Genomic DNA, 55,609 nt, shown 5'->3' on the forward strand with positions numbered 1-55,609 from the left:
CGCTGAAACACAAAAACCCTGCTTAAAACGCAGGGTTTTTTATTGCCTGAAATTCAGCATCGGAACACAAGTACTCAGTACGAATAGATATAAACGTTATAACTAAATGAAGAAGATGTTTTAAAAACAGTCCTTTACATCACAAATATGACACTACACTTCAACTCAAGCGGCATGATCCGCTTGCGACGAGCCTGAGATCCGATCCACTGCTGCCAAGCCCCCACCGTCTCAGGCATCGTCGACCACTTTCATGGACTGAGGCTTGTATGGGTATCGCCGCCAGCGAATTGTGTCGTTATGTGATCAGGCCGACGTTGATTTACCTCGGCCGCCATAACCCTGCAGCTGAAGCCCTGCTGTTGGGCATTGCCGCCAGCCAATCGGAACTCGGCTCGGCCCTGCATGACCGCCGCGGCCACGGCTTGTACAGCATCACCGAGCCACGCCACCGCGCCCTCTGGGACGATTACCTCGCACGCGACCCCGAACGCGCCAGCCTGGTGCGCGGCCTGGCCAGCCAAAACGCCTTCCTCAGCGCGCCCCAGCTGGAACTCACGGTTAACCTGCGTTACGCCACCGCCATCGCCTGGCTGCTGGTGGAGCAACACCGCCCTGCCCTGCCGCCACCGGGCGACGTACTGGGCATGGCGCGTATCTGGAAAGAAATATTTCACCCTCAAGGTCGGCTGCGGGATTTCACCCAAGCCTGGCAAACCTGTGTTTCACCCATGAATCAGGTCACTTGTTGATCAGGCGTTTTGCAAGATTCGGCTAAAAACGCTGATTTTGGTCTGATTGTCCTACAAAACCGCTCTATCTCCTACATTACAGCCTATAGCGCTAACTTAAATTTATTGATACTTTCCGCAGCGGTGATCACCACGGAGTTCTAATAATGAAAAAAGTAATGCTCAAGACCACACTTAGCCTCGCCGTTGCCATGGCTTCCTCCCAACTGTTCGCAAGCGGCTTCGCCCTCAACGAACAAGACGTCGCCGGTATGGGTACGGGTTTCGCAGGCCGGTCTTCTTCTGCCGAAAACGCCAGCACTGTCTTTGGTAACCCTGCCGGTATGGCTCGCCTCGAAGGCCAGCAAATCACCGGTGGCGTCGCCGCTATCGATGCATCGACCGACATCAAAGACGCCAGCGGCCGCTCACGCGGCAGTAACAAAGGGGACATGGTGCCGTTCACCGCTGTTCCTTTTGGTTTCTACACCAACAAACTTAACGACCAGTGGGCAGTCGGCTTCGGTGTTTACGCACCGTTCGGCCTGAAGACTGACTACGAACGTGGCTTCCAAGGCCGCGCATTCGGCAACAAGAGTGAAGTGGCTGTTATCACCTTCCAGCCGACTGTGAGCTACGCCTTCAACGACAAGGTGTCGATCGGTTTTGGTCCGACCATTAACCGCATTTCCGGCACCCTGGAGTCGCAACCAAGCCTCGCGGGGCTGCCGCTCCCAGGTCTGGCAGGCACCGGCGACAGCAAAATCAAAGTCAAAGGCGACGACACCGCGCTCGGCTTTAACGCCGGTATCCTGGTGCAAGCCACCGACACCACCCGTGTCGGCCTGACTTACCACTCGAAAGTGAAATACAAGCTCGAAGGCCACACCGACGTGACGCCAGGCGCCGGCGTTCCTGGCGGTTACCTGCGTGCCAACCGCTACGACGCTTCGCTGAAAGTCGACACCCCTGAATCCTGGGACGCTTCGGTTACTCAAGACCTGAGCGATGCCTGGAAGGTTTACGGTGGTGCGACCTGGACGCGCTGGAGCCGCCTGAAAGACATTACCGTCAACAACGAAGGTGTGACGGCAACGACCGGTGGTGCACTCGCACCGCGGATCGTCGGCCAGATCCAAGAGCCGCAAAACTGGCACGACACCTGGGCCTACGCCCTGGGTACCTCGTACCAAGTGACCAAGCAAGTGGTCCTGCGTACCGGCTTGACCTTCGACCAGTCGCCGACCAACAACACTGACCGTTCGCCGCGTATTCCTACCGGTGACCGGACTATCTTCAGTGTCGGCCTGGGCTACGCGGTGATGGATAACATGACCATCGACCTGGCTTACTCCTACCTCAAGGAAGAGCCGGTCAAGGTGAACAAACAGAACGCGCTGGGCCAGACCTATGCGTCCAAGTACGAAAACAGCGCCAACGGCTTCGGCCTGGGCATGACGTACAAGTTCTGATTCAAACCGTATAAAAAAGCCCCGCTCTCCTGCAAAGGAGGCGGGGCTTTTTAGTCGGCGATGATCAGGGTTTAGAGGCAATCGCCTCATCAACCGCCTTGATCAGCTCCGGGCTGTCCGGCTTGGTCAGGCTGGAGAAATTGGCGATCACCTTACCCTGGCGGTCGACCACGTACTTATAGAAATTCCACTTCGGCGCGTTGGTCTGCTGCGCCAGGACCTTGAACAAATGCACCGCATCCGGCCCCTTGACCTTCTGCGGCTCGGTCATGGTGAAGGTCACGCCGTAATTCACGTAACACACCTTGGCGGTCTCTTCGCCGGTCTTGGCCTCCTGCTTGAAGTCATCGGACGGCACGCCGATCACCTCCAACCCTTGTTCTTTATAGCGTTGATACAGGGCTTCGAGGCCTTTGAACTGTGGCGCGAAGCCACAGAAGCTGGCGGTATTGACGATCACCAGGGGTTTGCCGGCAAAGCGCTGGCACAGATCAATGGATTCCTTGGCCCGCAACTTGGGCAATTGGCCCTCCAGCAACGGCGGGCAGTTGGCAGCCATTGCTACACTGCCAGCAGCCATCAGGACGGGTACAGCGAGCCAGCGCATCAGCATGTCGAAAGTCCTTAATTCAGTTCAGACACAGAACTTAACAGATGGACATACCCAGTTGCATCAACGCGAGCCCACCCTGTTGCCAGCCCCACCAGGCCAGCCACAACAAAACCAGGCCTGCCGAAAGGGCCAGCCAGCGTAGCGTTACACTCATGCGGCCTCCATTTGCGTCAGGCGCGCCACTGGCCGCTCACGCACTGGCCAGTTCAGGGCCGCTGCAAGCAGGCTCAGCAGGATCGACACCTGCCAGATCAAATCGTAGTTGCCGGTTCGATCATAGACCACCCCGCCCAACCAGCCGCCGAGAAACGAACCGAGTTGGTGGAACAGGAACACAATCCCACCCAGCATCGAGAGGTTTCGCACGCCAAACAAGGTGGCGACGGTACCGTTGGTCAGCGGCACGGTGGACAGCCACAAAAAGCCCATCGCCATGCCGAACAGGTAGGCCGTGACTTCGGTCACCGGCGCCCACAAGAACAGCACGATCACCATCGCGCGCAGCAGATACAAGCCGGTGAGCAAGCGCGGCTTGGACATGCGCCCGCCGAGCCAGCCGGCGGTGTAGGTGCCAAACACGTTAAACAGCCCGATCAAGGCCAGCACCGTGGTGCCCACCGTGGCCGGCAGATGCTGGTCGACCAGATACGCCGGCAAGTGCACGCCGATAAACACCACCTGGAAACCGCAGACAAAAAAACCAATGGCCAGCAGCCAGAACCCAGAGTGGGAACAGGCCTCTTTCAACGCTTCGCGCAGCGTTTGCTGACCGGCCATAACCGGCAGCGGTTTGTCCTTGAGCATCGCCACCAGCGGCAGGATCAGCGCCACCATCAGGCCCAACGCCAGCAATGCAGCCGACCAGCCCAGCCAGCCGATTAGGCCCAAGGTGCCGGGCACCATGGCGAATTGGCCGAAAGAACCTGCGGCGCTCGCAATGCCCATGGCCATGCTGCGTTTTTCCGGCGGCACCGCGCGGCCGACCACCCCGAGAATCACCGAAAACGAGGTGCCCGACAGGCCGATCCCGATCAACAAGCCTGCACTGAGCGACAACGACCACGCCGAATCGGACATGCCCATCAACACCAGCCCCACGGCGTACAGCACACCGCCGACAAACACGGCTTTGGTCGCACCGAAACGATCGGCCAGGGCCCCGGTAAACGGCTGTGCCAGGCCCCAGATCAGGTTCTGCAGTGCAATGGCGAAGGCAAACGTCTCACGGCCCCAGCCGAATTCGCTGCTCATCGGCGCCAGAAACAGGCCAAAGCCGTGCCGCACACCCAAGGACAACGCCAGGATCAGCGCACTCCCCACAAGAACCCAACCACTGGTGCGCCACATCGAGGTCATTCTTATTCTCCGTCGCGGGTATATACCCGCTTGTATTCGAATAAACTCGCGCTCAGGCGAGTTCGTCCAGCAAGGCCAACAAGGTTTCGCGCTTTTCGGCGCCTAACTGATCAATCAATTTCTGCTGCGCCGCTTCCCATGCCGGCAATGCGGCGGCCAGACGTTGCTCGCCGGCGACGGTCAACACCACCAGGCGGTTGCGCAAGTCATCACCCTCGACCAACTGCACCAGGCCTTCGCCTTCCAATACCCGCAGGTTACGCCCCAGGGTACTGCGATCCAGGCCCATGGCTTCAGCCAGGCTGGAAATGCTCGGTTGATCCAGGCGTTGCAAGTTACACAGCAAAGAATACTGGGCGACGTTGATCCCGAAGCCGTCGAGAGCGCCGTCGTAGTGCCTGCTGACGCCACGGGCGGCGCGTCGCAGGTTGGTGCATAAACATTGGGAGGCAAGCATGGAAGGTGTATATACCCGCGATTATGGAAATGCAAGCAAGTGTTACAACGCCAAGCCGACCAACACCGCGACTTCCAACAGCTCCAACAGTGCGCCGGCCGTGTCGCCGGTGGTGCCGCCGAGCCGATTGACCATCAGTTGGCGCAGGCCGATAAAGCACAGGGCCGCGAGTAAAACAGCGATCCCGCCGCTGAAACCACCGATCAGGATGCAGGCCAGGCCGCTGAGGATCAGCACCTGTTGGCCGACGATCCGCGGTAAATGATCTGACAACGCCTGCCCCAGACCTCCTGCACGCACATAGCGCGTGGTGAGGAACAGCGCCAGCATCGATGCACGCCCGATCAGTGGCGCGAGGATCAGCGCGGCACTGTTGTGTTGCTCGATCAAGGCCACCAATGCCGTGAACTTGAGCAGCAACACCAAGCCCAAGGTGACCACGGCAATCGGTCCGCTGCGCGGGTCTTTCATGATGGTCAGGGTGCGCTCGCGATCGCCGAAACCACCGAGCCAGGCATCCGCGCTGTCGGCCAGGCCGTCCAGGTGCAAGCCGCCACTGAGCAGCACCCACGCCGTCAGTAACAGCGCGGCGTGCAGCAACAACGGGGCGCCCATCAACGCCGTGTTCAGGGCCCACAGCAGCAGCCCGAACAACAACCCGACCAGCGGATAAAACAGCAGCGAACGCCCCAGCTCCTGAGGCTGTGGCATGCCCGGCAGCCGAATCGGCAGGCTGCTGAGAAATTGCAGGGCGATCCAGAATGGCAGCATCGTCAGCGTCCTTCCTTCAACACGCCGTCGGCCGCCACCTGCAGGCTGAACAGCCCACCGTGGCCGACTTCGACATTCAGCAGTTGCTCGCGGGGCAAACCGCGCGCTTGCGCCAGCAGCAGACGCATGACGCCACCGTGGCTGATCAGCAACACGCGCTCGCCGGCATAAGCTTGATGCAAACGTGAGACAGCGCCGAGAACACGGTCGGAAAAGTCGCTGACACGCTCGCCTTCAGGCGGTGTGAAGCGATAGGGATCGGCCCAGAACAAGCCCAACCCTTCGGCATCGGTTTCCATCAGCGCGGCCGCACTCTGCCCTTCCCAGGCGCCGAAGTGCAGCTCTTGCAGATCCTTTTCCAGGCTCATGGGGAGCTTGAGCCGAGCACCTAACTCTTGGGCGAACAGCGCGCAGCGTTGCAGTGGCGAGCTGACCAACCGGTCCCACGGCCCCTGCTCCACCACAGCGGCGCGCATCTGCTCCCAGCCCTTGGCGGTGAGTGCGTCGTCCAGGCTGCCGCGCAGGCCACCGCCCAGCTCCGTTTCGCCGTGGCGCAGCAGGTCCAGGTGCAAGGTCATGCCGGGCGGTCCGCCACGGCGGCTTCGGCGAAGGTCGCCATCTGCCCGTGCAATGCGCACGCAAGGCGCAACAACGGCACCGCCAGCGCTGCACCGCTGCCCTCACCCAGGCGCAGGCCCAATTCCAGCAACGGTTGTGCGTCAAGGCGTTGCAGCACATGACGATGACCCGGCTCAGCGCCGCGATGGCCGAACACCAGCCACTCACGGCACGCTGGGTTCAAGCGGGTGGCAACCAACGCCGCAACCGTGCAGATAAACCCATCCACCAGCACCACGATGCCTTCCTGGGCGCAGGCCAGGTAGGCACCAACCAGCGCGGCAATTTCAAACCCGCCGAGGTTGAACAGGGTCTGCAACGCGTCGCCACGCTGCCCGGCATGCAACGCCAATGCGCGCTCGATGACGGCCACCTTGTGACTGACGCCTTGGGCATTTAAACCGGTGCCCGGACCGGTCAGATCGCCGACCTGGCAGTCGAGCAACGCGCAGGCCAAGGCGCTGGCAGCGGTGGTGTTGCCGATGCCCATCTCACCGCCGATAAACAACTGCGCGCCGCTCTCCAAGGCACGGCGCGCGCTGTCGCGACCGGCGTGCAGGGCCAAGCGACCCTGAGCCTCAGTCATCGCCGGGCCGTTGACGAAATTGGCCGTGCCCGCGCCGATGTTCAGGTGACGCACACCCGGCAGGTTCAGCGACGGCGTTACCGTCCCCAGGTCGACCACCTCCAGCTGCGCATCCAACTGCCGCGCCAATACGCTGATGGCCGCGCCGCCGGTGACAAAGTTGTGCAGCATCTGCCCGGTCACTTCCTGGGGAAACGCCGACACGCCTTCTGCGACCACACCATGATCACCGGCGAAAATCGCGATCCACACGCGGTCCACCAACGGCTTGACCTGGCCTTGCAAGCCGGCCAACTGCACCGCCACGGCTTCCAGCTGACCGAGAGAACCGGTCGGTTTGGTCAGTTGCTGTTGGCGAGCCAGCGCGTGTTCATGCGCCGAAGCGTCGACGGCCTTGCAGGGGTTGAGCCACCAAGTGTCAGTCATAACGCAGTACCTTTCAAAGTCAGGGGCAGGCCGGCGACGGTCAGGACAACACGCTGACAGCGCTCAGCCAAGGCTTGATGCAGCCAACCGGCTTCATCCACATAGCGGCGAGTCAATTCGCCCAGCGGCACGACACCCAGACCGGTCTCGTTGCTGACAAAAATGATTTCACCTGGCAACGAAGCCAGGGTTTCCAGCAGTTGGTCACGCTCAAGCGCCAGGCGCGCCGGGTCTTCGAGCATCAGCAGATTGGTCAGCCACAGGGTCAGGCAATCCACCAACAGGCAGCACTCGGCGGCGGCGTTTTCACGCAGAACGCGCGCCAATTCGATGGGTTCCTCGATCAAGCCCCAGTGATCGGGGCGACGCTGCCGATGCAGCGCGACGCGCTCGTTCATCTCACCGTCCAGCGGCTGGCTGGTGGCGATATAGGTAACGGGCAAAGCGCTCTCACTGGCGAGCTTTTCGGCGAGACGGCTCTTACCGGAACGGGCACCGCCGAGGATCAACTGATACATGGGAAGGCACCTTTATTGGCCGGCCGGTCGCTTGAAGTGGGCACCGTCAAATGTGGGAGCGGTGCATCAGTTGAATAGTGGTTGGCTGGCAGGCCGCCATCGCAGGCAAGCCAGCTCCCACAGAAAAGCAGATCTGCTTTTGATCTGGCTTTTGATCTGGCCTTTGATCTGGCTGTTGATCTGGCTTTTGACTTTGATCTCAGTCGCCCCGTTAAACCACGCTGGCCGAACGCAGGCTTGAATCCGTGGGTAACCCGGCAGGACGCCGGGTTAGCCGCGCTGGGCCAAGGATGGCCCATCGCGGCGGCCCACGGATTCAAGCCTGCGTTCGGGCACACCGAGCCTAGGCGAGGTGCCGAGTGGTGGGGCGAAGACCTTTTGGTTACTTTTGGGTCTTTCCAAAAGTGACCCGCTGTAAGAGCGGAACCATAGGTCGCCGTTACCAAAGAAATGGATATGTACACCGACCCACCGCCTTCGCGAGCAAGCCCGCTCCCACATTTAGGGTGCGGTGCATCAGTTGAATAGTGGCTGGCTGGCCGGGCGCCATCGCAGGCAAGCCCGCTCCCACCTAAAGTCCATGTGTACACCGTCAAATCCCGCACAGCTTGCGCAATAAGCCGGTATCCAGATGGTTCTCCACCAAGTCCGCCAACCGCTCAATATCACGCTCGCGCAAAGCGTGGTAATCCACTTCCTGCACAGACTCCAAACCAGCCCAGCGCAATAGGGCGCTGCAAGCGGCCGGCGTCTCAAACAACCCATGCAGATAGGTGCCAAGAATCTGCCCGTCTTCACTCTGCGCGCCATCACTACGGCCATCATCCAAAAACACCGCAGCACGCGACAAGCCACTGCCCGAGGTCACACCCGCATGGATCTCATAGCCACTGACCTCAGCATCCTCCAGCAACAACCGCCCACGCACATTGCGCAACTGCTTCTCTTGCTCCAGCGTCGTGCTGAACGCCAGCAACCCCAGCCCATCGCTGGACCCGGCCAGCCCTTCCAACCCCAGCGGGTCATGCACTTGCTCACCGAGCATCTGCAACCCACCGCAAATCCCCAACACCTTGCCGCCATAACGCAAATGCCGCGCCACGGCCGTGTCCCAGCCATTAGCGCGCAGGTACGCCAAATCGCTGCGCACACTTTTCGAACCCGGCAAGATAATCAGGTCAGCCGCCGGAATGGGCTGGCCCGGGCCGATAAACTGCAAATCCACCTGCGGATGCAGGCGCAACGGATCAAAATCCGTATGATTGCTGATACGCGGCAACACCGGCACCACCACGTTGAGCACCTGCGCGGCCTTGTCGATCTGGCGCTGGTCGATGCCGTCTTCGGCTTCCAGATGCAAGTCCATGACGTAAGGCAACACGCCCACCACTGGCTTACCGGTGCGCGCTTCCAGCCAATCCAAACCTGGCTGCAACAGCGCAATATCGCCACGAAAGCGGTTGATGATGAAGCCCTTGACCCGCGCCTGCTCGGTCGGCGAAAGCAATTGCAGGGTGCCGACCAGATGGGCAAACACGCCACCGCGATTGATATCGGCGATCAGCAGCACCGGGCAATCCACCGCTTCGGCGAAGCCCATATTGGCGATGTCATTGGCGCGCAGGTTGATCTCTGCCGGGGAACCCGCGCCTTCCACCATCACCACCGGGTAGGCCTCGCTCAACCGCGCGTGGGAGGCCAGCACTGCCTGCATCGCAATGGCTTTATAGTCGTGATAGGCCACGGCGTTCATGCTGGTCACGGCGCGGCCGTGGATGATCACCTGGGAGCCGGTGTCACTGTTGGGTTTGAGCAGCACCGGGTTCATGTCGGTGTGCGGCGCGAGGTTGGCGGCCTGGGCTTGCACGGCCTGGGCGCGGCCGATCTCGCCGCCTTCAGCCGTCACGGCGCTGTTGAGCGCCATGTTCTGCGGCTTGAACGGCGCCACCGCCACGCCCTTGCGCACCAGCCAGCGGCACAGCGCGGTCACCAGGGTACTTTTACCGGCGTCGGAGGTGGTGCCTTGCACCATCAGCGTACTCATGCGGCGTCCTTGTAGGCGGCCAGGGCCTCATCAAGTCGAAGCCAATCCGCCTCAGTGTCGGGCAGGCCGAAACGCAGGCTGCTGTCGTGGATAAACAGACGCAACAGAATGCCGCGCTGGGCCATGAATTCGTGCAGGCGTTCGGCGTGCGGCGTGATCAGCCATTGGAACAACGCGCAGCCGCCTTGGGGTTGAAAGCCGTGGCGCTCCAGCAGTTCAAATAGGCGCTGGCCGGCTTCGATGCAGCGATTACGCTGATGGGCATGCCCCGCCGTATCGCGCAGGCACACTTGGCCGAGCACCCGCGTCGGCCCGCTGACCGTCCACGGGCCGAGCTGTTCGGCCAACAATTTGAGCAGCTTGCGCTCCGCCAGCACAAAGCCCAGGCGCACACCGGCCAGGCCGAAGAATTTGCCGAACGAGCGCAACACAATCAGGCCGACTTGGTGGGCCTGGCTGGCCAAGCTCAAGTGCGGGGTGACGTCCATAAACGCTTCGTCCACCACCAGCCAGCCGCCGCGCTGGGCCAGTCTCGAGTGCCACTCCAGCAGGCGCTGCGGGGGCAGCCTCAGGCCAGTGGGGTTGTTGGGGTTGACCACCACCAGCACATCGAGGCTGTCGAGAAAGAAGTCGACTTCCTGCTCCTGCACCTCGCGCACCACGTAACCGGCGCGACGCCAGGCTTCGGCGTGCTCGGCATAACACGGCGACAGCACGCCGACCTTGCCGGAACGACGCAAGCGCGGCAGCAATTGGATGGCTGCCTGGGAACCCGCCACCGGCAGCACGTGAGCAGCGCCGTAGTATTCGCTGGCGGCCTTCTCCAGGCCGTCATCGGTTTCCGGCAAGCGCGCCCAGGCCCGCAACGGGATCTCAGGGATCGGCCACGGCCAGGGCGCCAGGCCGCTGGACAGGTCGAGCCAATCCGCCTCGGCAATCCCGTACTGAATCACTGCCTTACGCAGCCGGCCACCGTGTTCAAGCATAGAATTGCGCCCCCGCGCAGAGGATCAACAGCCATAACCACACACCGCGCTGCACCAGTTGCCAGCCGCGGTCGATAGCGTCGGCATCCGCCGCCGGGCCTTCGCCCAGTTGCGGGCGCTGATGCAGCTCACCGTGATAAATCGCCGCGCCACCCAGTTCCACCCCCAATGCGCCCGCACCGGCGGCCATCACTGGCCCTGCGTTAGGGCTGTCCCACGTCGGGCCCTGGGTGCGCCAGCATTTGAGCGCCAGGCGGGTTTTGCCGAGTACGGCGTAGGTCAAAGCCACCAAGCGCGCGGGAATATAGTTGAGTACATCGTCGATCTTTGCCGCCGCCCAGCCGAAACGCTCAAAGCGCTCGTTGCGATAACCCCACATGGCGTCGAGGGTGTTGCTCAGGCGATAGAGCACCACGCCCGGCACGCCAGCGACGACAAACCAGAACAGTGCGGCGAACACCGCATCGCTGCCGTTCTCCAGCACCGATTCGGTGGCGGCACGCGCGACTTCGGTGCTGTCCAGTTCACTGGTCTGGCGGCTGACCAGGTAACTCACGCGCTTGCGCGCTTCATCCAGGTCATCACTGCGCAACGCCTGGGCGACCGGGATCACATGTTCGCCAAGGCTGCGCATGCCCAGCGCCAGGTACAACGCCAGAATCTCCAACGCCCAGCCGATATACGGCGCCCATGACAACGCGGTGGCCAGCAGGGTCAGCGGCACCACCGCGACAAACCACGCGGTCACGCCGTGGCTGCGCCAGCCGCGGCCACCGCTGTTGAAACGCTGCTCGATGCGCCCGGCGAAGTTGCCGAACGCCACCAGCGGATGCCAGCGCTTGGGCTCGCCCAGCAGCGCATCCAGCGCCACGGCAGCGACACACAGCAAGGCCACACTCATTGACTCACTCCCCACACATTCTCATACAACATGTCACTCAGCGGCCGTGGTTCGGTCCAGCCTTCGAGCTGCAACATCGGTGCCGGGTAGAACTCGGCGACCGGGCCCAGGCACAACACCGCCAGGGGTTTGGCACCGGGCGGCAAGCCCAGCAGGTCGGCCAGGGCTTGCGGTTCGAACAACGAGACCCAGCCCATGCCAAGGCCTTCGACACGAGCCGCCAGCCACAGATTCTGGATCGCGCAGGACAACGACGCCATGTCCATTTCCGGCAAGGTGCGACGGCCAAAGATATGGCGTTCGCGGTCATCCATCAGCGCCGCCACCAGCACTTCGGCGCAGTCGTGGATGCCTTCAACCTTGAGCTTCATGAATTCATCGGAGCGCTCGCCCAGCGCCTCGGCGGTGCGCACGCGCTCTTCTTCCACCAGTTGCTGAATCTGCCCGCGCAATGGGCGGTCGCTGATGCGGATAAACCGCCAGGGCTGCATCAAGCCGACGCTGGGCGCCTGGTGCGCGGCCTGGAGCAGGCGGTGCAGCAAGTCGGGGGCCACGCTGCCACCTGTGAAGTGGCGCATGTCGCGGCGTTCGGCGATGGCGCGGTAGACGGCGTCGCGTTCGGCTTGGGGGTAGGCGTTGTCAGTCATGGCCCTATCGCGGGCAAGCCCGCTCCCACATTTTGATTTGCGAACGCTGTCGATGTGGGAGCTGGCTTGCCTGCGATAGCACTCTCAAGGCTCGGCGCAAACAAAGCAGCCACCGCCGTAGGGTTGGAGGGAAAGTAAAAGTGCACGTAGGAAGCCGTCATCCGCCCCTGTCGGTAAACCGCCTCAGCACCGCGCCCGCCGTTAGGGCTAAGCCCACGAGCAATTGGCTGCCACTCAGTACTGGTCAGGGAATGGTGATAGGTGTGACCGCGCAGTACGCCTTCCGGCAACTCGACGCTTTGCAGGGCCAGGGCTGCGAGTTTCTTTTGCATCACCGCATCCCCTTGCAGCAGGCCGACCAGTTCGGCACGGGTGCCGTCGACATCGGTCAGCGAGTCCAGCAGGTAGAGCATGCCGCCACATTCGGCGAGCATGGGTTTACCGGCGGCGTGATGGGCGCGGATCGCGTCGAGCATCGGGGTGTTTTCCGACAGCGCCTGGTGGTGCAATTCCGGGTAACCACCGGGCAAATAGAGGCTGTCGGCGTCAGGTAATTCGCTATCGTGAATCGGCGAGAAGAAGCACAACTCGGCGCCCATCGCCCGCAGCAGGTCGAGGCTGGCGCCATAGGTGAAGGCAAAGGCTTCGTCACGGGCGACAGCGATGCGCACGCCAGCCAGCAAGGGCTCGGCTTCGATCACTTCAGGCGCGGCGAAGGTCACCGGTGGCGGCAAGGCGACTTCGCAACTGCTGCCCAGGGCTTGGGCGGCGGCGTCCAGGCGCACGTCGAGGTCATTCAATTCGCTGGCTTGCACCAGACCCAGGTGGCGGCTGGGCAATTCGATCCCAGTTTCCCGCGACAGCGCGCCGTACCAGCGCAGGCCTTCGGTGAGGCTGCCTTCGAGCAATTGTGCATGGCGCAGGGTGCCGACGCGGTTGGCCAGCACGCCGGCGAACGGCAGGTCGGGCTGATAGCGCGCCAAGCCCAAGGCCAGCGCACCAAAGGTCTGGGCCATGGCGGTGCCGTCGATCACCCCGAGCACCGGCACGCCAAAGTGCCGCGCCAGGTCGGCGCTGGAAGGCGTGCCGTCGAACAGGCCCATCACGCCTTCGATCAGGATCAGGTCGGCCTCGCCCGCCGCTTCCCACAACAAACGACGACTTTCCTGCTCACCGACCATCCACATGTCCAATTGATACACCGGCGCACCGCTGGCGCGCTCGTGGATCATCGGGTCGAGAAAGTCCGGCCCGCATTTGAACACGCGCACCTTGCGCCCCAGGTTGCGGTGCAAACGCGCCAGCGCGGCGGTGACGGTGGTTTTGCCTTGGCCGGACGCCGGTGCGGCGATCAGGACGGCCGGGCAATGACGGGGCTGATTCAAAGTTCGACGCCCTTCTGTGCCTTGATACCGGCCTGGAACGCGTGCTTGAGCATGCCCATTTCGGTGACGGTGTCGCCCATTTCGATCAGCTCAGGCTTAGCGCCACGGCCGGTGACCACCACGTGCTGCATCGGCGGGCGGGCTTGCAGGTCGCTGAGTACCTGGTCCAGATCAAGGTAGCCGTGCTTGAGGGCGATGTTCAGTTCATCCAGCACCACAAGGCCGATGGAAGGGTCTTGCAGCAGTTCGCGGGAAACTGTCCAGGCGGCTTCGGCGGCGGCGATGTCGCGCTGGCGGTCCTGGGTTTCCCAGGTGAAGCCTTCGCCCATCACGTGAAAGCGCACTTGCTCGGGGAAGCGGCGGAAGAACAGTTCCTCACCGGTGCTGTTGCGCCCCTTGATGAACTGCACCACGCCGCACTGCATGCCGTGGCCCATGGCGCGGGCGAGCATGCCAAACGCCGAGCTGCTCTTGCCTTTGCCGTTGCCGGTCAATACCAGCAGCAAGCCGCATTCGCTCGGGGAATTGGCGATACGTTCATCGATCACGGCTTTTTTGCGCAGCATGCGCGCCAGGTGGCGTTCGTCGCGGTCGGGGGAATCGGTCATGACAGCTCTCCGTTGGGGCTGGACAAAAACGGCGGGCAGGAAAAAGAAATAACAGACAGCCAAGCATCGCCCACCGTGATGCTGTTGGATGTTTCAGGCCGGTCTCCGGACTCATGAGTGGCCTCCCTTTATAGAAAGCAGGCCAACGGTGCGCCTTCCCATATCACGTAGATACAGTGGCAAAAGGCACCGTTTTCACTCATTTACCGTTGCGGGGGCAGCGCCGGAATTGCGGCAGCACTGTGTAGAAGTGCGCTCACTCACCGGCTTCCCTGTTTCACTCTGTCGACCCACCGGTCACAGAGCACCTGGAACAAGCCGCGAAGGTTAGTGGGTTGGGGGTGGAGCGTCAATTAAAGCTGGCCTTGTACTGGAACGATCTGACCGGCAAACACCTCTACCCTTACAGGTATTAAGGAGAAAACCATGCATAAAACCAGACTCGCCCTACTGATCATGCTGGCAGGCACCCTCGCCGCCTGCGGTGAAAGCTCTACTCTGAAGGTCTCAGACGGCACCGGGCCCTCGCCTAAGCTGCCGGAGCCGAACAAAACCCTGATCCCCACCGTGAATATCGCCCCGGCGATTGGCTGGCCAGAGGGCGCGAAGCCGACAGCCGCAGCCGGTACTCAGGTCGCGGCATTTGCCGAAGGCCTGGACCACCCGCGCTGGCTGTATGTGCTGCCCAACGGTGATGTACTGGTGGCAGAAACCAACGCCCCGCCCAAGCCGGATGACTCCAAGGGCATTCGCGGCTGGGTGATGGAAAAAGTCATGGGCCGCGCCGGCGCGGGCGTGCCGAGCCCGAACCGCATCACGCTGCTGCGTGATGCCAACCACGACGGCGTCGCCGAAACGCGCACGGTGTTCCTGGAGAACCTCAACTCGCCGTTCGGCATGACCTTGGTCGGCAACGACTTGTATGTCGCCGACTCGGACAAGCTGTTGCGCTTTCCTTATCAGCCGGGCGAAACCGCAATCAAGGCCGCCGGCACCAAAGTGGTCGACTTGCCCGGCGGCAGCATTAACCACCACTGGACGAAAAACGTGGTGGCCAGCAAGGACGGCAGCAAGTTGTATGTGAGTGTCGGCTCCAACAGCAACGTCGGCGAGAACGGCTTGGCGGCGGAAGAAGGTCGCGCGGCGATCTGGGAAGTCGACCGCGCCACCGGCCAGCACCGCATTTTTGCCTCCGGCTTGCGTAACCCCAACGGCATGGCTTGGGAACCGCAGAGTGGCAAGCTGTGGACGGCGGTGAATGAACGCGATGAAATCGGCAGCGACCTGGTGCCGGACTACATCACTTCGGTCAAGGACGGCGCGTTTTATGGCTGGCCGTTCAGTTACTACGGGCAGCATGTGGATATACGCGTTTCACCGCAGAATCTGGACCTGGTCGCCAAGGCCATCGCCCCGGACTATGCGGTGGGCCCGCACACTGCGTCTTTAGGCCTGACCTTCGCTGAGGGCAGCAAACTCCCGGCGCAGTTCAGCAACGGCGCGTTTATCGGCCAGCATGGTTCGTGGAACCGCAAGCCGCACAGTGGCTACAAGGTAATTTTCGTGCCGTTTGAGGGTGGTCAGCCTAAAGGGCAGCCGGTGGATGTGCTGACGGGGTTCCTCAACAGTGATGAGAAAGCCATGGGCCGGCCGGTGGGCGTGGTAATTGATCAGCAGGGGGATTTGCTGGTGGCCGATGATGTGGGGAATAAGGTGTGGCGGGTGTCGGCGGCTAAGTAAGACGCCATAAAACCAATGTGGGAGCGGGCTTTTGTGGAGGTTGGCTTGCCTGCGATGGCATCAACTCGGTTTAACGATAAGACCGAGGTGCCTGCATCGCGGGCAAGCCAGGCTCCCACAAAAGCACTGCTCCCACATTTTGATTTCTAGGGGTTGCGCGCCAGATTCGCAGGCAATACACGCTTGGCGCTCAAATAAGCATTCTGCCAATAGGTTTTGGACAGGGTATCGAGCTTCACCGTACCGCCGGTTTGCGGTGCATGTACGAATCGCCCTTCGCCCACGTAGATACCCGCGTGGCTTACCTGTGAGCCGCCGCCGGTCGCGAAGAAGATCAGGTCACCGGTCTGCAGGTTGTTTTCGCTCACATCCTGGGCACGCATCACGATCAGTTCACGGGTGGTGCGCGGCAGGCTGATGCCCGCAGCGTCACGGTAGACAAACCCGATTAAGCCGCTGCAATCAAACCCGGAGTCCGGCGTGTTACCGCCCCAACGATAAGGCGTGCCGACCAGGCCCAGCGCACGGAAGAGCACGTCTTCGGCTGCCGGCGAGAAATTTTGCGTGGAATAGTTGAACACCGGCTTAGGCTTGACCGCTACAGGCGCGGGCGGCGGTGGTCGGCTTGCGCAGGCGCTGAGAAGCGCGGCGCACACCAGAAGAATGAGGCGGGCTGAGGTCGACATGGGCAGAACAATCCTGGTCTGGATGCGGCTTTCGCTGCCGAGCGCTGAAAACCAGAACGCGCAAGCAAAGCTCGCGCGAACGGATTACAACAATGTCCAGGGATTCTAGCGCTTACACGTCAAACTTCAAGTATCACTTTAACTTTACTTACTAACGGTAACCGTAGTCGGGGCCATGGCGAGTGCGCGCTTGGCTTCGATGAAGGTTTTGCTCCAGTAGCTGTCACCCAGGTTGTCGACTCGAACACCGCCACTGCGACGGCTGCTGGAGTGGATAAACTGGTTATCGCCCAAGTAGATACCGGCATGGCTCACACGACCACGGCCAGCCGTACTAAAGAAAAGCAGATCACCGGGCTTGAGGTTCTTGCGTGCGACCAACGGTGCATCCACGTTGATCATTTCGCGCGTGGAGCGAGGCAGATTCATGCCCGCTTCTTCACGGAACAGATAGCCGATGAAGCCGCTGCAGTCGAAACCGGCTTCGGAGGTGCCGCCGAAACGGTAACGGGTACCGATCAGGGACATGCCGCGTTCGAGGATGCTGTCGGCCAGAACTGGAAGCTGGTAAGGCTTGCTGCCGGCGAAGGCGGCGAGTTCTTTCTCAGTTGCCTGCTCTTCTTTATAGAGAGCTTCCTGATAGACAGTGGAAGACTGTGCTGCAACGAATTTTGCCTGAGACTGTTGTGCTGGTTTTTGCTGCTCAGCCACGTTTTGAGTGTGGGTGGCGCAACCAAACAACAGGGTAACGAGTGCGAGAGGCACGAGTGGTGCGAAGCGATTTAGCATGGGCACGACCGTGGCTGATGTGTAAAGAAGCCGAGACTATGCCCTCTATCACATCGATTTGCAAATTCAATCGTGATCTATGTGACTTCTTGTTTGGACTATGACATCTAAGCCCTTAATACCCTATACGCGCCTTTTGCGTGGCCAAAGCGGCCCAAACGCAGGTTTTCTGGCGCCTGAAATTTGCCGAAAGCCCCGTAATACAAGGGCTGGCTACCAGCCGAGGGTTTCCTTGAGGAAAGGAATGGTGAGCTTGCGCTGAGCCTGCAAAGAGGCCTGATCGAGCTGTTCGAGCAAATCGAACAACGCGCTCATGCTGCGGGTGCCACGGGTGAGGATAAAGTGCCCGACCTCATCGGTGAGGTGCAAGCCGCGACGGGATGCGCGCAATTGCAAGGCGCGCAGTTTGTCTTCGTCGGACAGCGGGCGCATCTGGAAGATCAGCGCCAGGGTCAGGCGCGACTTGAGGTCGGCCAGCTTCACTGGCAGCTCACGTGGCGAGGTGGACGCGGCGATCAACAGGCGCCGGCCGCTGTCACGCAAGCGATTGAACAGGTGAAACAGCGCCTCTTCCCAATCCGCCTTACCGGCAATCGCCTGAAGATCATCCAGGCACACCAACTCGTATTGCTCCAGGTGGTCGAAGATCCCGATACCCCGGTCCATCAACTCAGCCAATGGCAGGTACACCGCCGGCTCACCCATTTGCTCGAAGCGCAGGCACGCGGCCTGCAACAGGTGGGTACGCCCCACGCCGTGCTTGCCCCACAGGTAGATCAGGCTTTCAGTCCACCCGGCGTCGGCTTCGCAGAGCCGCTCGACATAGCCGAGTGCAGCGGCATTGGCGCCTGGGTAGTAATTGATAAAGGTGGCGTCGTCACGCAGACGCACACCCAAGGGCAGCTGAATCGGTTTCATGCTGACTGAACGGCTCCAAACGAACCGTTAGTGGCCTCTGTGTAAAGTTTGCAAAGTTTATACCCGTGACGCCGGGCGCACAATGCAGCAGACCACAAGCAAAATCAAAGGTTTGCGTTAACTTGGGGCGATTTGCGCAAATAGTTTGACACCACCTTCCAAAAACAACAAACCCGGCCTGGGCCGGGTTTGTGACGAAGCGGTTACAGATCGGGGTCTTCAGCCCCGGTATACACATCCGAATCTTTATACAAATCGTGCACATGACGCACCAGCACCATGATCACCGCCGCCACCGGCAGCGCCAGCAGGATGCCGGTGAAACCAAACAGCTCACCGCCCGCCAGGATCGCAAAGATCACCGCCACCGGGTGCAGGCCGATCCGGTCACCCACCAGCAGCGGCGTCAACACCATGCCTTCAAGGGCCTGGCCGACCATGAACACCGCGACAATCCCGAGCATCGGGTACAGGTCGCCGCCAAACTGGAACAACCCGGCCACCAGTGCCGCGCCAATGCCGATCACGAAGCCCATATAAGGCACGATAGCGGCCAGGCCGGCGATCAAGCCGATCAACAGGCCCAGCTCCAAGCCAATCGCCATCAGGCCGGCGGCGTAGATAATCCCCAGGGCCAGCATCACCAGCAACTGACCACGCACGAACGCGCCCAGCACCTCATGGCACTCTTCGGCCAGGGAAACGATGCGCTCTTCGCTGTTGCGCGGCAGCAGGCTGCGGATTTTGGCCATCATCAGGTCCCAGTCACGCAGCAGGTAGAACGCCACCACTGGGATCAGCACCAAGTTGGTCAACCAGCCAATCAACGCCAGGCTGGATGCCGTGGCCTGGCTGAGCACGACACCGACGATATCGGTGGTCTGGCCCATGTGCTCACTGATCGCCGCCTTGACCTTGTCGAACTTCCAGAAGCCATCCGCCAGGCCCAACTTGGCCTGGGCCCACGGCATTGCCGTGTGCTGCAACCAATCGAGCATCTGCGGCGCCAGTTCATACAAGCGAAACAGCTGCTTGGCCAGCATCGGCACCAATACCAGTACCAATGCTGTGATGACCAACGTGAACAGCGCAAACACCGCCACCACACCCAAGGTCCGCGACAGGCCGGCTTTCTCCAGGCGATCCACCACCGGATCGAACAGATAGGCGAGCAGCAGCGCCACCAGGAACGGCGTCAGGATCGAATGCAGTAAGAACACAAAAACGCACAGCAGGACAATCCCGCCAAGCCACACCCAACGACGCGTATCCGCCATAAACCACTCCATTATTTGCTTCTATCTATAAAGGAAGAACAATTACCAGCGAAAACGCAGCTGTGCCTGAGGTTCAGGCGCAACAGCGGGCTGTGTAGCGTCCACCACCGGCTGCTGGGCCGGCACCTCACCCGCAGGCACTTCCTGCAACTTGGCCAGGCTCAACTGGGTACGCAACTGATCGGCACTGCCGTTGACGCGGTACACAATACGGTTGCCATCCACGCGCTGCGGCTGACCACCAAAAGGCTCGAGCAGATGGCCCAGTGCGGCGTAGCGCTCCAGGGTCATGCCCTGCACTTCGAGCAACTGCTCACTGCTCACACCGGGTTTGACGGCAAAACGTGGCGCCAACTTTTGGCTGACGGCGAGCAATACGGCATCGGCCACGGCGGCGGTGTCGGCACCTTGGGCGGTGCCCTGCTCACTCTTGTCGCCCAGCCACAGGCGCCATTTGGCCTGCCACTGGTTACCTTCCTGGCGCGCGTGCACGGCGAGCAATGCGTCGGCACCGTAGCGCTCAGAAGCTGCGCGCAGTGGCGTGGCGTCGGCGCTTTCCAGATTCGGTGCTGTGGCGACTACCTGTTCGTCCAGATCACCCAGCGGCAGGCGCAACGGCAAGCCACGGTGTTGCGCCGCCCGACGCAGCGCGCCGGCGACGGCTTGGCCATCACCGACCAGGCTGCTGCCTTCGGTGGAGTCGTTCAGCCACCAGCCGAGGATCGACGGCCGATTGCTGCCCCAGATCGACAAGCCCGCCTCACGCAGCGCGCGATCGGTGCTCACCGGGTCGAAATCCACTTGCAGGCTTTCCGGTGGGCCGGCGTCGTAGCCGTACTGGCTGATGATTTGTTGCGGGTCCTTGCGAATCGCCGCCAGGCCCGGGCCATCGGCGGCCTTGGCGTCTCCCGTCAGGCGGATCACCAGGGTTTGCACGGCGCGCTGGGTGGCTTGGTCGCGCTCCTGCGGCGACTGGCTGCTGACAGGTTCAAGTACTTGATACAGGCCATTGAGAGTTTCGGCATGACTCGCCAGGCTGACCAACGACAAGCAGCCTACAAAGAAGAATTTACACAGACGCATGGAAGATTCCCGAACAACAAATTTAGCGGCTGGAACAGACCGCGTGAACTCGGCTTAGCATGGCTGTGACCACAGCAGCCGGTAAAACATTCACAGGGTCTTGGTAAGTTTTCGCAACGTCATAACGGTAGCGGTTTAAAGGCTATACCTTAATACACGCCAAAGCAGACCCCATTAGCATTTTTTTAACCGGCTTTTTTAACCTATATGGCCCTGCCCGTCGGCCCGAGGATGGCCGCTGCCTCTCAAGCCTGATAAAATCGCGCGCCTTCGCAGACCGTCAACGGCTGGGCCTTTTATCAAAAGCGCCCGCCGCTCGGTCGTTACCCAGAAATCCCCCCTAAAGGCCTGGATCATGAGCAAGCAACCCTCCCTGAGCTACAAGGACGCCGGTGTAGACATCGACGCCGGTGAAGCATTGGTCGAACGCATCAAGAGCGTCGCCAAGCGCACTGCGCGCCCCGAAGTCATGGGCGGCCTGGGCGGTTTTGGCGCCCTCTGCGAAATCCCGGCCGGCTACAAACAGCCTGTACTGGTCTCCGGCACCGACGGCGTGGGCACGAAGCTGCGCCTGGCCTTGAACCTGAACAAGCACGACAGCATCGGCATCGACCTGGTTGCCATGTGCGTCAACGACCTGGTGGTGTGCGGCGCCGAGCCGCTGTTCTTCCTCGACTACTACGCCACCGGCAAACTCAACGTCGAAACCGCGACCCAGGTCGTGACTGGCATCGGCGCGGGCTGCGAACTGTCGGGTTGCTCTCTGGTCGGCGGCGAAACCGCTGAAATGCCAGGCATGTATGAAGGCGAAGACTACGACCTGGCCGGTTTCTGCGTCGGTGTTGTAGAGAAATCCGAAATCATCGACGGCTCCAAAGTCGCTGCCGGTGACGCCCTGCTCGCCCTGCCATCCTCCGGCCCGCACTCCAACGGCTACTCGCTGATCCGCAAGATCATCGAAGTGTCCGGCGCCGACATCGAGACCATCCAACTCGACGGCAAGCCGCTGACCGACCTGCTGATGGCCCCGACACGCATTTACGTCAAGCCACTGCTCAAGCTGATCAAGGACACTGGCGCGGTCAAAGCCATGGCCCACATCACCGGTGGCGGCCTGCTGGACAACATTCCGCGTGTTCTGCCAAAAGGCGCCCAGGCGATCGTCGACGTGGCCAGCTGGCAGCGCCCGGCAGTCTTCGACTGGCTGCAAGAGCAAGGCAACGTCAACGAAACCGAAATGCACCGCGTGCTGAACTGCGGCGTGGGCATGGTGATCTGCGTGGCTCAAGAGCACGTTGAAAGCGCACTGAACGTACTGCGCGAAGCAGGCGAGCAGCCGTGGGTCATCGGCCAGATCGCCACCGCTGCCGAAGGCGCGGCTCAAGTTGAACTGAAGAACCTTAAGGCACATTGATGCAAGAGCGGATGCCCGCTACATGTGATGTCGTGGTGCTGCTCTCCGGCACCGGCAGTAATTTGCAGGCCTTGATCGACAGCGCGCGCATCGGCGACAGCCCGGTGCGCATCGCTGCGGTGATCTCCAACCGCAGCGACGCCTACGGCCTGCAACGCGCCACGGACGCGGGTATCGCTACCCGCGCCCTGGATCACAAGGCTTTCGAAGGCCGCGAGGCCTTCGATAGCGCCTTGATCGAACTGATCGACGCCTTCAACCCCAAGCTCGTGGTCCTCGCCGGTTTCATGCGCATTCTCAGCGCTGATTTCGTGCGGCACTACCAAGGGCGCCTGCTGAATATCCACCCGTCCCTGTTGCCCAAATACAAAGGGTTACATACTCACCAACGCGCCCTCGAGGCCGGTGACACCGAGCACGGCTGCAGTGTGCACTTCGTCACCGAGGAACTCGATGGCGGGCCTCTGGTCGTACAGGCTGTGGTTCCGGTAGAGTCTGCAGACTCAGCGCAGACACTTGCGCAACGGGTTCACACCCAGGAACACAGGATTTACCCACTGGCTGTTCGCTGGTTTGCCGAGGGGCGATTGATTCTTGGCGAACAGGGTGCATTATTGGACGGTCAGTTACTCGCGGCCAGCGGCCACTTGATTCGAACCTAGGAGATTTTATGCGTCGCGCCTTGCTCTTCGCTTTTGCGCTGTTCGCCTTGCCCGCCGTGCAAGCAGCAGACCTTCACCCTTTCTCCGCCAGCTACACCGCCGACTGGAAACAGTTGCCCATGAGTGGTTCGGCCGAACGCAGCCTGACCAAAAATGACAATGGCTCCTGGACCTTGAACTTCAAGGCTTCCATGATGATCGCCAGCCTCACCGAGACCAGTGTGATCCTGTTCGACAAGGACGCCCTGCAACCGAAGAGCTACAGCTTCGAACGCGGCGGTCTGGGCAAGGCGAAAAAGATCAACCTGGACTTCGACCAGACGAGCAAAAAAGTAACTGGTTTCGAAAACAAAGACCCGGTCAACGTCACCCTCGAAAGTGGCATGCTCGACAAATCGACCTACCAGCTTGCCCTGCAGCGCGATGTTGCCGCCGGCAAGAAAAGCATGAGCTACCGCGTGGTTGAAGGCACCGATGTCGATACCTACGACTTCCGCGTGATCGGCCCGGAAAAGGTCCAGACCAAAGCCGGCGCTATCGATGCTATCAAGGTCGAGCGCGTGCGCGACCCGTCGCAGAGCAAGCGCATCACTCAGATGTGGTTTGCCAAGGACTGGGGCGGCATCCTGGTTGCCCTGCGTCAGGTGGAAACCGACGGCAAGGAATACAACATCATGCTGTTGGACGGCACCGTTGACGGCAAGGCTGTCAAAGGTAGCTGATGGGCTGATGAGCTGAAAAAAGAGCCTCGCTGAATGCGGGGCTTTTTTTCGCCTGCAGGTTTTGTGCTGGACGCTCTACCGCTATCGCAGGCAAGCCAGCTCCTACATTGGAATGCATTTCAACGGTGGGAGCTGGCTTGCCCGCGATGACGTCAGCCCAGATAACCCAGCTTGAAACCCCACTCAAACATGAAACTTTTGTCATAAAACTCAGCAGCCTGCGACGCAATGTCACGGTTTACGGGGCCTGTGGCACTGTTGCGTTTTGTGCAATGAATTGTTGCGTGCAAAACCAGTTTACTTAGCAAGCTAACAAAACATATAAAAGAGGCCTGCGACGACTTGCCGCAGATCAACCAGAGATTGGAGCAAGCAGATGACTGTAAAAGTAACTGAACGCGACGATGCACACATGTCTCACGAAGCACTGGGCCATGGGATTCACATCTGGGATGTACATCAACAAGACCAACTGGTCGGCATGTTCCACGACGAGAGCGAAGCCCACAATTATAAAAACGAGCTCGAAACTCTTGAGATGAAGCGCCAGGCACAAAGCTCCTGAAACTCTGATATCGCGCAGGCATCCGGCCCCACACAGCAGCTGGATTACCTGCAAAAAAAACCCCGCCTTTTGAGCGGGGTTTTTCGTTTTTACCGTATTACCACATCAGGTCATCCGGGATCTGGTAGGCAGCGTACGGATCATCTTCATCCGGCACTTGGCTTTCAGTCAGGATGTTGAGCTGCACGATACGCTCCGGCGCACGCTCCTGGATCTTCAGCGCCGCTTCACGCGGGATCACCTCGTAACTGCCACCGTGGTGCACGATCGCCAGGGAGCCGTTGCTCAGTTTGTTACGCATCAACGTGTTGACCGACAGGCGTTTGACCTTCTTGTCGTCGACGAAGTTGTAGTAGTCCTCAGTCGTCAGCTTAGGCAGGCGCGAGGTCTCGATCAGTTGCTTGACCTGGGCCGTGCGGGCCTTGGCCTCGGCTTTTTCCTGCTGCTGGCGGTTCAGTTCCTGGTCACGCTTGACCTTCTCGGCGTGCGCCTCGGCAGCCAAACGCGCCTGGGTGTCATCAACTTCGGCTTGGCCTTTATGGACCAGGCGCTGCTGCTTCTGCTTCTCTTTGCCGACCTGCTTGGCCTGCTTTTGGTTGACCAAACCTGCTTTAAGCAACTGGTCGCGAAGGGAAAGGCTCATGGTGCTTACTCACTTAGGCAACTGCTCAACCGCAGCTGGACACATTCTTTTCCTGACGTTTGGCTTCGCCCCACAGGGCGTCCAACTCTTCGAGGGTGCAATCTTCTATGGATTGGTGCGTATCGCGCAATGCCTGTTCGATAAATCGGAAACGTCGTTCGAACTTGGCATTGGCGCCACGTAGCGCAGTCTCCGGGTCAACCTTGAGGTGACGCGCCAGGTTGACCGCCGCAAACAGCAGGTCACCGACTTCATCGGCAATCGCCACCGAGTCGTTATCGGCCATGGCTTCGAGCACTTCATCGAGCTCTTCGCGCACGTTATCCACCACCGGCAAGGCTGATGGCCAGTCGAAACCGACCTGGCTGGCGCGCTTTTGCAATTTGGCGGCACGGGACAGCGCCGGTAAAGCCGTGGGCACGTCATCCAGCAGGGACAATTGCTGCGGTGCGTCGGACTTTTCCGCGCGTTCCTCAGCTTTGATCTGCTCCCAACGCACCTTGACCTGCTCTTCGCTCAACTGAGGAACATCCAAGGGCGCATACAAATCGCCCGTAGGAAACACGTGAGGATGGCGGCGGATCAACTTGCGGGTAATGCTGTCGACCACGCCGGCGAACTCAAAACGGCCCTCCTCCCGCGCCAACTGGCTGTAATACACCACCTGGAACAACAGGTCGCCCAGCTCACCTTGCAGGTGATCAAAGTCGCCGCGCTCGATGGCATCAGCGACTTCGTAGGCTTCTTCCAGGGTGTGCGGGACGATGGTCGCGTAGGTTTGCTTGATGTCCCACGGGCACCCGTATTTGGGGTCGCGCAGGCGGTTCATCAGGTGCAGCAGGTCTTCAAGTGAATACATCAGTCAATCTCTGTTCGCTCCCACACAAGCCCGGCGCCCCCAGAAAGCAGTCCAAACATATTTTCAGACCGCATCATGGTGTGCGATTACGCCGGGTTTCGATGATGTTCGGCAACTGGGAAATCCGCCCCAACAACCGCCCCAACGCGTCCAGCCCCGGAATCTCGATGGTCAGGGACATCAACGCGGTGTTGTCCTCTTTGTTCGAGCGGGTGTTGACCGCCAGCACGTTGATCCGCTCATTGAGCAGCACTTGCGACACGTCACGCAGCAAACCGGAACGGTCGTAGGCGCGAATGATGATGTCCACCGGGTAGGTGAGCACCGGCACCGGGCCCCAGCTGACCTGGATGATGCGTTCCGGCTCGCGCCCGCCCAGTTGCAGCACCGAGGCGCAATCCTGGCGGTGAATGCTCACGCCACGGCCCTGGGTGATGTAACCGACGATGGCGTCGCCCGGCAACGGCTGGCAGCAGCCGGCCATTTGCGTCATCAGGTTGCCCACGCCCTGAATCTGGATATCGCCGCACTTGCCCGGTTTGTAGCCGGTGGCTTTGCGTGGGATCAGCTCCAGCTGCTCGCTGCCGCGCTCCGGCTCGACCAGTTGCTGGGCCAGGTTGACCAACTGCGCCAGGCGCAGGTCGCCGGCACCCAGGGCTGCGAACATGTCCTCGGCGATCTTCATGTTGGCCTTTTCGGCCAGCTTGTCGAAGTCCACCTGCGGCAAGCCCAGGCGCGCCAATTCGCGCTCAAGCAAGGTTTTACCGGCGGCGACGTTCTGGTCGCGCGCCTGCAATTTGAACCAATGGACGATCTTCGCCCGTGCCCGCGACGTGGTGATGTAGCCCAGGTTCGGGTTCAGCCAGTCGCGGCTCGGCGTGCCGTGCTTGCTGGTGATGATCTCGACCTGTTCACCGGTCTGCAGGCTGTAGTTGAGCGGCACGATGCGCCCGTTGATCTTGGCGCCCCGGCAGTTGTGGCCGATTTCGGTGTGCACGCGGTAGGCAAAGTCCAGCGGCGTAGCGCCTTTGGGCAAGTCGATGGCGTGACCGTCGGGGGTGAAGATGTAGACGCGGTCCGGCTCGATATCCACGCGCAGCTGTTCGGCCAGGCCGCCGATGTCGCCGAGTTCTTCGTGCCACTCAAGCACTTGGCGCAGCCAGGAGATTTTCTCTTCGTACTGGTTGGACCCGGCCTTGACGTCGGTGCCCTTGTAACGCCAGTGCGCACACACCCCAAGCTCAGCCTCTTCGTGCATGGCGTGGGTGCGGATCTGCACTTCCAGCACCTTGCCCTCAGGGCCGATCACTGCGGTGTGCAGCGAGCGATAGCCGTTTTCCTTGGGGTTGGCGATGTAGTCGTCAAATTCCTTGGGAATGTGCCGCCACAAGGTGTGCACGATACCCAGCGCGGTGTAGCAGTCGCGCATTTCCGGCACCAGCACACGCACGGCGCGTACGTCGTAGATCTGGCTGAATGCCAGGCCTTTGCGCTGCATTTTGCGCCAGATGGAATAGATGTGTTTGGCCCGGCCGCTGATATCGGCATCGACGCCGGTGGCCTGCAACTCGGAACGCAACTGCCCCATCACATCGGAGATAAAGCGCTCACGGTCAAGCCGCCGCTCGTGCAGCAGCGTGGCAATCTGTTTGTATTGATCGGGTTCGAGGTAGCGGAAGGACAAGTCCTCCAGCTCCCACTTGATATGGCCGATACCCAGGCGGTGCGCCAGCGGCGCGTAGATGTCGAACACCTCGCGGGCAACGCGGTTGCGCTTTTCGTCGTCGGCGGTTTTTACCGCACGGATCGCGCAGGTGCGTTCGGCCAGCTTGATCAGCGCGACACGCACGTCGTCGACCATCGCCACCAGCATCTTGCGCAGGTTCTCGACCTGGCCCTGGGTGCCCAGCACCATCGACTGGCGTGGGCTGAGGCTGGCACTGATGGCGGCCATGCGCAGCACGCCGTCGATCAACTTAGCGACCACGGCGCCGAAACGCTGGCTGACCAGCGGCAACGCAATATGCCCTTCGCGCACGCCGCGATAGAGCACGGCGGCGATCAGCGAATCCTGGTCCAGCTTGAGATCGGCGAGGATCTCGGCGATTTCCAACCCGGTGCGAAAGCTTGATGTGCCCTCCGCCCACAGGTTCTTGGCCGCATTGTCTTGCTGTTCAGACTCACGAGCGAACTCGCAGGCTGCTTTCAAGGCTTCACGGTCCAGTGCCGGGTCGACACTGACGGCATGATCCAGCCATGCCTCGAGATTGATACTGCCGTCGGTGTTGATCGGCTGGTGTGCTCTCACCTGTACCATCTTGCTTACCTTCCCTACGACGCACCTTTGATGCGCCAAAAATCATCGCTGACCTGCTGCGTAACCCTAGCTCTGCAACCAAGGCTACGTGCAACTCCCTGACAGGTCACGGCCCAGGAGACTACAGGCCAGTCGGATTAAACGGGCATCCTAGCCCGCTTCAAATAACGCCATGGCCTCGACATGAGATGTCTGTGGAAACATGTCGAGGATCCCGGCACGTTTTAGCCGGTAGCCTTGCTTGACCAACTCAACCGTGTCCCGCGCCAGCGTGGCCGGGTTGCAGGACACATACACCAAACGCTTGGCTCCCAGCGTGGCGAGCTTACGCACAACCTCCAGGGCACCATCGCGGGGTGGGTCCAAGAGTACCGCAGAAAAGCCCTGTTTGGCCCATTCCGCGTCAGTCAAAGGCTGGGATAAATCAGCCTGAAAAAACTGCACATTATGCAAATTGTTGCTGACAGCGTTCTGCGCCGCGCGGTCCACCATGGTCTGTACACCTTCTACCGCGACCACTTCGCGCACGTGTTTGGCCAGCGGCAACGCAAAGTTACCCAGCCCGCAGAACAGGTCCAGCACCCGTTCCTCGGGCTGTGGCGCCAGCCATTCCAGGGCCTGGGCGACCATCGCGGCGTTGACGCCAGCGTTGACCTGCACAAAGTCCCCGGGCCGATAAGCCAGTTCCAGATCCCATTGTTCCAACCGATAACCCAACGCCGAGTTCGCCTCGACGGGCTCCGGCTCGCCCTCGCCATGCAGCCACAACTGCGCTTCATGGAAGGTGCAAAATTCTTGCAGGATCAGCAGGTCCGCCTCGGACAACGGCGCCATATGCCGCAGCAACACGGCGATGGATGAGCCGCTGAACAACTCCACATGCCCCAGCGCCTGCGGTTTGCTCAGGCGGCGCAGCATGTTCGGCAAGCGCTGCATGATCGGTTGCAAGGCCTGTACCAGCACCGGGCAATCATCGATGGCGACGATGTCCTGGCTGGCCACGGCGCGAAAACCCACCTCAAGCTTTTTCGCCTTGGCGTCCCAGCGCACGGCCACGCGGGCGCGACGACGGTAGGCGAATTCCGGCCCACTCAAAGGGGCGGCCCACGCTTGCGGTTCGACACCGGCCACACGCGACAGTTGTTCGGCGAGCATGCGCTGTTTCAGGGCGAGCTGTTCGTCATGGGGCAAGTGCTGCACGCTGCAGCCGCCGCAGCGGCCAAAATGCGCGCACGGCGCCGGGCGGCGCAGTTCGCTGGCCTTGAACACACGCTCGGTGCGCGCTTCTACCACTTTGCCGTGGGCGCCCAATACCCGCGCTTCGACTTCTTCGCCGGCCAGCGCACCGTTTACAAACCAGGTACGGCCTTCAAAGAACACGATGCCGCGGCCATCGTTGGCCAGGCGCTCGATGGTCAGGCGTTGTTTCTTGCCTACCGGAATCTGCGGGGCCCGGCTGCCGCCTGTCGGTTGGAAGCGCAGGCCTCTCTCGTGCTTGGCCATCAGTTGGGTTCGTCGAAGATGCCGGTCGACAGGTAACGGTCGCCTCGGTCACAGATGATCGCGACGATCACCGCGTTTTCCACTTCTTTGGACAACCGCAACATACCGGCCACGGCGCCGCCGGAGGACACGCCGCAGAAGATGCCTTCTTCGCGCGCCAGGCGGCGGGTGGTGTCTTCGGCTTCACGCTGGGCCATGTCGATGATGCGGTCCACGCGCGTGGCGTTGTAGATCTTCGGTAGGTACTCTTCGGGCCAACGGCGAATACCGGGAATCGCCGCGCCTTCCATCGGTTGCAGGCCGACGATCTGGATCGCCGGGTTCTGCTCCTTGAGGTAGCGCGAGTTGCCCATAATGGTGCCGGTCGTGCCCATGGAGCTGACGAAATGGGTGATGGTGCCTTGGGTCTGGCGCCAGATTTCCGGGCCTGTGCTGGTGTAGTGCGCCTCTGGGTTATCGCCATTGGCAAACTGGTCCAGCACCACGCCACGGCCTTCGGCGGCCATGCGCTCGGCGAGGTCGCGCGCGCCTTCCATGCCTTCTTCCTGGGTGACCAGCAACAGCTCGGCGCCATAGGCGGTCATTGCCGCCTTGCGTTCGGCGCTGCCGTTGTCGGGCATGATAAGCACCATCTTATAACCCTTGATTGCCGCGGCCATGGCCAGGGCGATCCCGGTGTTACCCGAGGTGGCTTCGATCAAGGTGTCGCCGGGCTTGATTTGCCCGCGCAGCTCGGCGCGGGTGATCATCGACAGCGCCGGGCGGTCCTTGACGGAGCCGGCCGGGTTGTTCCCTTCAAGCTTGAGCAGCAGAATATTGCTGGTTTCACCCGCCATGCGTTGCAAGCGGACCAGGGGCGTGTTGCCGACGCAATCGGCGATTGTAGGGTACTGCAAGGTCATGGCGTATTCGCAATCCAGACTGCGGGGGCGACCATCATACCGGGAAAGGCTGGCGGGCCATATCACGCAAAGTGTGGTGCTTATGGCTTACAGGAATAAGCGAGTGGCGTGTGGCCTGTGAGGGCGCTATCGCGGGCAAGCCCGCCGCCACAGAGGACAGCGTGCAGATCAATGTGGGAGCTGGCTTGCCTGCAAAAGCCGCACCTCGGTAAACCGACTAACCCAATTGCCCGTCGCCATGATTCTTACGAAACACCTCGTCCCCCATCGCCGAAATCTGCCCGTCAATCAGTGCCTCGAACGGTTTAAGCAGCGCCTCAAAAGAGGTCGGCGCTTCCAGCACCTGCAACGCCTGCACAATTGCCTCTACCGTCGACAAAGCCCCTGGCCCCGGCGCTTTGCGCAACCGGTAGCGAGAAACGCCACCCTCGGCCAGGGTCACCCGGGGCAATGCGGCCAATAAAGGATTGAGGTGCAGCAATTTGCGCGCTTTGCGCCAGGTGCCGTCGGGCACCACCAACAACAGCGGTTGGTCGTCGGGCGCATACACCTGCAAAGGCTGGGCGTCATCAGCGGGAAACAGCAGGCGCGCTTGATAACCGGGCGGGTTTAACAAGGTCGCCAAATCGTCAAACACCTCACCCACCACCAACTGTGCATTGCTCAACCCCAACGCCGCCAACCGCGCGGTATTGAGCGCATGGTTGACCTCACTCGGGTGCTGCAGCAGCAACACACGGGTGCGGCTGTCGAGGCTGGGGATCAGCGGGCACAGGCAATGAGTGGCGGGCCGCTGGCAAGTTGGACATTGGGGTCTGGACATGTTTTTTCAGGCCTGGTTGAGCTGGGCTTTGAGTAAGTCGCGAAAGGTCTGGATCAGCGGCTCGCGGCTACGGCCACGGCGCATGATCATCGAGAACGGCGCCTGATAGCCGAAGGTCGCCGGCAGCAGCACACGCAAGTCGCCCTTGTCGGCCCAGGCTTGGGCGTAGTGCTCAGGCAGGTAGCCGATATAGGCGCCGGACAGCACCAGGATCAACTGCGCCTCCATACTTTCCACCGTGGCGGCGCTGTGTTTGAAGCCGTGGCGCGCCAATTCTGCCTGGCTCCAGTAGCCGCGCCCGACCATACGCTGCTGGGTGATCACTTGTTCGGGGATGCGCCGTTCGCTGAACAACGGATGCCGCGTGCTGCAATACAGCCAGTGTTGCTCGCGGTACAGCGGCATGTAGATCAACCCGCTCATGCGGTTGGAGAACGCGCCGATGGCCAGGTCCAGGCGGTTGTCCTGCACGCCCAATTGCAGCTCATAAGGGCTCATCACCGACAAATTCAAGTGCACAGCCGGGTGTTCCAGGCTGTAGGCGCCGATCACTTCGGCGAACGGCAGGGCCTTGTCGCTGACGGTGGAGTCGAGCACGCCGAGTTTGAGGGTGCCGCGCAACTCACCTTTTAACGCGGCGGCGTATTGCTCGAACCCTTCCAGCTCGCCTAATAGACGCAGGGTTTCCTGGTGGAACAGCTCGCCTTTGCTGGTCAGGCTGAACCCGCCGCGCCCGCGATGGCACAGCACCAGGCCCAAAGCTGCTTCCAGCTGGCTCATGTAGGTGCTGATGGCCGACGTCGACAAGTTGAGTTCGTGCTGGGCATTGGCGAACCCTTGGTGCCGCACGACGCTGACGAAGATGCGCAGGAGTTTCAGGTCGGGCAAGGCGTTGGCCATGGGTTCTCCAGATAACACAAAAACCTGTGGGAGCGGGCTTGCTCGCAAATACGGTGGATCAGCCGAACTATTTGTACCTGACACACCGTATTTGCGAGCAAGCCCGCTCCCACATTTGAACCGAGTTTACCTCAGGCATTAGTTTAGAAAAATCTGAACTAAGTATTTGCCCCTGCCGATTCTTCCCGTCCCGGGCTTTTCGCAGAATCGGCCTCTAATAAACAAAACAACGATGAGGCAATCCCGTGGACAAGATTTTTCACCAACCACTGGGCGGCAACGAAATGCCGCGCTTCGCCGGCATCGCCACCATGATGCGACTCCCCCACCTGCAGTCGGCCAAAGGCCTCGACGCCGCCTTTGTCGGTGTGCCCTTGGACATCGGCACCTCGCTGCGCGCCGGCACCCGCTTCGGGCCGCGTGAAATCCGCGCCGAGTCGGTGATGATCCGCCCCTACAACATGGCCACCGGCGCCGCGCCGTTCGACTCGCTGTCGGTTGCCGACATCGGCGACGTGGCAATCAATACCTTCAACCTGCTGGACGCTGTGCGCATCATCGAAGAAGCTTACGATGAGATCCTCGAGCACAACGTCGTCCCGATGACCCTTGGCGGCGACCACACCATCACCCTGCCGATCCTGCGGGCGATTCACAAGAAACACGGCAAGGTCGGGCTGGTGCACATTGATGCCCACGCCGACGTCAACGACCATATGTTCGGCGAGAAAATCGCCCACGGCACCACCTTCCGCCGCGCCGTGGAAGAAGGCTTGCTCGATTGCGACCGCGTGGTGCAGATCGGCCTGCGCGCCCAGGGCTACACCGCCGAAGACTTCAACTGGAGCCGCAAGCAGGGCTTTCGTGTGGTCCAGGCCGAAGAATGCTGGCACCACTCGCTGGCGCCATTGATGGCTGAAGTGCGTGAAAAAGTCGGCGGCGGTCCGGTGTATTTGAGCTTCGATATCGACGGTATCGACCCGGCCTGGGCGCCTGGCACCGGCACCCCGGAAATCGGCGGGCTGACCACCATCCAGGCGATCGAGATCATCCGTGGCTGCCAAGGCCTCGACCTGATTGGTTGCGATCTGGTAGAAGTTTCGCCGCCTTACGACACCACCGGCAACACCTCGCTGCTCGGCGCCAACCTGCTGTACGAGATGCTCTGCGTACTGCCCGGCGTGGCGCATCGCTGATGAGCACGCAAGCCGTGCTGCAAGCGGCGGCCGACCTGGTGTCGGCCTTCGCCCGCAATGACCGCGCCGCCTATTTCGGCGCGTTCACGGTGGATGCCAGCTTCGTGTTCTACACCCTCCCCCAGCCGCTGCTCAGTCGCGATGCCTACCAGGCGTTGTGGGACCGCTGGCGCCGGGACGAGGGGTTTGAGGTGCTGTCCTGCACTTCAAGCAACGCCTTTGTCAGCCTGCAGGGTGCCGTGGCGATTTTTATGCATGACGTGGCCACCGAGCTGCGCATGAACGGGGAGCAATTTTTTAGCCAGGAACGCGAGACCATTGTCTTCACCCGACAAGGGTCAGACGCACAACAAAAACAAGGCCTGTGGCTGGCCTGTCACGAACATTTGTCCGCTATGCCGGAAGGGCTGCCGCCCCCTTAGCCAATGTGATCGGAGCTGATCATGAATAATAAAAACAACGATAAAAGTATTCGAAAGATAGAAACCAACGGGGTCGAGCAGATCCCGGACCACGAACGTACCGCCAGCCCCAAGGATCTGTTTCGACTGATCTTCGGCGGAGCCAATACCTTTGCCACCGCTGTGCTGGGCGCGTTTCCGGTGCTGTTCGGCTTGTCGTTCCAGGCCGGTGTCTGGGCGATTGTGTTGGGCGTGCTGGTGGGCGCGCTGATCCTGGCGCCGATGGGCCTGTTCGGGCCGATCAACGGCACCAACAACGCCGTATCTTCCGGTGCGCACTTTGGTGTGCACGGGCGGATTGTCGGCTCGTTTCTGTCGCTGCTGACGGCGATTGCCTTCTTCTCACTGTCGGTGTGGAGTTCAGGCGATGCGTTGGTCGGTGGTGCGAAACGCCTGATTGGTTTGCCAGAAACCGACCTGACGTTGGGCCTGGCCTACGGCCTGTTCGCCCTGCTGGTGCTCACCGTGTGCATCTATGGCTTTCGCTTCATGCTGTGGGTCAACCGCATTGCCGTGTGGGCGGCGAGCCTGCTGTTCCTGCTGGGGATCTTCGCGTTTGCGCCGGCCTTCGACAGCCACTTTGCCGGCACCGTCGCCATTGACCAGACCGGCTTCTGGGCCGCCTTCATCGGTGCGGCGCTGGTAGCCATGAGCAATCCGATTTCCTTCGGCGCGTTCCTGGGTGATTGGTCACGCTACATCCCACGTGAGACGCCGAAAATACGCATCATGCTGGCGGTGGTGCTGGCCCAGATCGCCACCTTGATTCCGTTCCTGTTCGGCCTGGCCACCGCGACCATCGTGGCGGTCAAGGCTCCGGACTACATCGCAGCCAACAACTATGTCGGCGGTTTGCTGGCAGTCGCGCCGAGCTGGTTCTTCCTGCCGGTGTGCCTGATCGCGGTGATCGGCGGCATGTCCACTGGCACCACGTCGCTGTATGGCACCAGGTTGGACATGTCCAGCGTGTTCCCGCGCCTGCTGTCGCGGGTCAAGGCCACGCTGCTGATTGGGGTGATGTCGATTGCCTTCATCTTTATCGGACGTTTCGCCGCCAACCTGGTGCAAAGCGTGTCGACCTTCGCCGTGCTGATCATCACCTGCACCACGCCGTGGATGGTGATGATGATCATCGGCCTGATCGTACGCCGAGGCTTTTACTGCCCGGATGATCTGCAAGTGTTCACCCGCGGTGAAACCGGCGGGCGCTACTGGTTCAGCCATGGCTGGAACTGGCGCGGCCTGGGCGCCTGGATCCCGAGTGCGCTGGTGGGCCTGTGCTTCGTCAACTTGCCGGGGCAGTTTGTCGGGCCACTGGGCAACTTGGCCGATGGCATCGATATCAGCCTGCCAGTGACGCTGGGGCTGGCTTCGGTGGTGTACCTGAGCTTGCTTCGCGTGTTCCCGGAACCGGCCGCCGTCTACGGCCCGGCCGACCCTCGCAGCCAGCGCACGGATGCGCGCATTAAACCGGCGCTGCAACAAGCCGCCTGATCGCCCATAAAAACGATAATCGGAGACCCGCCGTCATGGCTTTGGATTTATTCGTCGTACTCATCTACGCCGCCGGCATGCTCGTGCTCGGCTATTACGGCATGCGCCGCGCCAAGACCCACGAAGACTACCTGGTAGCCGGACGTAACCTGGGCCCGTCGCTGTACATGGGCACCATGGCCGCCACGGTACTGGGCGGTGCATCCACCGTCGGCACCGTGCGCCTGGGTTATGTGCACGGCATCTCCGGCTTCTGGTTGTGCGCCGCACTGGGCGCCGGGATCATCGCGCTGAACCTGTTCCTGGCCAAACCGCTGCTCAAGCTGAAGATCTTCACCGTCACCCAGGTCCTGGAAAAACGCTACAACCCCATGGCCCGCCAGGCGAGCGCGGTGATCATGCTGGCCTACGCGCTGATGATCGGCGTGACCTCGATCCTGGCCATCGGCACAGTACTGCAAGTACTGTTCGGCCTGCCATTTTGGGTCTCGGTGCTGCTGGGCGGTGGCGTAGTGGTGGTGTATTCGACCATCGGCGGCATGTGGTCACTGACCCTGACCGACATCGTGCAGTTCGTGATCAAGACCGTCGGCCTGATGTTCATCCTGCTGCCGATTTGCCTCTACCGCGTCGGCGGTTGGGACCAACTGGTGGCCAAGTTGCCAGCGTCGAATTTCAGCTTCACCGAAATCGGCTGGGACACGATCATCACCTACTTCATGATCTACTTCTTCGGCATCCTGATCGGCCAGGACATTTGGCAACGGGTGTTCACCGCCCGTGACGAAAAGGTTGCCCAGTACGCCGGCACCTTCGCCGGTTTCTACTGCATCCTTTACGGCCTGGCGTGCGCCTTGATCGGCATGGCGGCGCACGTGCTGCTACCGGACCTGGACAACGTCAACAATGCCTTCGCCGCCATCGTCAAAGCCTCGTTGCCGGACGGCATTCGCGGCCTGGTGATTGCCGCCGCACTGGCCGCGATGATGTCCACCGCCAGCGCCGGTTTGCTCGCCGCCTCCACCGTCTTGACCGAAGACCTGCTGCCGCGTTTGCGCGGGGGCAAGCAGTCGAGCCTGAACATCAACCGTCTGTTCACGATGCTCACCGGCATTGCCGTGCTGGGTATTGAAGTGCGCCCCAGAAGTTGGACACTCGTCCAACTCCTGAGGCTTTTCATGAGCAAATACACGACGCAGTTCAAGCTTTCCGCCATTACCACTTTCCTTGAGCAGGGCCGAGGCTTTCGCCGCATAGCCGCTCAATTCCAAATGGATCCCACCTTGCTTCGTCGTTGGGTGGAGGCTTACCGATTACATGGCGAAGCCTGTCTAAGCAGAACCGGCGAACGCTACAGTCCCTTGTTCAAGTTTTCAGTGCTGCAACGCATGTGGCGCGACTCCTTATCCTTGCGCCGCGCAGCGGCGCTCTTCAACCTGGGTAACTCAAGCCAGGTGGGCAGATGGCAACAGCAGTATTACAGTGGCGGTATTGAAGCCCTGGAGTCAGGGAAAAAAGGATCGATTACCGCTATGCCCAAGCCGCCTTCTAAACCGCGTAAAACTACCACCCCACTCACCGACGCACAGCTTGCACACAAGGCATTACTCGATGAACTGCAGTATTTGCGCATGGAGAACGCCTACCTAAAAAAGCTTGGAGAGTTGGGCGAGGCGGTGATGAGGCGAGAGAGAGAAGCGAAGAAAAAGCCCGATTAGTCACTGAGCTCAAACAAGCTTTCCCCTTGAGTGATTTGCTCAAGCTGGTAGGTCTTGCGCGAAGTACGTACTACTACCAACTCAAGGCGATGGGCGTTGCGGACCGGTTTATCTCGATCAAAGCCTCTATCCAGACTATCCAAGACGAGAATGAGGGCCGCCTTGGTTACCGTCGGATGACTTTAGAGCTACGTAAGCAAACGCCGTTGATCAACGGTAAAACGGTACGACGGCTGATGGGAGAGTTAGGCCTGAAATGCACAGTGCGACCGAAAAAATACAAATCGTATAAAGGGCCAATGGGAGAGGTATCGCCCAATATCCTGGCTCGTCAGTTCGAAGCTGAGCAACCAAATCAGAAATGGGTGACCGATGTCACCGAGTTCAAAGTGGCCGGCAAAAAGCTGTATCTGTCCCCAGTACTGGACTTGTACAACGGAGAGATTGTGGCCTATAAGACCGCCGTCCGCCCCCAATACGCCTTGGTAGGCGACATGCTGGAGCTGGCCCTTGAGCGCTTGCCCGAAGGCGCCAAACCCATGCTGCACTCGGATCAGGGCTGGCACTATCGACACTCAAAGTATCGGGAAAAACTGGAAAAAGCTGGGTTGGAACAGAGCATGTCTCGCAAAGGGAACTGCTATGACAACGCCACAATGGAAAGCTTTTTCGGTACCCTGAAGTCGGAGTTTTACTATCGGGAAAGCTTCGACAGCGTTGCTCAGCTGCAGGCCGGGCTGGATAAGTACATCCATTACTACAACCATAAGCGAATCAAAACGAAGCTTGGCGGACTGAGCCCTGTGGCTTACAGAACCCGGTCCGCGGTAGCCTAACCATTAGCTGTCCAACTTTTGGGGCGCACTTCAGTGTGTCAGTCAATATTTCGTTAACTGACGCACCGTCTTCGCGAGCAGGCCCGCTCCCACATTAATTCTGCGGCGCTACCAGCTCTAGCGGCGACGCGGGCGGCGCTGCTCATCATCTGTGCGAATCGGCACAGGTTGCAGCGGAGGCTCGATCAAGCCGAGCGCGACTCCAACGTCATGGAGCCAGGTTTGAATTTTCTCTTTCATGGTTGCTCCCTTTGCGGGTAATGCGAGTTGGCGAGAGTTTTATCGCCCTTTCCTACAGTGATAGTAGCCCTAAGTCCTACGTAATGCTTGAACGAAACCACAACGAACTATTACTGAATTGATCCAAATGCTGACGGATCGTTCAAGCGATATAGCGCGCGTCCTGCAAGAACCCGGCGTTGCCTTCTTGCTGCAGCTCGATCCATGCATTGAGGTTAGCGCCGAGCATACCCTTTCGCCACATCAGCCAGGTCGTTGCAGTAGCAAAAGGCCCTGTAAGGGGATGAACGGACACGCTGTCCTTGCCCGGCAGGCTGTCGAGCATCGATTCGGACATTAATGCCACCCCGGAACCCGCGATCACGCAGGCAAGCATGCCCTGATAGGACTCAATCTCGATTGCCCGGCCCATGGCCACACGCTCATGGGAAAACCAGGTTTCCAGGCGTGTACGGTAGGCGCAACTGCGGCGGAAGGTGAACACCGAACGCCCCGCTACGTCCTGCGGCCCACGCACTGGTGGGTGATCGGCTTCACAGATCAGCACCAGGCGCTCTTCACACAGCGGCACGCCGTCCAACGTAGCGATGGTCAGCGGGCCGTCCACCAACGCCGCGTCCAAACGCCCGGTGATCAGGCCTTCCAGCAATTCACCGCTGGGAGCCGATTGCACCTGCAGGTTCACCCTCGGATACGCCTTGTGATAGCGCGCCAACAGCTTCGGCAAGTGAATCGCGGCGGTGCTGTACATGCTACCCAGCACAAAGTCGCCGGCCGGTTGCCCGCCTTGAACGGCGCCGTGGGCTTCGTCATGCAGCGCGATCAGGCGAGTGCTGTAGTCCAACAACACTTTGCCAGCAGGAGAAAGCTGTAACCGCTGGCGTTCGCGCACGAACAGTTCCACGCCGAGCTGCTCTTCCATCTGTTTGAGCCGGGTCGAGAGGTTCGACGGTACACGGTGCAGGCGCTCGGCCGCACGGGTAATGGAGCCCTCTTGCGCTACGGCTTGGAAAATCCGCAATTGACTGAACTCCATACCTTTCTCCAAAACTGAACAAGTTACTCACTATTATTCATTTTTACAGAAAGTCAATTCACTTTAGCCTGAAGGTCTTCGCGTCCTTGCAGGAAACCTGAACATGTCACCGCTGATTCGCTGACTCGCCAGCTCTATTGCCCTGATGATGACCATGGGCATTGGCCGCTTCGCCCTCACCCCGCAGATGCCGCAATTCAAGGGCGCCTGGCAGGCCGATCTGTTCTGGCCCTGTTTTGGTCTGGCTGCCGCTCTCGGGGTCGTGGTGGTGAGCGTGCGCCGTCATAGCCCGCACACCACCCGTCGTGGGTTGATGAGCCTTTGTGGCTGCAAGCGGCCGGCGTGTTCGCCTGCTTGCTGGGCAATGGCTGGGGCCTGGCGCCGGGGGGTATTGCTGTGCGGGACGCCGTTCCTGGCGTGCATGATGCTGGTGATGCAGCGCCGGCCTGTTGACCGCCTGCTTTGCCATCGGCCAATTAAGTGGCCCGCTGCTGGCCTCGATAAGCAGCCACCTTAGCGGCGGCCTGCAACCGGCGTTGGTGATCGCAGGTGCAGGCCTGGTGTTGGCAGGTGCGGTGTCACTGCGCCCTGGCGCTGCTGTCAGCCAGCAACCATCGGCGCCGGTACGCGAACCTGTTCTCGTCGCGAAAGAACCAGGAAAAACAGCCCTCCCAGGAAGCACCCGGTAAACCAGGAAAAGTTGGCCATGCCCTGCAACGCCGGGGTGAAGGTGATCGCAACGCCCACCAGCGTCGCCGGCACCAAGGCTTTGACGGCCGTCCAGTTCACGCCGCCGTCGAAGTAATAGCGCCCGCTTGGGCTGTCATCGAACAGCGCGTCCACATCGACCTGCTGTTTTTTGATCAGGTAGAAGTCCACCAATAGAATCCCGAACAGTGGCCCTATAAACGCCGCGAGGATGTCCAAGGTGTAGTGGATCATCAGCGGGTTATTGAACAGGTTCCACGGAGTGATGAAGATCGAAGCCACCGCCGCGATCATCCCTCCGGCCCGCCAGCTGATTTTGCTCGGCGCGACGTTGGCGAAGTCAAACGCAGGCGACACGAAGTTGGCGACAATGTTGATGCCGATGGTCGCCGTGACAAAGGCAAAGGCGCCGAGCAGTACGGCCATGCTGTTGTCGATTCGCGAGACGGTGGCAATCGGGTCATGCAGCATTTCGCCGAACACCGGCAAGGTGCCCGAAACGATCACCACGGTGACCAGCGAGAACGCCAGGAAATTCACCGGCAGCCCCCAGAAATTACCGCGACGCACATCGCGCATGCTGCGGCAGTAGCGGCTGAAATCGCCGAAATTCAGCGTAGGCCCGGAGAAGTACGAAACCACCAGCGCCGTTGCCACGATCACCTGGCCGAAAGCCTGCCAGCCCGACAAGGATTTTTCCGCCAGGGTAAAGCTGATGTTGGCCCAGCCGGCTTTCCACACAATCCAGCCGGCCAGGGCGAACATCACCGCATAGACCACCGGCCCCGCCCAGTCGATAAAACGCCGGATGGATTCCATGCCGGCCCAGAACACCGCAGCCTGCAACGCCCAAAGGCTTAAGAAACCAAACCAGCCCAGGTAGGACAGGCCGGCAAAATGCGGTTCTGCATACACCGCCATCTGTGGGAAGAAGCGCAGCACCACGATGATCAAGGCACTCGACGCCAGGTAGGTCTGAATCCCGTACCAGGCCACGGCGATCAGGCCGCGAATCACCGCCGGAATATTGGCCCCAAACACGCCAAAGGCCAGCCGGCAAATGACCGGATACGGCACCGCCGCTTGCTGACTCGGTTTGGCCACCAGATTGGCGATCAACTGCACGATGCAAATACCCGCAAGCAAGGCGATCAGCACCTGCCAACTGGCCAGCCCGAGGGCGAACAGGCTGGCGGCGAACACGTAGCCGCCGACACTGTGCACGTCGCTCATCCAGAAGGCGAAGATGTTGTACCAGTTCCAGTTTTGCGGCAGTGGGCCCAGGTCCTGGTTGTACAGGCGCGGGCTGTAGCCTTTGGGCAATTGTTCGGTCATCGCTGGCTCCTCGAAATACCGGCCTGCGCTTCCGTAACGGGATGCATACGGTAGGCGGCATGGTTTGTATACGAGGCTTTCAGCAGAATGCGTGCCAATGGCACACAATCCCTCTGGATCGGCGCTCCAAAGGGGTTTATCCAGGGCTAAATTCAGGCACTACGCTCAGCAACGGTGCACATAAATCCTGTACACAATCAGTGGTGCACCCGATCTGCACACAGGTAGCCAACCGTGCAGCACGCCGCTGTCAGGAAGGTGCCCCACGCCATGTCCATGATGGCCAACCCAGCGGACCAGCCTTGCAGCGTGGCCCAGTTGCTCAGGTCATACGTGCCGTAGGCCACCAGCCCGAGCAAGGCACCCAGGCGTGCGGCGCGTTGCCAACTGCCGCTTGGCAGGACCACGAACACCACGCAACCGATCACATACAGGAGATAGAACAACACCGCGGGCAACAGGCGGGGTTGGTCAAGCATCAATGGGCCGAGCAGGGATTTGTAGGTCGGGCCCATAAGGACACCGAGCCAGAGGCCGTCGAGCACCAGGAAGGCAAGCAAGGTGGCGAGGTAAGCGAACAGTGTTTTCTTGGTCATTTACGCAAGCTCTGCAGGAGCCCAATTGCTCCTACAGAAGAGCAAACCGCACTCAGCTTAGTTCAATGCGATCCGCGTGAATCACAATCTGACCTTGCTTGTAGAGCGCACCAATGGCCTTTTTGAAGTTGCCTTTGCTCACGCCGAACAAGTTGCTGATCACTGCCGGGTCGCTTTTGTCGCTGACCGGCAGGGTGCCGTTGTTTTCACGCAACTTGGCGAGGATCTTCGAGTTCAGGCTGGAGGCCGCTTCCTGCCCGACCGGTTGCAGGCTCAGGCTGATGTTGCCATCGGCGCGAATCTCTTTGATAAAGCCTTTCTCTTCCTTGCCCGGGCGCAGGAACTTGAACACTTCGTTCTTGTGGATCAGGCCCCAGTGCTTGTTGTTGATGATCGCCTTGAAGCCCATGTCCGTGGCTTCGGCCACCAGCAGGTCGACTTCCTGGCCCACCTGATAGTTGGCAGGCGTCTTGTCCAGGTAGCGGTCAAGACGTGCGGTGGCGGTGATGCGCTTGGTGTGCTTGTCGAGGTAGACGTGCACGACGCAATATTCACCGGCGGTCATCTGACGTTTTTCTTCCGAATACGGCAGCAACAGATCTTTTGGCAAACCCCAGTCGAGGAACACGCCAATGCTGTTGACTTCAACGACTTTCAAACTGGCGAATTCGCCGACTTGTACTTTCGGCTTCTCGGTCGTCGCGATAAGTTTGTCATCGCTGTCCAGATAAATGAAAACGTTAAGCCAGTCTTCATCTTCACTGGGAATATCTTTAGGAATGTACCGATTAGGCAAGAGGATTTCGCCCTCTTGCGCACCGTCCAGGTACAAACCAAAGTTAGTGTGTTTAACCACTTGCAAGCTGTTGTAGCGCCCGACTAAAGCCATTTCCAAATACCCTCGTTACGTGGGCGGCATTCTACCCGAGTTGCGCCCCGCACGCGCGCGCACCTGAAAAATCACGGGCTGACGTGGTCTCCCGATGGCATCGCCCCGCTCGTCTGATCAGGTCACTGAATTTTGCCGCTGGCCAGTGGCGGCCATCTCCCGGGCTTTCTAGTTAAAACAGTAAGTTAGGGGTTATTTCAACGGTAAACTTCGGCTAATTGCGGCCACACCCATTATTCCAGGGGGATATTTGCCAAGCAATTGTCAAGTGTTTCCTGTACGATGCATGGCCAAGTTAATTTTCTACAGGTTAGTGGCCGCCATGCGCGTAAAAGCATCCAACAGCAAAGCAAAGCCAGCTCCAGCCGTTGAAACCAGCGAATCGATCAACAGCCAGATTGCTGCTTTCCTCAAGTCCGGCGGCGAAATCCAGCAAATTGCCAAGGGCGTGAGCGGCCAGACTTTCGGCCCGTCCAAGCAGATCAGCCTGGGCAAAAAGTAAAATTCGCGCAACACCCCCTGCGTTGCATCTAGTCCCTAAGCGTCTTGCCCTCAAGGCGCCAGGACTAGAGCCCGAAATACCCTCACTGCATCACACCATAGTGCGCTAATCGACGAACGGGCCTCACCTGCAGGTTTTCGCCGGTATGCTTGCACACGTCTAGCACGGGCATCTGCCCAATTTCCCCTGTCACTGCTCCTCGCTTTTCATGGAGTGAAGCTTGCTCAAGCCCTGCATTTTTCTGATAACTGCCCTTGCGGCAAGCCCCTTTGCGCAAGCGCAGATTTTTCAGCGTGAATTGGGCGATTTCGACCTGAAATTGGGCACTACGCCAAGCCGCAGCATGGCCCAGGGCCTTGTAAAGCCTACCGCTCCGGGCAGCGACTCATTCCACGGCGGCCTCGACCTGAGCCACGACAGCGGCTTGTATTTCGGCCAATTCTCACCGAACATGGGGCTTTCACCCGCCAATAACCTCGAAGTCGACTCCTACATGGGCTTCAAACGCCCTTTCGACAAGACCCTGGGTTATGAAGTGGGACTGATTCATTACAGCTACCCCAAGCTCAGCCCACTCAACAGCCAAGAGTTCTACGGCGGCTTGAACCTGTTGGGCAATCGCTTCGGCGCCTCCTTCAGCAACGACCCGGACCGCCAGGACAGCACCCTGTTTGCCGACCTTGGCGGCACGCAGCCTTTCGGCATCGGCGTCAGCATGAAGTACACCACGCACCAACTGGGCTCCCCGGCCTCGGTGGAAGGCGGTGCCATCAGCAGCTTCAGTGATTGGTCGATACAACTTTCCCGCGCGTGGAAGGGCGTCGACCTGGACCTGATCTACAGCGACTCCAGCCTCAGCGGCGGTGACTGCTCGGCCTACTCCGGACACAATTCGCAATGCGACGGTCTCTTGACCTTAAAGGCTGCGCGATCGTTTTATTGATGGGCTGAACTGTCGCCCACAGCACGAGTTCACATGCATTAACTCCCTTTGCGCAAGGACTCGCCCATGCTGCGTCGGCTCAAACTATTAATCGTATTGCTGAGCCTGAGCTTGCTGCTCAGCGGCTGCAGTCGCGTGGGCCTGGCCTACCGCAACCTGGATATCATCATCCCCTGGAGCCTCAACGACTACCTGGACATGCACGCCGGGCAGAAGAGCTGGTTCAACGACACACTCAAGGAACACCTGGCCTGGCACTGCACCACGCAATTGCCGGGCTATCTGGATTGGCTTGATCGCCTGCAACAGATGGTCGACAACAACCAGGTCACTGACGACGCGCTACAAACGCGCACTGTGGAAGCCAAGCAGGCGATTGCCGAAGTCGCACGGGAAATCACGCCGTCGGCCATTCAATTGCTGCAAGGCCTGGATGATCAGCAGGTCAAGGACATGAGCGACGCCCTGGCCAAGGACCTGCGCAAGCGTCAGGACGAATACCTCAAGCCGCCCCTGGAGCAGCAAATCAAGGAACGCGCCCAACGCATGAGCAAACGCCTGGACGCTTGGATGGGCCCGCTCAGTGCCAGCCAGCAGAATCGGGTCACCGCCTGGTCCAATAGCCTCGGGGAGCAAAACGAGCAGTGGATCGGCAACCGCGCCCGTTGGCAGGCGCAGTTTATCGACGCGGTGCAGCAGCGTCAGAGCGCGGACTTCGCGCAGAAAATGCAGCAGTTACTGGTGGACCGTGAAAGCCTGTGGCCCGCGCAATACAAGGTCGCCTATGCCCAGACGGAAACGGCGGCACGCAGCCTGATTGTCGACCTGATAGCCGAAAGCACGGTGCAGCAGCGCATGAAGCTGACACAGAAGATTGGCGGTGTGCGCAGCGACTTCAAGGCACTCAAATGCCTAAAGGCTGCCGGCAATACCTGATCTTCAAGGAAGCCAATATGGGAGCGGGCTTGCCCGCGATAGCGGTAGATCAGCCGGCAGATTGATTGCCTGACACTCGGCATCGCGAGCACGCCCGCTCAGCGCCTGTTAGATCAAGCAATCTGCGCCTTTGAGGCCACTTCATCAAACGTCGCCGGCTCCAGCGCATCCGGCTGGTCATCCAACACCTGGCGCGGGTGATCGTTGCCCGGGATAGAGCTGTCAATCAGCGCCAGCAGTTGTGCACCGCGAGCGGTCAAGATGAAGTTCTCACCGTTTCCGCCCTCTTCCTCAGGCCGCGATTCAATAAACCCACGCTTGAACAGCAGCGCTTCGTAATCCGCAGCGGTCTCTTTCAACGTATCCAGATTGCCAGTGGACTCGCCCGCGGTGGCCTTCTCGGCAGCTTCCTGCTCGGCATATTTACGCGGTGCAAAGCTGCCTTCGCCGTTCTGCACTTCATGCAGCAGACGTTCGATCAAATCCCAGTTGTAAGTCGTCATCCTGATTCCTCCTGCAGGCCGATGGAAAAGTAGCCTGTCTAGAGGTGTGACATGCCCCGTCACCGGGCGTTCAGCCGAATAGACCGGCGTCATTTCTCTGAACTTTCCAGACGTTCGCCACCTCAACTGAACACCACTGCCTAGGAGGACCGATCATGAAAACCCTGATGAACCTGGCCATTGCCGCCACGCTGCTGACTGCCCTGCCCGCCTGGGCGTGCACGCCGGAGGAGGCCACGGCGAAGCGCGAACAACTGGCACAGGAAGTGACCAAACTCACTGAGCAGAACCCGACCAAGGCCAAGGAAATGAATGCAGAGCTGCAGAAAATGGACATGGACACGACGGCCGCTGATTTACCCGATAAATGCCAGTTGATCGATCAGCGCCTTAAAGATCTCAAAAAAGCGGCTGCCGAGACAAAAAACTGAAGGCATAAAAAAACCGGACATCGTCCGGTTTTTTTCATACCCGCGCAGCCTTACTCGGCAGCTGGCGCTTCTGGCTTGCGACGCTTGAGCGGCGCCATGCCGTCCTTGCTGACGAGCGACAGGTTGTCGGTCTTCGGCCGGTTGGCAATCTTGCGCTTGGTCGGCGACTTGGCACCGGCCTTTTTCTTGTCGCCCTTGGCGTCGACCTTTTTCTTCTTCACGCCAACGGCCTTGCCCGACGCTTTGACCTTCTTCGGCCCGGTGTAGGTGCCTTTGACTTCCTTGATGGTGCGGCGCTCGAACGACTGCTTCAGGTAGCGTTCGATGCTCGACATCAGGTTCCAATCACCGTGGCAGATCAGCGAGATCGCCAGGCCATCGTTGCCGGCGCGCCCGGTACGGCCGATACGGTGCACGTATTCGTCGCCGCTGCGAGGCATGTCGAAGTTGATCACCATGTCCAGGCCATCCACGTCCAGGCCGCGGGCGGCAACGTCGGTGGCAACCAGGATCTTCACGCCGCCGGCCTTAAGGCGGTCAATAGCCAGCTTGCGGTCCTTCTGGTCCTTCTCACCGTGCAGCACGAACGCTTTGTAGTCCTGTGCCACCAGACGACCGTAGATGCGGTCAGCTGCAGCCCGGGTGTTGGTGAACACGATGGCCTTTTGATAGGTCTCGTTGGCCAACAGCCAGTTAAGGATCTGTTCTTTGTGCACGTTGTGGTCGGCGGTGACGATTTGCTGACGCGTGGTGGCGTTCAGGTCGCTGACGTTGTTGACCTGCAGGTGCTCAGGGTTGTTCAGGATCTTGGCGACCATGTCGCGCAGGGTCGAGCCGCCGGTGGTGGCGGAGAACAGCATGGTTTGCTGGCGATTCACGCATTCAGCTACCAGACGCTGCACATCATCGGCAAAACCCATGTCGAGCATGCGGTCGGCTTCATCAAGCACCAGCACTTCGACTTCCTTGAGGTCGAGGTTGCCGGCGTTGAGTTGCTCGATCATGCGCCCTGGGGTGCCGATGAGAATATCCGGCACCTTGCGCAGCATCGCGGCCTGGACCTTGAAGTCTTCGCCGCCGGTGATCAGGCCGGACTTGATGAACGTGAACTGCGAGAAGCGCTCCACTTCTTTCAAGGTCTGCTGGGCCAGCTCGCGGGTCGGCAGCAGGATCAGGGTTTTGATGCTGACGCGGACTTTGGCCGGGCCAATCAGGCGGTGCAGAATCGGCAGGACGAAAGCGGCGGTTTTGCCACTCCCGGTTTGAGCCGTCACCCGCAGGTCACGCCCTTCGAGCGCGAGCGGGATGGCCGCTGCTTGCACAGGCGTAGGCTCGACAAATTTAAGCTCGGCCACGGCTTTGAGCAGGCGTTCGTGCAGGGCGAATTGGGAAAACACGGGTGCTACCTCGAAGAAATACAAAATATCAGCTGCATAGGGTAACGGTTTCGGGCGTCCAAACCGAGTTTCTTTACGCGAACGGCGCTAATCAGCTGCTTTTTTGTCAGGACATTTGTCTACAACGTCAACTTTGTCGCACTTAAATGCTCTAATCGGCCCGTGTTGTCTTACAGAAGAATCGGTTTCATCCATGGATATCAAACAGTTCTGGCTCAACGTCCAAGACCTTTGGGGCGCCCTCGATCAACACCCGCTGCTGCATGCAAGCTTAGGTTTGGTGGTATTGCTGGTGGTGGCCCTGCTGCTCGGACGGGTCGCACGCTACCTCATCCTCCACACCGTCAAATTGCTCGGCCGGCAACCGGCGCTGCACTGGCTCAATGACCTGCGGCACAACAAAGTCTTCCACCGCCTGGCGCAGATGGCCCCATCCCTGGTGATTCAGTTCGGCCTGTATTTGGTGCCAGAGCTGAGCAAGACCGCCACGCTGTTTATCAGCAATGTGGCCTTGGCGTTCACCATCCTGTTCATGACGCTGGCCGTGAGCGCCCTGCTCAATGCGCTGCTGGATATCTACGCGCGCACTGAACATGCCCGCACCCGCTCGATCAAGGGCTATGTGCAACTGGCGAAGATGGTGTTGTTCGTATTCGCAGCGATCATCATCGTCGCCACCCTGATCGACCGTTCGCCGCTGTTGCTGCTGTCGGGCCTGGGTGCCATGTCGGCGGTGATTCTGTTGGTGTACAAGGACACTCTGCTGTCGTTCGTCGCCAGCGTTCAACTGACCAGCAATGACATGCTGCGGGTCGGTGACTGGATCGAAATGCCCCAGGTCGGCGCCGACGGTGACGTGGTGGACATCACCCTGCACACGGTCAAGGTGCAGAACTTCGACAAGACCATCGTCTCCATTCCTACCTGGCGCTTGATGTCCGAGTCGTTCAAGAACTGGCGCGGCATGCAGGCGTCCGGTGGGCGTCGCATCAAACGCAGCCTGTACATCGACGCCAGCGGCGTGCGCTTCCTGCGCGACGACGAAGAAGTGCGCATGACCCAGGTGCACCTGCTCACCGACTATATCAGCCGCAAACAAGCCGAACTCAAGGCCTGGAACGAAGCCCAGGGCAACAGCGCGCAACTGTCGGCCAACCGCCGCCGTATGACCAACCTGGGCACCTTCCGCGCCTATGCCCTGGCCTATCTGAAAAGCCACCCGGATATTCAACCGAACATGACCTGCATGGTGCGCCAGATGCAAACCACCGCCCAAGGCGTGCCGCTGGAGATCTACTGCTTCACGCGCACCACGGCGTGGGCCGATTACGAGCGCATTCAGGGGGATATTTTTGATTATTTGCTGGCGGTGCTGCCGGAGTTCGGCTTGAGCCTGTATCAGCAGCCGAGTGGCAATGACTTGCGGGCGGGGATGTTGCCGGCGGTGTTGGGGGCCAGTCATTTGCCGGCGCCCGAAAGCAGCGCTGTCTAACACCACCCTCCCCCTGTGGGAGCGGGCTTGCCCGCGATAGCGGAGTATCAGTCAGCCCATCAATGGCTGACCTACCGCTTTCGCGAGCAAGCCCGCGCCCGCAAGAGTTCAACGGCTGATCGCCTCCTTGCGCACGCCCAGCCGACTGATCCAAACCGCGCCCAAAATCACCAACCCGCCCAACGCCAGCCTCCCCAGCGGCTCGTGCTGGTTCCAGATCAGCAAGTTCAGCAACAACCCCACCGGCACATGCAGGTTGTTCATCACCGCCAAGGTGCCGCCGTTGACCAGGCAGGCGCCCTTGTTCCACCAGTACATGCCCAGCGCGGTGCTGACCAACCCGAGGAACACCAACACGCCCCATTGCAGTGGCGCTTGCGGCAGGAAGTCGGCCTTGCCGAACAACAGGAATGCCGGCAACACCACGATCAAGGCGCCCAGGTAGAAATAGCCGAAGCGCCGGTAATGCGGCAAATCACTCGGATAACGCGCCACCAGGTGCTTGTACATCACCTGCCCGGCCGCGTAGGTGAAGTTGGCCAGTTGCAGCAGCAAAAAGCCGCCGAGGAAGTGCGGGGTAATCTGGTCGAAGCGGATCACCGCCGCGCCGCCCACCGCCACCAGTGCAGCGATCAGCGCCCAAGGGTTGAAGCGTCGGTTGAGCGCGTCTTCGATCAGGGTCACGTGCAGCGGTGTGAGAATGGTGAACAGCAGCACTTCCGGCACGGTGAGCACACGAAAACTCAGGTACAGGCACACGTAGGTCACGCCGAACTGCAGCGCGCCGATCACCAGCATGCCACGCATGAACCGTGGCTCTACCGAACGCCAGCGCGTCAGCGGGATAAAGACCAGCCCGGCCAGCACCACGCGCACCAGCACGGCGAAGTAGCTATCGACGTGACCGGCGAGGTATTCGCCGATCAAGCTGAAAGAAAATGCCTGAATCAGGGTGACAACCAGTAGATAGCCCATGCGCGCCTCATTTCGAATGGGCGCGACTTTAAGGGTTTTCGGTGTTTGACGAAACTCGAGGCAAAAAAAACCCGACCTCGCTAAAGCGGCAGTCGGGCAGGAGCACTCAGGAGCAACAAGTGCAAAGGGAGGTTCGATACGCGTACTTGAAGGGTTTGCGTGGGGCGATATAAACACCACGCGATTATGTGGCGATTAAACGATCAAGCAACCTGGGCCAGCAGCGCTTTCGCGTGATTGATGCCCTTCTCCTGGAAGTCCCCGCTCAGGTTCACCCCTTCGGCGTGAATGAAGGTGACATCGTGAATCCCGATAAACGCCATGACCTGGCGCAGGTAGGGTTCCTGGTGATCAGAGGTCGCGCCGGTGTGTATACCGCCACGCGCGGTCAGCACGATAGCGCGCTTGCCGGTGAGCAACCCTTGAGGGCCGGTGGGTGTGTACTTGAAGGTCACACCGGCACGCAACACGTGGTCCAGCCAGGCTTTGAGGGTGCTGGGGATGGCGAAGTTGTACATCGGCGCGGCCATCACCAACACGTCGGCAGCCAGCAGTTCGTCAGTCAATTCGTTGGAGCGGTCCAAAGAAGCCTGTTCAATGCCGCTGCGCTGTTCGGCGGGCTTCATCCAGCCACCGAGCAGGTTGGCATCCAGGTGCGGGACCGGGTTAAGGGCCACGTCGCGCACGGTGATTTGATCCAGCGGATGGGCGGCCTGCCATTGGCTGATGAACTGTTGAGTCAGCTGGCGGGAGATCGAATCCTGCTGGCGGGCGCTGCTTTCAATGATCAGAACGTTGGACATGGCTAGGTAGGCTCCATCTGTAAGTGCTGTAAGACGATGGAGAAAAGATTAACCAGGGCTCATTCGATAAAAAAGCGCAAAAAACTGCTACAACCCATCTAGAAATTTGTTTATAAGCGGAGTATTGCTGTAGGCATGCTCCGCTACCGCTTTATTTTGGGGCACACGCCAGCGCGATACGCATCTTGATAATGGCGCGGCTGAACTTGACCGTGGTGTTGGTACTTTTGCCCGCTTGGACCGTGACCTTGCGAGTACGCGGCGATTCCGGGCCATTGCTGAAGGTTACCGAACACTGCGCGTCGTTGGTGCCGTAGTTGTTTAGTCGGATCGAACTGATGTCGCCGTCCACGTCGGAAGCGATGTAGTCCACTTTCACGCCGTCGATCTTTTTCGTCACGTCGATGGGGTAGGCAAACGCGCTCATGGGCAGCAGCGCCAGCAACACACAACAGAATTTTCTCATTCGGCAGTCTCCAATAAGGACCGCCAGCTTAGGACAAGAGGAGCTCATCTTGAAAGCGCCCCGCGTTACCCTCGATCAATGGCGCACGCTGCAAGCGGTAGTCGACCATGGCGGCTTCGCCCAGGCGGCTGAAGCGCTGCACCGCTCGCAGTCCTCGGTGAGTTACACCGTGGCGCGCATGCAAGACCAGCTCGGCGTGCCGCTGCTGCGCATCGACGGGCGCAAGGCGGTGCTCACCGACGCCGGTGAAGTGCTGTTGCGCCGCTCCCGGCAACTGGTGAAAAACGCCAGCCAACTGGAAGACCTCGCCCACCATATGGAACAGGGCTGGGAAGCCGAAGTGCGGCTGGTGGTGGATGCCGCCTACCCGAATGCGCGCCTGGTGCGTGCCCTCACCGCCTTTATGCCGCAAAGCCGTGGTTGCCGCGTGCGCCTGCGCGAAGAAGTGTTGTCGGGCGTAGAAGAGTTGTTGATTGATGGCATGGCCGACCTTGCCATCAACGGCTTCATCATCCCCGGCTACCTGGGCACGGAAATGAGCGACGTGGAGTTTATCGCCGTGGCCCATCCCGACCATTCGCTGCATCGCCTCAACCGCGAGCTGAGCTTCCAGGACCTGGAAAGCCAGATGCAGGTGGTGATCCGCGACTCCGGCCGCCAGCAGCCGCGGGACGTGGGCTGGCTGGGCGCCGAACAGCGCTGGACCGTCGGCAGCCTGCCCACCGCCGCGACCTTCGTCAGCAGCGGCCTGGGCTTTGCCTGGTTGCCCCGGCACATGATCGAACGCGAACTCAACGAAGGTCTGCTCAAGCAGCTACCCTTGGAAAAGGGCGGCAGCCGCAACCCGACGTTCTACCTGTACGCGAACAAGGACAAACCCCTGGGCCCAGCCACGCAGATCCTCGTGGAATTGCTGCGCACCTTTGACACCGCTCCCTTGGACGCGCCTTTCGCCGCCCCCGAGCAAGCCTGAAACGGAGTTCATGCATGGCCTGGTTCGACCATGAAGGCTGCAACCTGCATTACGAGGAATACGGCCACGGTATTCCGCTGATCCTGATCCATGGCCTGGGCTCCAGTAGCCAGGATTGGGAGTTGCAGATCCCGGTGCTGGCCCGTCACTACCGCCTGATCGTGGTGGATGTACGCGGCCATGGGCGCTCGGACAAACCCCGCGAGCGCTACAGCATCCAGGGCTTCACCTTCGACCTGCTGGCCCTGATCGAACACCTGAACCTGCCGCCCGCCCATGTGGTGGGCTTGTCCATGGGCGGCATGATCGCCTTTCAGTTGGCGGTGGACGAGCCCGGCCTGGTCAAGAGTCTGTGCATCGTCAACAGCGCGCCCGAGGTCAAGGTGCGCAGTGCCGATGACTATTGGCAGTGGGCCAAGCGCTGGAGCCTGGCGCGATTGCTCAGCCTGGCCACCATCGGCAAGGCGTTGGGCGAGCGATTGTTCCCCAAACCGCATCAGGCCGACCTGCGTCGCAAGATGGCAGAACGCTGGGCAAAAAACGACAAACGTGCTTATCTCGCCAGCTTCGACGCGATTGTAGGCTGGGGCGTGCAGGAACAACTTTCCAGGATTACCTGTCCTACGCTGGTCATCAGCGCCGACCACGACTACACGCCCGTGGCGCAGAAAGAAAACTATGTAAAACTGCTGCCCGATGCGCGACTGGTGGTGATCGAAGATTCCCGCCATGCCACGCCCTTGGATCAACCCGAAGTCTTTAACGCTACCTTGCTCGATTTTCTAAAGACAGTCGAAACCACTACCCAGGATCACTGACCTATGTTGAAAAAAATCGCCTTCTTTGCCGGTTCTGTTTTGTTCGCTGCCAACCTGATGGCCGCCGAGCCCGTCAAGGCGCCTCACGTACTGATCACCACCACCAACGGCGACATTGAAATCGAACTGGACCCGGTCAAGGCGCCGATCAGCACCAAGAACTTCCTGGCCTATGTCGACAAAGGTTTCTACACCAACACGATTTTCCACCGCGTCATTCCGGGCTTCATGGTCCAGGGCGGCGGGTTCAACGCGCAGATGTCGCAGAAGCCAACCGAAGCACCGATCAAGAACGAAGCCAGCAACGGCCTGCATAACGTGCGTGGCACCCTGTCGATGGCACGCACCAATGACCCGAACTCGGCCACCAGCCAGTTCTTCATCAACGTCGCCGACAATGCTTTCCTCGACCCAGGCCGTGACGCCGGTTATGCCGTGTTCGCCAAAGTAGTCAAAGGCATGGACGTGGTCGACGTCATCGTCAACTCGCAAACCACCACAAAGCAGGGCATGCAGAACGTGCCTATCGATCCTGTTCTGATCAAGTCGGCCAAGCGCATCGACTGAGGTCTGCAGGGCGTTCTTCAGGTAGCCCCGCGCGGCGCCCACAAGGCACCGCGCGCATTTGAACAGGAGAGCCCGCCAGGCGGGCGTCAACCTAATGCTCTATCGTCGTTTTGAACAACTGATCGATATTTTCCGCGCCGCCCCCAGCGACGCCCCTCCCGACAAAGTCCTGCCCTTCTACCTCTACTACCTGCGCCAGGTGTGGCCAAGCTTTGCCGCCTTGCTGGTGGTGGGCCTGATCGGTGCGTTGATCGAAGTGGCGTTGTTCAGCTACCTGAGCCGCATCATCGACCTGGCACAAGGCACGCCGCCCGCCAACTTTTTCCAGATTCACAGCACCGAGCTGATCTGGATGGCCGTGGTGGCCCTGCTGCTGCGCCCAATTTTCAACGGCCTGCATGACTTGTTGGTGCATCAGACCATCAACCCCGGCATGACCAGCCTGATTCGCTGGCAGAACCACAGCTACGTGCTCAAGCAGAGCCTGAATTTCTTCCAGAACGATTTCGCCGGGCGTATCGCCCAGCGCATCATGCAAACCGGCAACTCACTGCGTGACTCGGCGGTGGCGACGGCGGAAGCCATCTGGCACGTGTCGATCTACGCGATCAGCGCCCTGGTTTTGTTTGCCGAGGCCGACTGGCGCCTGATGATCCCGCTGATCACCTGGATCATCTTCTACAGCCTGGCCCTGCGCTACTTCGTGCCAAGGGTGAAAGAACGTTCGGTGATCTCCTCCGAAGCGCGTTCCAAGCTGATGGGCCGCATTGTCGACGGCTACACCAACATCACCACCTTGAAGCTGTTCGCCCATACGCAGAATGAGCAGGAATACGCCAAGGAAGCGATCATCGAGCAGACCGAAAAAACCCAACTGGCCGCCCGCGTGCTGACCAGCATGGACGTGACGATTGCCATCTTGAACGGCCTGCTGATCGTCACCACCACCGGCCTGGCGTTGTGGTTGTGGACGCAGTCACTGATCTCCGTGGGCGCGATTGCCCTGGCCACCGGCCTGGTGATTCGCATCGTCAACATGTCCGGCTGGATCATGTGGGTGGTCAACGGCATTTTCGAAAACATCGGCATCGTGCAAGACGGCCTGAAAACCATCGCTGCGCCGCTGGCGGTCACCGACCGCGAGAATGCCCCGCGCCTGAACGTGCCGCATGGCGAAGTGCGCTTCGAGCAGGTGGATTTTCACTACGGCAAGAAGAGCGGGATCATTGGCGGCTTGAACCTGAACATCAAGGCCGGGGAAAAGATCGGCCTGATCGGCCCGTCCGGCGCGGGCAAGTCGACCCTGGTCAACCTGCTGTTGCGCCTGTATGACCTGCAAGGCGGACGCATCCTGATCGATGGCCAGAACATCGCCGAGGTTGCCCAGGAAAGCCTGCGCGCACAGATCGGCATGATCACCCAGGACACCTCGCTGCTGCACCGTTCGATCCGTGACAACCTGCTGTACGGCAAGCCGGATGCCACCGACGAGGAACTCACCGCCGCCATCCGCAAGGCACGCGCCGATGAGTTCATTCCGTTGCTGTCGGACGCCGAAGGGCGTACCGGGCTGGATGCCCATGTGGGTGAGCGCGGGGTAAAACTGTCCGGCGGACAACGCCAGCGCATCGCCATCGCGCGGGTACTGCTCAAGGACGCGCCGATCCTGATCATGGACGAGGCCACCTCGGCGCTGGACTCGGAAGTGGAAGCGGCGATCCAGGAAAGCCTGGAAACGCTGATGCAGGGCAAGACGGTGATTGCGATCGCGCACCGGTTGTCGACGATTGCGCGGATGGACCGATTGGTGGTGCTGGAGAAAGGGCAAATCGCCGAGACCGGCAACCACGCCGAGTTGCTGGCCCATGGAGGGTTGTATGCAAGGTTGTGGCAACACCAGACCGGGGGTTTTGTCGGCATCGATTAAAAGTACACCGATGAACAATGTGGGAGCTGGCTTGCCTGCGATGAAGGTGCATCAGGCGACATCATTGTCGCTCAATAACCGCAATCGCAGGCAAGCCAGCTCCCACACTCAATCAGCGCCAGGTTCCCTATTCATGGGCCCTGGCGCTTTTTTATGGCCTGGACTTGCTTACAAAGCCTGCTTCAATCAAAGCAGTGCCCAGAGGGGCGCTGAAGTAAATCTGCAGGGAGCATCACTGATTTACTGATTGGGTAGAGCGATCTATCAAGGACGTGCTGCATGTCTTTGTTCAAACGTTCAGTCACAGAGGGGTTAGGTACGTTTTGGCTGGTGTTGGGCGGTTGCGGGAGTGCGGTATTGGCCGCAGCGTTTCCCGCCGTCGGGATAGGCCTGCTGGGTGTAGCCTTGGCATTCGGGCTCACGGTGTTGACCATGGCGTTCGCCA

At 60.2% G+C, this 55,609-nt stretch carries 57 protein-coding genes, 2 pseudogenes and 1 riboswitch (1 of these 60 only partly in view); of the genes and pseudogenes, 23 read left to right on the forward strand and 36 right to left on the reverse strand.

Features of this window, described 5'->3' with window-relative positions; genetic code table 11:
* Positions 1 to 269: 269 nt before the first annotated feature.
* Together KZH41_RS22315 and KZH41_RS22320 are read left to right on the forward strand one after the other, a co-directional pair.
* The gene (locus tag KZH41_RS22315; RefSeq protein WP_263273722.1) at positions 270 to 752 is read left to right on the forward strand and encodes a hypothetical protein; all 483 of its coding nucleotides are present in this window, start codon (positions 270 to 272) and stop codon (positions 750 to 752) included.
* A gap of 146 nt (positions 753 to 898) precedes the next feature.
* Complete coding sequence (locus tag KZH41_RS22320) at positions 899 to 2,203, forward strand: OmpP1/FadL family transporter (RefSeq protein ID WP_242151654.1); 1,305 nt, start codon at positions 899 to 901, stop codon at positions 2,201 to 2,203.
* A gap of 64 nt (positions 2,204 to 2,267) precedes the next feature.
* Here KZH41_RS22320 and KZH41_RS22325 read toward each other — a convergent pair whose 3' ends face one another.
* From KZH41_RS22325 to cobO, 13 genes are all read right to left on the reverse strand, one after another.
* Positions 2,268 to 2,816 carry a glutathione peroxidase gene (locus KZH41_RS22325; RefSeq protein WP_263273723.1) on the reverse strand — a complete coding sequence of 183 codons (549 nt, stop codon included), beginning with the start codon at positions 2,814 to 2,816 and terminating at the stop codon, positions 2,268 to 2,270.
* A 150-nt stretch (positions 2,817 to 2,966) separates the two neighbouring features.
* Positions 2,967 to 4,172, reverse strand: coding sequence for an MFS transporter (locus KZH41_RS22330; RefSeq protein ID WP_412548775.1), 1,206 nt, complete (start codon positions 4,170 to 4,172; stop codon positions 2,967 to 2,969).
* A 52-nt stretch (positions 4,173 to 4,224) separates the two neighbouring features.
* Positions 4,225 to 4,629: a MarR family winged helix-turn-helix transcriptional regulator gene (locus KZH41_RS22335; protein ID WP_083357456.1), complete on the reverse strand. Its 405-nt coding sequence runs from the start codon at positions 4,627 to 4,629 to the stop codon at positions 4,225 to 4,227.
* Positions 4,630 to 4,671: 42 nt separating this feature from the next.
* On the reverse strand, positions 4,672 to 5,400 hold the full coding sequence (locus KZH41_RS22340) for an adenosylcobinamide-GDP ribazoletransferase (RefSeq protein ID WP_094950292.1): 729 nt from the start codon (positions 5,398 to 5,400) through the stop codon (positions 4,672 to 4,674).
* 2 nt (positions 5,401 to 5,402) lie between these two features.
* On the reverse strand, positions 5,403 to 5,978 hold the full coding sequence (gene cobC, locus KZH41_RS22345; protein ID WP_263273724.1) for an alpha-ribazole phosphatase family protein: 576 nt from the start codon (positions 5,976 to 5,978) through the stop codon (positions 5,403 to 5,405).
* On the reverse strand, positions 5,975 to 7,030 hold the full coding sequence (gene cobT, locus KZH41_RS22350) for a nicotinate-nucleotide--dimethylbenzimidazole phosphoribosyltransferase (RefSeq protein WP_242151660.1): 1,056 nt from the start codon (positions 7,028 to 7,030) through the stop codon (positions 5,975 to 5,977). Before cobT ends, cobC begins: the two co-directional genes overlap by 4 nt.
* Entirely contained in the window at positions 7,027 to 7,548 is a 522-nt protein-coding gene (gene cobU, locus KZH41_RS22355) for a bifunctional adenosylcobinamide kinase/adenosylcobinamide-phosphate guanylyltransferase (protein ID WP_263273725.1), read from the reverse strand. The genes cobT and cobU overlap by 4 nt, the downstream gene beginning before the upstream one ends.
* A 592-nt stretch (positions 7,549 to 8,140) precedes the next feature.
* A complete protein-coding gene (locus KZH41_RS22360; RefSeq protein ID WP_263273726.1) occupies positions 8,141 to 9,592 on the reverse strand; it encodes a cobyric acid synthase in 1,452 nt (483 codons plus the stop codon).
* Positions 9,589 to 10,578 carry a threonine-phosphate decarboxylase CobD gene (cobD, locus tag KZH41_RS22365; RefSeq protein ID WP_263273727.1) on the reverse strand — a complete coding sequence of 330 codons (990 nt, stop codon included), beginning with the start codon at positions 10,576 to 10,578 and terminating at the stop codon, positions 9,589 to 9,591. The genes KZH41_RS22360 and cobD overlap by 4 nt, the downstream gene beginning before the upstream one ends.
* On the reverse strand, positions 10,571 to 11,479 hold the full coding sequence (gene cbiB, locus KZH41_RS22370; RefSeq protein ID WP_094950286.1) for an adenosylcobinamide-phosphate synthase CbiB: 909 nt from the start codon (positions 11,477 to 11,479) through the stop codon (positions 10,571 to 10,573). The genes cobD and cbiB overlap by 8 nt, the downstream gene beginning before the upstream one ends.
* Positions 11,476 to 12,126 (reverse strand): 5,6-dimethylbenzimidazole synthase, encoded by a 651-nt coding sequence (bluB, locus tag KZH41_RS22375; protein ID WP_094950285.1) that lies wholly within the window; start codon positions 12,124 to 12,126, stop codon positions 11,476 to 11,478. The genes cbiB and bluB overlap by 4 nt, the downstream gene beginning before the upstream one ends.
* Positions 12,123 to 13,511 (reverse strand): cobyrinate a,c-diamide synthase, encoded by a 1,389-nt coding sequence (locus tag KZH41_RS22380; protein WP_242151668.1) that lies wholly within the window; start codon positions 13,509 to 13,511, stop codon positions 12,123 to 12,125. The genes bluB and KZH41_RS22380 overlap by 4 nt, the downstream gene beginning before the upstream one ends.
* Entirely contained in the window at positions 13,508 to 14,119 is a 612-nt protein-coding gene (cobO, locus tag KZH41_RS22385; protein ID WP_094950283.1) for a cob(I)yrinic acid a,c-diamide adenosyltransferase, read from the reverse strand. The genes KZH41_RS22380 and cobO overlap by 4 nt, the downstream gene beginning before the upstream one ends.
* A gap of 78 nt (positions 14,120 to 14,197) precedes the next feature.
* Positions 14,198 to 14,446, reverse strand: a riboswitch (cobalamin riboswitch).
* A 99-nt stretch (positions 14,447 to 14,545) separates the two neighbouring features.
* Here cobO and KZH41_RS22390 point away from each other — a divergent pair.
* A complete protein-coding gene (locus KZH41_RS22390; RefSeq protein ID WP_094950282.1) occupies positions 14,546 to 15,859 on the forward strand; it encodes a PQQ-dependent sugar dehydrogenase in 1,314 nt (437 codons plus the stop codon).
* Positions 15,860 to 16,005: 146 nt separating this feature from the next.
* On the opposite strand, the gene KZH41_RS22395 is transcribed toward KZH41_RS22390, so the two are convergent.
* The 5 genes from KZH41_RS22395 to KZH41_RS22415 form a co-directional block, all read right to left on the reverse strand.
* Positions 16,006 to 16,545 carry a C40 family peptidase gene (locus KZH41_RS22395; RefSeq protein WP_263273728.1) on the reverse strand — a complete coding sequence of 180 codons (540 nt, stop codon included), beginning with the start codon at positions 16,543 to 16,545 and terminating at the stop codon, positions 16,006 to 16,008.
* 144 nt (positions 16,546 to 16,689) lie between these two features.
* Entirely contained in the window at positions 16,690 to 17,334 is a 645-nt protein-coding gene (locus tag KZH41_RS22400) for a C40 family peptidase (protein WP_263273729.1), read from the reverse strand.
* Positions 17,335 to 17,547: 213 nt separating this feature from the next.
* Positions 17,548 to 18,252: a DnaA regulatory inactivator Hda gene (gene hda, locus KZH41_RS22405; RefSeq protein WP_017134884.1), complete on the reverse strand. Its 705-nt coding sequence runs from the start codon at positions 18,250 to 18,252 to the stop codon at positions 17,548 to 17,550.
* A 203-nt stretch (positions 18,253 to 18,455) separates the two neighbouring features.
* A complete protein-coding gene (locus KZH41_RS22410; protein WP_094950279.1) occupies positions 18,456 to 19,529 on the reverse strand; it encodes an AI-2E family transporter in 1,074 nt (357 codons plus the stop codon).
* Positions 19,530 to 19,571: 42 nt separating this feature from the next.
* Positions 19,572 to 20,612: a DUF2066 domain-containing protein gene (locus KZH41_RS22415; protein WP_263273730.1), complete on the reverse strand. Its 1,041-nt coding sequence runs from the start codon at positions 20,610 to 20,612 to the stop codon at positions 19,572 to 19,574.
* Between the two features lie 355 nt (positions 20,613 to 20,967).
* Here KZH41_RS22415 and purM point away from each other — a divergent pair, with 355 nt between their 5' ends.
* Genes purM through KZH41_RS22430 form a run of 3 tightly spaced genes read left to right on the forward strand, consistent with a single transcriptional unit; the run spans position 20,968 to position 23,410 of the window.
* Positions 20,968 to 22,026, forward strand: coding sequence for a phosphoribosylformylglycinamidine cyclo-ligase (gene purM, locus KZH41_RS22420; protein WP_094950277.1), 1,059 nt, complete (start codon positions 20,968 to 20,970; stop codon positions 22,024 to 22,026).
* Positions 22,027 to 22,037: 11 nt separating this feature from the next.
* On the forward strand, positions 22,038 to 22,688 hold the full coding sequence (purN, locus tag KZH41_RS22425; protein WP_094950301.1) for a phosphoribosylglycinamide formyltransferase: 651 nt from the start codon (positions 22,038 to 22,040) through the stop codon (positions 22,686 to 22,688).
* A gap of 8 nt (positions 22,689 to 22,696) precedes the next feature.
* Positions 22,697 to 23,410 carry a DUF3108 domain-containing protein gene (locus tag KZH41_RS22430; RefSeq protein WP_094950276.1) on the forward strand — a complete coding sequence of 238 codons (714 nt, stop codon included), beginning with the start codon at positions 22,697 to 22,699 and terminating at the stop codon, positions 23,408 to 23,410.
* Here KZH41_RS22430 and KZH41_RS22435 read toward each other — a convergent pair.
* A complete protein-coding gene (locus KZH41_RS22435) occupies positions 23,397 to 23,645 on the reverse strand; it encodes a hypothetical protein (protein WP_141240526.1) in 249 nt (82 codons plus the stop codon). The two genes, KZH41_RS22430 and KZH41_RS22435, sit on opposite strands and share 14 nt — an antisense overlap.
* A gap of 141 nt (positions 23,646 to 23,786) precedes the next feature.
* On the opposite strand from KZH41_RS22435, the gene KZH41_RS22440 reads away from it, so the two are divergent.
* A complete protein-coding gene (locus KZH41_RS22440; RefSeq protein WP_064453511.1) occupies positions 23,787 to 23,975 on the forward strand; it encodes a hypothetical protein in 189 nt (62 codons plus the stop codon).
* 97 nt (positions 23,976 to 24,072) lie between these two features.
* On the opposite strand, the gene KZH41_RS22445 is transcribed toward KZH41_RS22440, so the two are convergent.
* The 7 genes from KZH41_RS22445 to KZH41_RS22475 all read right to left on the reverse strand — a co-directional run bounded on the left by KZH41_RS22445 (position 24,073) and on the right by KZH41_RS22475 (position 31,922).
* Positions 24,073 to 24,618 (reverse strand): DUF2058 domain-containing protein, encoded by a 546-nt coding sequence (locus KZH41_RS22445; protein ID WP_003230516.1) that lies wholly within the window; start codon positions 24,616 to 24,618, stop codon positions 24,073 to 24,075.
* Positions 24,619 to 24,643: 25 nt separating this feature from the next.
* Positions 24,644 to 25,477, reverse strand: coding sequence for a nucleoside triphosphate pyrophosphohydrolase (gene mazG / locus KZH41_RS22450; RefSeq protein WP_094950275.1), 834 nt, complete (start codon positions 25,475 to 25,477; stop codon positions 24,644 to 24,646).
* A gap of 73 nt (positions 25,478 to 25,550) precedes the next feature.
* Positions 25,551 to 27,794 carry a GTP diphosphokinase gene (relA, locus tag KZH41_RS22455; protein ID WP_263273731.1) on the reverse strand — a complete coding sequence of 748 codons (2,244 nt, stop codon included), beginning with the start codon at positions 27,792 to 27,794 and terminating at the stop codon, positions 25,551 to 25,553.
* 150 nt (positions 27,795 to 27,944) lie between these two features.
* Positions 27,945 to 29,297 (reverse strand): 23S rRNA (uracil(1939)-C(5))-methyltransferase RlmD, encoded by a 1,353-nt coding sequence (gene rlmD / locus KZH41_RS22460; RefSeq protein WP_094950273.1) that lies wholly within the window; start codon positions 29,295 to 29,297, stop codon positions 27,945 to 27,947.
* Entirely contained in the window at positions 29,297 to 30,199 is a 903-nt protein-coding gene (gene cysM / locus KZH41_RS22465) for a cysteine synthase CysM (protein WP_094950272.1), read from the reverse strand. Before cysM ends, rlmD begins: the two co-directional genes overlap by 1 nt.
* A gap of 217 nt (positions 30,200 to 30,416) precedes the next feature.
* Positions 30,417 to 31,022: a tRNA-uridine aminocarboxypropyltransferase gene (locus KZH41_RS22470; protein ID WP_094950271.1), complete on the reverse strand. Its 606-nt coding sequence runs from the start codon at positions 31,020 to 31,022 to the stop codon at positions 30,417 to 30,419.
* A gap of 6 nt (positions 31,023 to 31,028) precedes the next feature.
* Positions 31,029 to 31,922, reverse strand: a complete 894-nt coding sequence (locus tag KZH41_RS22475; protein ID WP_242151687.1) for a LysR family transcriptional regulator — start codon at positions 31,920 to 31,922, stop codon at positions 31,029 to 31,031.
* Between the two features lie 245 nt (positions 31,923 to 32,167).
* Between KZH41_RS22475 and speB the strand changes: the two genes are divergently transcribed.
* The 5 genes and pseudogenes from speB to KZH41_RS22500 all read left to right on the forward strand — a co-directional run bounded on the left by speB (position 32,168) and on the right by KZH41_RS22500 (position 37,627).
* On the forward strand, positions 32,168 to 33,118 hold the full coding sequence (speB, locus tag KZH41_RS22480) for an agmatinase (RefSeq protein WP_083357426.1): 951 nt from the start codon (positions 32,168 to 32,170) through the stop codon (positions 33,116 to 33,118).
* Positions 33,118 to 33,540, forward strand: coding sequence for a YybH family protein (locus KZH41_RS22485; protein WP_242151690.1), 423 nt, complete (start codon positions 33,118 to 33,120; stop codon positions 33,538 to 33,540). Before speB ends, KZH41_RS22485 begins: the two co-directional genes overlap by 1 nt.
* Positions 33,541 to 33,561: 21 nt before the next feature.
* Positions 33,562 to 35,073: a purine-cytosine permease family protein gene (locus KZH41_RS22490; RefSeq protein ID WP_263273732.1), complete on the forward strand. Its 1,512-nt coding sequence runs from the start codon at positions 33,562 to 33,564 to the stop codon at positions 35,071 to 35,073.
* Positions 35,074 to 35,108: 35 nt separating this feature from the next.
* A pseudogene (locus KZH41_RS22495) lies at positions 35,109 to 36,203 on the forward strand (sodium:solute symporter); the annotation flags it as partial.
* A gap of 48 nt (positions 36,204 to 36,251) precedes the next feature.
* A protein-coding gene (locus tag KZH41_RS22500; protein WP_406991834.1) for an IS3 family transposase occupies positions 36,252 to 37,627 on the forward strand; the annotation gives its coding sequence in 2 pieces (ribosomal slippage) (positions 36,252 to 36,731 and positions 36,734 to 37,627; 1,374 coding nt in all).
* 117 nt (positions 37,628 to 37,744) lie between these two features.
* Here KZH41_RS22500 and KZH41_RS22505 read toward each other — a convergent pair.
* Positions 37,745 to 37,867: a PA1414 family protein gene (locus KZH41_RS22505; RefSeq protein WP_256589246.1), complete on the reverse strand. Its 123-nt coding sequence runs from the start codon at positions 37,865 to 37,867 to the stop codon at positions 37,745 to 37,747.
* A 142-nt stretch (positions 37,868 to 38,009) separates the two neighbouring features.
* Positions 38,010 to 38,903, reverse strand: a complete 894-nt coding sequence (ptrR, locus tag KZH41_RS22510; protein ID WP_094950266.1) for a putrescine utilization regulator PtrR — start codon at positions 38,901 to 38,903, stop codon at positions 38,010 to 38,012.
* A gap of 187 nt (positions 38,904 to 39,090) precedes the next feature.
* On the opposite strand from ptrR, the pseudogene KZH41_RS22515 reads away from it, so the two are divergent.
* Positions 39,091 to 39,592 (forward strand): annotated as a pseudogene (locus tag KZH41_RS22515) (YbfB/YjiJ family MFS transporter).
* Here the strand turns inward: KZH41_RS22515 and KZH41_RS22520 are convergent.
* From KZH41_RS22520 to KZH41_RS22530, 3 genes are all read right to left on the reverse strand, one after another.
* Positions 39,504 to 40,946 carry an NCS1 family nucleobase:cation symporter-1 gene (locus tag KZH41_RS22520; protein ID WP_263273733.1) on the reverse strand — a complete coding sequence of 481 codons (1,443 nt, stop codon included), beginning with the start codon at positions 40,944 to 40,946 and terminating at the stop codon, positions 39,504 to 39,506. The pseudogene KZH41_RS22515 and the gene KZH41_RS22520 overlap by 89 nt on opposite strands.
* Positions 40,947 to 41,143: 197 nt before the next feature.
* Positions 41,144 to 41,542, reverse strand: coding sequence for a DUF2177 family protein (locus tag KZH41_RS22525; protein WP_094950264.1), 399 nt, complete (start codon positions 41,540 to 41,542; stop codon positions 41,144 to 41,146).
* Between the two features lie 52 nt (positions 41,543 to 41,594).
* Complete coding sequence (locus KZH41_RS22530; protein WP_094950263.1) at positions 41,595 to 42,431, reverse strand: S1 RNA-binding domain-containing protein; 837 nt, start codon at positions 42,429 to 42,431, stop codon at positions 41,595 to 41,597.
* A gap of 322 nt (positions 42,432 to 42,753) precedes the next feature.
* Here KZH41_RS22530 and KZH41_RS22535 point away from each other — a divergent pair, with 322 nt between their 5' ends.
* The 3 genes from KZH41_RS22535 to KZH41_RS22545 all read left to right on the forward strand — a co-directional run bounded on the left by KZH41_RS22535 (position 42,754) and on the right by KZH41_RS22545 (position 44,812).
* Positions 42,754 to 42,933: a hypothetical protein gene (locus KZH41_RS22535; protein WP_003193095.1), complete on the forward strand. Its 180-nt coding sequence runs from the start codon at positions 42,754 to 42,756 to the stop codon at positions 42,931 to 42,933.
* A gap of 220 nt (positions 42,934 to 43,153) precedes the next feature.
* Complete coding sequence (locus KZH41_RS22540) at positions 43,154 to 43,876, forward strand: TorF family putative porin (RefSeq protein WP_094950262.1); 723 nt, start codon at positions 43,154 to 43,156, stop codon at positions 43,874 to 43,876.
* Between the two features lie 66 nt (positions 43,877 to 43,942).
* Entirely contained in the window at positions 43,943 to 44,812 is an 870-nt protein-coding gene (locus KZH41_RS22545) for a DUF6279 family lipoprotein (protein WP_263273734.1), read from the forward strand.
* 113 nt (positions 44,813 to 44,925) lie between these two features.
* Here the strand turns inward: KZH41_RS22545 and KZH41_RS22550 are convergent, their stop codons facing one another.
* Positions 44,926 to 45,315: a transcriptional regulator gene (locus tag KZH41_RS22550; protein WP_094950260.1), complete on the reverse strand. Its 390-nt coding sequence runs from the start codon at positions 45,313 to 45,315 to the stop codon at positions 44,926 to 44,928.
* 155 nt (positions 45,316 to 45,470) lie between these two features.
* Between KZH41_RS22550 and KZH41_RS22555 the strand changes: the two genes are divergently transcribed.
* Positions 45,471 to 45,746: a hypothetical protein gene (locus KZH41_RS22555; protein ID WP_094950259.1), complete on the forward strand. Its 276-nt coding sequence runs from the start codon at positions 45,471 to 45,473 to the stop codon at positions 45,744 to 45,746.
* A 50-nt stretch (positions 45,747 to 45,796) separates the two neighbouring features.
* Here the strand turns inward: KZH41_RS22555 and KZH41_RS22560 are convergent, their stop codons facing one another.
* Complete coding sequence (locus KZH41_RS22560) at positions 45,797 to 47,143, reverse strand: DEAD/DEAH box helicase (RefSeq protein ID WP_094950258.1); 1,347 nt, start codon at positions 47,141 to 47,143, stop codon at positions 45,797 to 45,799.
* Between the two features lie 193 nt (positions 47,144 to 47,336).
* On the opposite strand from KZH41_RS22560, the gene KZH41_RS22565 reads away from it, so the two are divergent.
* A complete protein-coding gene (locus tag KZH41_RS22565) occupies positions 47,337 to 48,635 on the forward strand; it encodes a mechanosensitive ion channel family protein (RefSeq protein WP_263273735.1) in 1,299 nt (432 codons plus the stop codon).
* Between the two features lie 108 nt (positions 48,636 to 48,743).
* Here KZH41_RS22565 and KZH41_RS22570 read toward each other — a convergent pair whose 3' ends face one another.
* The 3 genes from KZH41_RS22570 to KZH41_RS22580 all read right to left on the reverse strand — a co-directional run bounded on the left by KZH41_RS22570 (position 48,744) and on the right by KZH41_RS22580 (position 50,879).
* Positions 48,744 to 49,610 (reverse strand): carboxylate/amino acid/amine transporter, encoded by an 867-nt coding sequence (locus KZH41_RS22570; RefSeq protein WP_263273736.1) that lies wholly within the window; start codon positions 49,608 to 49,610, stop codon positions 48,744 to 48,746.
* Between the two features lie 203 nt (positions 49,611 to 49,813).
* Positions 49,814 to 50,413 (reverse strand): FMN-dependent NADH-azoreductase, encoded by a 600-nt coding sequence (locus KZH41_RS22575; RefSeq protein WP_242151712.1) that lies wholly within the window; start codon positions 50,411 to 50,413, stop codon positions 49,814 to 49,816.
* Between the two features lie 151 nt (positions 50,414 to 50,564).
* Complete coding sequence (locus KZH41_RS22580; RefSeq protein WP_094950254.1) at positions 50,565 to 50,879, reverse strand: 3-phosphoglycerate kinase; 315 nt, start codon at positions 50,877 to 50,879, stop codon at positions 50,565 to 50,567.
* Positions 50,880 to 50,928: 49 nt separating this feature from the next.
* Here KZH41_RS22580 and KZH41_RS22585 point away from each other — a divergent pair, with 49 nt between their 5' ends.
* From KZH41_RS22585 to aqpZ, 5 genes are all read left to right on the forward strand, one after another.
* Positions 50,929 to 51,852: a LysR family transcriptional regulator gene (locus KZH41_RS22585; RefSeq protein WP_263273737.1), complete on the forward strand. Its 924-nt coding sequence runs from the start codon at positions 50,929 to 50,931 to the stop codon at positions 51,850 to 51,852.
* A gap of 14 nt (positions 51,853 to 51,866) precedes the next feature.
* Positions 51,867 to 52,670 carry an alpha/beta fold hydrolase gene (locus KZH41_RS22590; protein ID WP_094950252.1) on the forward strand — a complete coding sequence of 268 codons (804 nt, stop codon included), beginning with the start codon at positions 51,867 to 51,869 and terminating at the stop codon, positions 52,668 to 52,670.
* Positions 52,671 to 52,673: 3 nt separating this feature from the next.
* Positions 52,674 to 53,237, forward strand: a complete 564-nt coding sequence (locus tag KZH41_RS22595; RefSeq protein WP_094950251.1) for a peptidylprolyl isomerase — start codon at positions 52,674 to 52,676, stop codon at positions 53,235 to 53,237.
* 94 nt (positions 53,238 to 53,331) lie between these two features.
* Complete coding sequence (locus KZH41_RS22600) at positions 53,332 to 55,164, forward strand: ABC transporter ATP-binding protein (protein ID WP_263273738.1); 1,833 nt, start codon at positions 53,332 to 53,334, stop codon at positions 55,162 to 55,164.
* A 279-nt stretch (positions 55,165 to 55,443) separates the two neighbouring features.
* Positions 55,444 to 55,609 carry the beginning of an aquaporin Z gene (aqpZ, locus tag KZH41_RS22605; protein ID WP_263273739.1) on the forward strand. The gene runs 536 nt beyond the window's last position, so the window shows 166 of its 702 coding nt (coding positions 1–166); the start codon lies at positions 55,444 to 55,446; its stop codon lies off the right edge, out of view.

It is taken from the genome of Pseudomonas sp. YeP6b (assembly GCF_025642995.1).
Taxonomy (GTDB): Bacteria; Pseudomonadota; Gammaproteobacteria; order Pseudomonadales; family Pseudomonadaceae; genus Aquipseudomonas.

Bases quoted from the DNA above. Each gene is read 5' to 3' on its own strand.
- KZH41_RS22315 (WP_263273722.1), top strand. From the start codon at position 270: ATGGGTATCGCCGCCAGCGAATTGTGTCGTTATGTGATCAGGCCGACG.
- KZH41_RS22320 (WP_242151654.1), top strand. From the start codon at position 899: ATGAAAAAAGTAATGCTCAAGACCACACTTAGCCTCGCCGTTGCCATG.
- KZH41_RS22325 (WP_263273723.1), bottom strand. From the start codon at position 2,816: ATGCTGATGCGCTGGCTCGCTGTACCCGTCCTGATGGCTGCTGGCAGT.
- KZH41_RS22330 (WP_412548775.1), bottom strand. From the start codon at position 4,172: ATGACCTCGATGTGGCGCACCAGTGGTTGGGTTCTTGTGGGGAGTGCG.
- KZH41_RS22335 (WP_083357456.1), bottom strand. From the start codon at position 4,629: ATGCTTGCCTCCCAATGTTTATGCACCAACCTGCGACGCGCCGCCCGT.
- KZH41_RS22340 (WP_094950292.1), bottom strand. From the start codon at position 5,400: ATGCTGCCATTCTGGATCGCCCTGCAATTTCTCAGCAGCCTGCCGATT.
- cobC (WP_263273724.1), bottom strand. From the start codon at position 5,978: ATGACCTTGCACCTGGACCTGCTGCGCCACGGCGAAACGGAGCTGGGC.
- cobT (WP_242151660.1), bottom strand. From the start codon at position 7,030: ATGACTGACACTTGGTGGCTCAACCCCTGCAAGGCCGTCGACGCTTCG.
- cobU (WP_263273725.1), bottom strand. From the start codon at position 7,548: ATGTATCAGTTGATCCTCGGCGGTGCCCGTTCCGGTAAGAGCCGTCTC.
- KZH41_RS22360 (WP_263273726.1), bottom strand. From the start codon at position 9,592: ATGAGTACGCTGATGGTGCAAGGCACCACCTCCGACGCCGGTAAAAGT.
- cobD (WP_263273727.1), bottom strand. From the start codon at position 10,578: ATGCTTGAACACGGTGGCCGGCTGCGTAAGGCAGTGATTCAGTACGGG.
- cbiB (WP_094950286.1), bottom strand. From the start codon at position 11,479: ATGAGTGTGGCCTTGCTGTGTGTCGCTGCCGTGGCGCTGGATGCGCTG.
- bluB (WP_094950285.1), bottom strand. From the start codon at position 12,126: ATGACTGACAACGCCTACCCCCAAGCCGAACGCGACGCCGTCTACCGC.
- cobO (WP_094950283.1), bottom strand. From the start codon at position 14,119: ATGACCGATTCCCCCGACCGCGACGAACGCCACCTGGCGCGCATGCTG.
- KZH41_RS22390 (WP_094950282.1), top strand. From the start codon at position 14,546: ATGCATAAAACCAGACTCGCCCTACTGATCATGCTGGCAGGCACCCTC.
- KZH41_RS22395 (WP_263273728.1), bottom strand. From the start codon at position 16,545: ATGTCGACCTCAGCCCGCCTCATTCTTCTGGTGTGCGCCGCGCTTCTC.
- KZH41_RS22400 (WP_263273729.1), bottom strand. From the start codon at position 17,334: ATGCTAAATCGCTTCGCACCACTCGTGCCTCTCGCACTCGTTACCCTG.
- hda (WP_017134884.1), bottom strand. From the start codon at position 18,252: ATGAAACCGATTCAGCTGCCCTTGGGTGTGCGTCTGCGTGACGACGCC.
- KZH41_RS22410 (WP_094950279.1), bottom strand. From the start codon at position 19,529: ATGGCGGATACGCGTCGTTGGGTGTGGCTTGGCGGGATTGTCCTGCTG.
- KZH41_RS22415 (WP_263273730.1), bottom strand. From the start codon at position 20,612: ATGCGTCTGTGTAAATTCTTCTTTGTAGGCTGCTTGTCGTTGGTCAGC.
- purM (WP_094950277.1), top strand. From the start codon at position 20,968: ATGAGCAAGCAACCCTCCCTGAGCTACAAGGACGCCGGTGTAGACATC.
- purN (WP_094950301.1), top strand. From the start codon at position 22,038: ATGCCCGCTACATGTGATGTCGTGGTGCTGCTCTCCGGCACCGGCAGT.
- KZH41_RS22430 (WP_094950276.1), top strand. From the start codon at position 22,697: ATGCGTCGCGCCTTGCTCTTCGCTTTTGCGCTGTTCGCCTTGCCCGCC.
- KZH41_RS22440 (WP_064453511.1), top strand. From the start codon at position 23,787: ATGACTGTAAAAGTAACTGAACGCGACGATGCACACATGTCTCACGAA.
- KZH41_RS22445 (WP_003230516.1), bottom strand. From the start codon at position 24,618: ATGAGCCTTTCCCTTCGCGACCAGTTGCTTAAAGCAGGTTTGGTCAAC.
- mazG (WP_094950275.1), bottom strand. From the start codon at position 25,477: ATGTATTCACTTGAAGACCTGCTGCACCTGATGAACCGCCTGCGCGAC.
- relA (WP_263273731.1), bottom strand. From the start codon at position 27,794: ATGGTACAGGTGAGAGCACACCAGCCGATCAACACCGACGGCAGTATC.
- rlmD (WP_094950273.1), bottom strand. From the start codon at position 29,297: ATGGCCAAGCACGAGAGAGGCCTGCGCTTCCAACCGACAGGCGGCAGC.
- cysM (WP_094950272.1), bottom strand. From the start codon at position 30,199: ATGACCTTGCAGTACCCTACAATCGCCGATTGCGTCGGCAACACGCCC.
- KZH41_RS22470 (WP_094950271.1), bottom strand. From the start codon at position 31,022: ATGTCCAGACCCCAATGTCCAACTTGCCAGCGGCCCGCCACTCATTGC.
- KZH41_RS22475 (WP_242151687.1), bottom strand. From the start codon at position 31,922: ATGGCCAACGCCTTGCCCGACCTGAAACTCCTGCGCATCTTCGTCAGC.
- KZH41_RS22485 (WP_242151690.1), top strand. From the start codon at position 33,118: ATGAGCACGCAAGCCGTGCTGCAAGCGGCGGCCGACCTGGTGTCGGCC.
- KZH41_RS22490 (WP_263273732.1), top strand. From the start codon at position 33,562: ATGAATAATAAAAACAACGATAAAAGTATTCGAAAGATAGAAACCAAC.
- KZH41_RS22505 (WP_256589246.1), bottom strand. From the start codon at position 37,867: ATGAAAGAGAAAATTCAAACCTGGCTCCATGACGTTGGAGTCGCGCTC.
- ptrR (WP_094950266.1), bottom strand. From the start codon at position 38,903: ATGGAGTTCAGTCAATTGCGGATTTTCCAAGCCGTAGCGCAAGAGGGC.
- KZH41_RS22520 (WP_263273733.1), bottom strand. From the start codon at position 40,946: ATGACCGAACAATTGCCCAAAGGCTACAGCCCGCGCCTGTACAACCAG.
- KZH41_RS22525 (WP_094950264.1), bottom strand. From the start codon at position 41,542: ATGACCAAGAAAACACTGTTCGCTTACCTCGCCACCTTGCTTGCCTTC.
- KZH41_RS22530 (WP_094950263.1), bottom strand. From the start codon at position 42,431: ATGGCTTTAGTCGGGCGCTACAACAGCTTGCAAGTGGTTAAACACACT.
- KZH41_RS22535 (WP_003193095.1), top strand. From the start codon at position 42,754: ATGCGCGTAAAAGCATCCAACAGCAAAGCAAAGCCAGCTCCAGCCGTT.
- KZH41_RS22545 (WP_263273734.1), top strand. From the start codon at position 43,943: ATGCTGCGTCGGCTCAAACTATTAATCGTATTGCTGAGCCTGAGCTTG.
- KZH41_RS22550 (WP_094950260.1), bottom strand. From the start codon at position 45,315: ATGACGACTTACAACTGGGATTTGATCGAACGTCTGCTGCATGAAGTG.
- KZH41_RS22555 (WP_094950259.1), top strand. From the start codon at position 45,471: ATGAAAACCCTGATGAACCTGGCCATTGCCGCCACGCTGCTGACTGCC.
- KZH41_RS22565 (WP_263273735.1), top strand. From the start codon at position 47,337: ATGGATATCAAACAGTTCTGGCTCAACGTCCAAGACCTTTGGGGCGCC.
- KZH41_RS22570 (WP_263273736.1), bottom strand. From the start codon at position 49,610: ATGGGCTATCTACTGGTTGTCACCCTGATTCAGGCATTTTCTTTCAGC.
- KZH41_RS22575 (WP_242151712.1), bottom strand. From the start codon at position 50,413: ATGTCCAACGTTCTGATCATTGAAAGCAGCGCCCGCCAGCAGGATTCG.
- KZH41_RS22580 (WP_094950254.1), bottom strand. From the start codon at position 50,879: ATGAGAAAATTCTGTTGTGTGTTGCTGGCGCTGCTGCCCATGAGCGCG.
- KZH41_RS22590 (WP_094950252.1), top strand. From the start codon at position 51,867: ATGGCCTGGTTCGACCATGAAGGCTGCAACCTGCATTACGAGGAATAC.
- KZH41_RS22595 (WP_094950251.1), top strand. From the start codon at position 52,674: ATGTTGAAAAAAATCGCCTTCTTTGCCGGTTCTGTTTTGTTCGCTGCC.
- KZH41_RS22600 (WP_263273738.1), top strand. From the start codon at position 53,332: ATGCTCTATCGTCGTTTTGAACAACTGATCGATATTTTCCGCGCCGCC.